This is a genomic window from Aquimarina sp. ERC-38 (assembly GCF_026222555.1).
GTDB lineage: Bacteria > Bacteroidota > Bacteroidia > Flavobacteriales > Flavobacteriaceae > Aquimarina.
The window spans coordinates 4262172-4319842 of record NZ_CP098511.1; the positions used below are offsets into that span (position 1 = coordinate 4262172).

Consider the following 57671-nt stretch of genomic DNA (forward strand, 5'->3'; position numbering starts at 1 on the left):
ATTCTTTAGGTTTTCCTATGATGTACTATCTTGATAATGACAAAAAATTGTTAGGTATTGAGAAAGTGGTATCTCATCATAGTTCGGAAACTTTAAGTAATTCCTACTCCATACATTTTAATTCGTTATCTAAAGGAGTTTCTACGTTAATTGCTAACTTAGATCTGGAAAGTGAAGATGATATTGAAAGTGAATTAGCTATTGATGAGACTCCTGAGTCCTCGGAAAAAGGTAAAAAGAAAAAGTCTAAGAGAGACCTTCGTACGGAAGAAGAACGTAGGATTGATGAAGAATACGAATTGTATTTAAGACAAAAGAAAATTGATTCTATCAAAAGGCTTAAAATGAAATTAGGACCTAATAATTAGATAGCTAAATCAACATTAAATAACAGGAATTTTTCATTAAAAAAATTCAAACCTCTGTATTAAGAAGCTTTGCTTCAACTCTGGTTATTCTTTTGTTTATTGACATAATCTTCGATTTTTTCTTTATAAATCTCTTTCTAAGCCATTTTATTCATCTAGCTGTAACGATTAGCCTTAATTCTAACAGCGATAGCCATTGTAAATCTTTACCGGACACTAAGGTTTCGAAAAGATCATCCGGGCGGCAACGATTAAGAGTACTATACCGAAAATTCTTTTTAAAAGTAGCTGATTAATAGAAATCGCAAATTTACTACCTAGATATCCACCTATAATAAAAGTAATTGCTATAATAACCGCAAACTTAAGATTAACATATCCTTCTTTATAATAATTAAAAGCGGCAAGTAAGGTTACTGGAATAGATAATACGGCAAGACTGGTACCTTGTGCTTCATGCTGAGTAAAACTAAGCCATAACACTAGTAATGGAATCATTACGACACTCCCGCCTATACCCATGGTACCACTTAAAAAACCGGCAATTAAACCGATGACCACCAGTGATGCAATTGTAGTAAAGTCCATACTACAATATTACATAAATTAAGTGTGGTATAAATTATAAAAAATCATTAGTTTCCGGTAAAGATTCAAGATCGCTATCGCTCCTAGAAACAAGAATCAAGACTAATCATTATAGTATTGAAATTCAATATTGTAATAAATATTTACGTTAAAAAACAAATTACTTTTAAAAAAGTGAAAAAGCAACCTCCAAACAGTTCAAAGTTTGGAATTACCTTATTTTACTATGCTTTATAAACTTTTACTTATTTAACCGGACACTAATAAAAAAAAGGATTTCTTATTTAAAGGCTCCTGGTTATTCTCTGATGGTATCCATAAGCATCTCTTTAATTTCAATATTTTGATTAGATGCTATTTTATAATGCCCCTCTTTAGGAATCTGGATAAGGTATTCTTTTCCACTTGCATTATTAAGATGGGTTTCTCTTAACCAGGGATTATGTAGTTTTAAAATTTTATAATTGATTTTATATTTAGCCGCAAACTCATTAAAGTCGGTTATAGGCTCTTCTACTAATACATTGAAGGTAGGTATATGACTGTAGAGATCTCTTTTCTTAAAATTAAACCCATACTTTCTGGGGTTACTTAGAATCTCTTTCATAGCTGCAATCCTAAATACATAGCGTCCTGTTTCCTGACCTAATAACAAATCGTAATAAGAGGTTGCATTTTGACGTTCTAACTGCTTACGTATTCCCGCATTTCCCGCATTATAAGCAGCTGCAGCCAGGGTCCAGGTTCCTAAACGTTCTTTTGCAGCTTTCAAATATTTACAAGCCACCCGGGTAGCTTTTTCTATATGATAGCGTTCGTCGACGTTTTGATTAATTTCTAACCCGTATTCTCTACCGGTTGTTTTTAAAATTTGCCAGAATCCGGTAGCTCTGGCAGGAGAAACTGCTTGAGTTAAACCACTTTCTATTACTGCCAGGTATTTAAAGTCATCCGGAAGGCCTTCTTCTTTTAAGATAGGTTCGATAACGGGAAAATACTTATGAGCTCTTTTAAACAATAACAAACCGTTAGACTGCCAATAAGTATTTACTAATAATTCCCGATCCATTCGTTCTCGTATATCCGGATTCTCTACCGGCACTAATTCCCCAGCAAAATTAATATTCTCCGGCATCGGGACAGCGTACACATTATAATCATTAATTAAAGATTCTGTAAGAATTTTATGTTCTTCTTTTTTTATCGGATCGACTTTTGTAGCATTTATCAGTAATAAAAGGGAAAACAAGGTTCCTAATACAAATAACACATTTTTAAGCACACCCATAAAATTAAAGATTACTGATTTATAATAGATTCGAGTTGTTAAAAATACTATAATATTTTCAATTAGCCATAGTTTTCGTCGATAATTTTAGGTAGGTTATCGTTAAACCAGCGTGCACGATTGATGATCATGGCATGAGTACCACCTTTGATAATTATACAATTTTTGATATGAATAATTGGAAAAACCACATCTTTATCCCCGTGAATATGAATAATATCCGGATCGGGTTCCGTCTTATCCCAATGAACAATTTTTTCAATGGACCAATCCAGGTATGTTTTATCTTTGACAGATAAGTATTTTTGATAAAGAGCTGCTCTTTTTTTAGCAAAATCCCCAAAAGCCAACTTTTCCCAATTTTCTATTTTAGAAATTAATGAAGTGGGAAAGAATCGATATGCTTTGGTCTTACCGACCACTCGTATCCGATTGGGAAATTCGGCATTACATTTAACACTGGAAACAATAATCACTTTACTAGCCTTAATAAATTTACTCATTTCCTGCACTACAATTCCACCAAAAGAAACTCCTAGTAGAACGCAAGGTTCATTTTTGATAACTACAGTCATTCGTTTGGCATAATCTGGCAAGGATTCGTCTTTTTTAGGAATCTTCCAGGGTATTAAGTGAATTGCAAAACGATCTTCGGGTAACTTAATATGTTCAAAAATGGAGACGTCTGCCGCCATCCCCGGAACAAAAAAAACATGAGTAACTCGCTCCATTCTAGGTATTTTAACAGTACGATATTAGATTATAAGGGCTAATTTCGGTATCTTTACAGCACAAATTAAAGAATACTTTTTATATCTGATCATCGTTACACTTAATTTTTTACTAAATAAACAGTAGCTGACAAACCCTCGTGAGCGTGAATTATTGGTTATTGATAAATAGTGTTTCAGGATCTTTTTTTATAATTTTTAAACTAAACAAAATATCTTATGGAGAATTTGAGCGAAGTTGCGCTAGAAGTAGTTGATAATGAATTTTTACGTCAGTTTGAAACCACCATTGAAGGTGAAAAGGCTAAAATTGAATATGCGCAACAGGAAAGGAAAATTTTTCTAACAAAGCTTATTATGAGTGAAGAGCATATTGAAAAGGGATTTGCAGATGATTTTATTATTGCCGTATTTTCTATTATAGAAGATCGAAACATCAGATTGGTACCTACCAGTCCGATTATTGCTAAGTTTATGAAGAAAAACCGAAGAAAATATAAAAGCTTATTACCTGTAGGTATTAACTTATAGTAATTAAACAAACATTTACAAAAGCCTTTAACTTTAAAGTTGAAGGCTTTTTTGTTTTCTATTTTGAGTACTATACAACCTATTATAAAACTCTCTTCTACAAATTTTTAAGATGACTTACCTAAAATAATTTCCCTCTTAAAATTTTCACAAATTTTATAGGAGGTCTATTTAAAATTCATAGTATTGTACTTCATAAATACAATAGGATTTTAAGGTTATATCCCCACTATAACTAATTCATTTAAGTCCTTTTCTCGTCATATTTCAAATAACCTGAAAATTTATAAATTTTATTCTAGCAAGGTATTTCTTAGCTATCAATTATCATTTGTGAAAAATTAATTTAATTATTTATACTAACATGTATTCTATGAAAACAACTTTATTTTTATCGCTAATTTTTCTTGTAACAATTATTCCGCAGACTATTGTATCTAAATCAAAAATTGATTCTAATGTAAAAGTCAAAAAACAAATTAAAAATTTAAACAGTACATCCTCTACGGATGATACGTTTGAATTTACCGATACTTTTTTAATCAATGCGGACACTGATCAAATAATTGCTACTTTACCTAATTATTCTTCTGAAATATCTATAGATTCGGATACGTTGCAAGGTGCTAACCTTACCTTCCAAGCCAATTACGTAGGTAATGCAGATAATGTAATTATTGAATTTGATTTATGGTCGCCACATCATGCAGAACGATTTTATAGAGACAGCATAGCTCCTTATAGTTTGTTTGGAGACGATAATGGAGACTATCAAGGAACAATTTTTCCTGACGGTCAAACTTTTAATGATGAGTATCTTGTCTTTATAAGAGCTTACAAAGGATTTGTATCCGAAGAAAATTTAATTGATGAAAATGTTGCAGGGATTAAATTGAGACAAGTTAATATAGAACCATCACTAGGTTTTGCTGAAGTATATCTTAACGAAAACACTCTGGAAAGACAATTTTTTGAGGAGTATGAAACTTCAAGCCCTTCTACCCTAACCCTCATCATCCGGAAATGTCTGGATTGCTCAAGTAATGTATCCAGCATATTATTTAATTTAAAAGGCCCGGTAGAGGTAAACAATCTTGTAAATGAACAGGGCGGAAGATATTCCATTTTTGGTTTTTCTCAGGATAGAAGACCCGCAAGAAAAATCCTACCTCCGGGTTCCTATGTAATTGAAGCTACGCCATACACGGGTAGTAACGGTACCGGAATAAAGGGACGTACTTCTACCTTTGGGTTTACTGTTGGGCATGATAATAGAAACCCAATTAAAATTAATTCCGTTCAGATTGCATCCATTCAATCAGACACCCTCTATCAGTACCAAAGCCTTAGTAACGGACAGATTTTTAATAAGAGTGAGGAAGGTTTAGCTTTCAACTCAATATCTTCAATCGTCGCAAACATAGATTCGGAATTTGTAAAAAGTGTGGCTTTTGACTTAGAAGGTGAAATTAATCTAAAAACTATTGAAAACATCTTTCCTTATGCACTGTTTGGTGATGATAATGGTATTTTAGACCTTCAAGATTTTCCTAGCGGTACCTATAAGTTAACTGTTATACCTTATAGTGAAAGAAACGGGCAAGGTGAATCTGGTACCTCTCAAATAAAGAATTTTACTATTACCCGTGATGAACAAAATGATCCTTTTGAGTTCACCGGGTTTACTATTATTAATGCAGATACGGATGAAGCTTTATCTCAAAACAGATTGTTATACGGGAATACCATCGTAAATATGGATGGGTTAGAAAATGCTAATTTAACTCTAGAGGCAAATTTTAAAGGAAATAATGATGGGATAACGGTAGAATTCAGAGAAGAATTCTCACAAGAAAGTCGTATTGAGCGGTCTGCACCGTACGTTTTTGATGGTAACTCAGGTAGTAATTATTTTGGAAAACCAATTCCTGTTAGTAATACAGATACTAAAATATTTCGGGTCATTGCAACTAGAGGGGAGGGGGAAAATAAGGTAATCGTAGATGAATTTGATAAGGAAGTATTCTTTGTGAGTTTTGATGACTTAGTCAGTTTTAGTGATTTACAAATTGGTAATCCTAACTCTGATCAAACTTTTGACTTTTTTTCAACTACTTATCTATTAGGAGATAGTGGTAGAATTGGTGATGGTAATGTTGGAATAGTAGTAGAAGACCGGTTTAGATTATCTTCACCTCGTTTAGTAAGTAGTGTATCCTTTTCACTCTACGGCCCTATTAGTTATTCATACATTGAGAATGATCGACAGGACAATAACTTTTCTCTCTTTGGTTATACGGATACTACCTTCAATACAAGACAATTTGTTCCGGGAGATTATACCTTTACCGCTACACCTTACACCGGAAAAAACGCGACAGGTTATAAGGGAGGTTTTTTTCGTATAAATTTCTCCATCATAGAGGAGGAAGGTCAGAACAGATTGATCCTATATCCTAACCCGGCAAATCAGAGTACCACTTTGACTACGGCAGATCAGACAATTATTTCTGCTGATTTATATAATGTACAAGGTTTTAAAGTACGTACCTTTAAAAATCTACAAAATGAAAGCAGTACTATCAACACTTCCGGATTACCAATAGGTTATTATTATCTTAAAACAGTAGATGATAAAGGTGAATTAAAAACAGAAAAACTTCTAATACAACGATAGCCTTAAGAAACAAAATGAAAATTCCGGTTATTTCCATATACCGGAATTTTCTGTTTTACATATTTGTTCGAGACAAATAATTCATTTTTTCTTACTAAGAAAATTAAAATATTGAAATTTTAAATTCTTTATCTTAAAATCCCCACGCTACCCAACCTCAACCAATTCCAACACCTGAAACCTACCAAAACCTTCTTCATCAATTTCGGTTAATTTCACATTGTGTATAGTATTTACCAGTTCCGGGTTCCAGGGCATTCTTACTTTTATATAATTTTCAGTAAATCCGTGAATGTAACCTTCTTTATTTTCGGCTTCAAATAGTACCTTTTGTACGGTTCCTAGCTGGCTTTCATAAAAAACCCTTCGCTTTTTAGCGGATAGTACCCGTAACATTTTACTTCGCTTTTTACGAACGGGTAAAGGCACTACATCCAGGGATTCAGCTGCTAAAGTATTTTTTCTTTCAGAATAGGTAAAAACGTGTAGATAGCTAATATCCAACGAATTAATAAACTCATAAGTTTCTAAAAAATGAGCTTCAGTCTCGCCGGGAAAACCTACAATCACATCTACCCCAATACAGGCATGGGGCATTGCTTTTTTTATAATTGCTACTCGATCTCTATACAAATCAGTAAGGTAACGACGTCGCATCAATTTTAAAATCTCATCGCTTCCGGATTGTAGCGGAATATGAAAGTGAGGAACAAAGCTATTAGAATTTGCTACAAACCGTATGGTTTCTTCTTGTAACAAATTTGGTTCAATAGAAGAAATTCGTAATCTCTCTATACCCGGTACCTTATCTAAAGCTTGTACCAGTTCAAAAAATGTATTTTCGTGTTTTTTGTTACCAAACTCCCCTTTTCCGTAATCTCCGATATTTACCCCAGTCAATACAATTTCTTTAATTCCTTTAGATGCGATTTCGCCAGCTTTAGCCAAAACATTTGCCAAGGTATCACTACGGGAAATTCCGCGGGCAAGCGGAATGGTACAATAGGTACATTTATAGTCGCAACCATCCTGCACTTTTAAAAATGCCCGGGTGCGGTCGCCAATCGAATAACTTCCTACGTAAAAATCAGCATCTTCAATTTCGCAGGAATGCACTTCGCCCTGATCATTTTTAGAAAGGTCATTAATATACTGATTCAATTTAAATTTTTCCGTAGCACCCAAAACAAGGTCTACTCCATCTACTGCTGCTAATTCGGCTGGTTGTAACTGAGCATAACACCCCATAGCAGCAATAAAAGCCTCAGGATTTACCTTTTGTGCTTGTTTTACAATGGATTTAAAACGTTTATCCGCATTTTCAGTAACCGAACAGGTATTAATTACATACAAATCTGCTTTTTGAGAAAAATCCACCCGCTCAAAACCTTCCTTTTGCACTTCGCGAGCAATGGTAGAGGTTTCTGAAAAATTTAATTTACAACCCAGCGTATAAAATGCAACCTTCTTTTTCATTAATATTACTGCTTATCTTTTTAAAACGTAGGAAATCTAGTTATCTTTAACCAAAGAAAATAAGTTCGCTACTATTGAATTTACAAAGATACCAACTAATATTTAGCTTCACAAAACGCTTACTTACAAACTATTATTCTGCTATTCTAAGTTTAAAAATTATAGACGAGTTTCAAATGCGTGGAGCAAATTGGTCTTTTAATAGCAAACAGTTTCTTATTACTATTTTATTGAGTAGTTTTTTATTCAGTTGTAGTCAACCTAATTCAACCTTTAAAGATACTGATGTCTTTAGGTATAATCAGTACGATAATGTAACTTCGCTAGATCCTGCTTTTGCCCGGGATATTCCTAATATCTGGGCGACAAATCAATTATTTAACGGGCTGGTACAATTAGATGATTCTTTAGCAATCCAGCCGGATATTGCTACTTCATGGGAAATATCTGAAGATAACCTGGACTACACCTTTAGCCTTCGTAAGGATGTATATTTTCATAAAAATGAACTATTTGCTACCCGGGATAGTACACGTAGGGTTACAGCTGCCGACTTTGTGTATAGCTTTAACCGATTAAAAGACCCAAAACTAGCCTCCCCCGGAGCCTGGGTATTAAAAAATGTAGAACAATGCGAAGCCTTAGATAAACACACTCTGCATATTAAGCTAAAACAGCCTTTTCCTGCATTCCTAGGATTATTAAGTATGCGTTACTGCTCAGTCGTTCCTAAGGAAGCTGTGGATTGGTATGGTAACAATTTTAGAGCAAATCCGGTAGGTACCGGCCCCTTTTATTTTAAACTTTGGGAAGAAAATATCAAACTGGTATTGCGGCGTAATAAACACTATTTTGAAAAAGATAGTTCTGGAAATGCACTCCCTTATCTGGAAGCAGTAGCAGTTACCTTTTTACCAGATAAGCAAAGTGAATTTTTATTATTTATGCAAGGCAAATTGGATCTCTTAAACAGCCTGGATGCTTCTTATAAAGACGAATTGCTTACTCCTTCCGGAAAATTACGAGAGGTACATAAAAACCAAATGCATATTGATAAGGGACCATATCTTAATACGATTTACCTTGGATTTTACCTGGACGGTGATACCTCTCCGGTACATTCGGAATGGTTACGAAAAGCGATTAATTATGGGTTTGATCGTAAAAAGATGATCACTTTTTTAAACAATGGGATTGGCACTCCTGCTACCAGTGGCTTTATCCCTAAAGGCGTACCAGGATATAAACCCAATAGCGGGTTTACTTATCAACCGGCAAAAGCAAAAAAGTATATACAAAAGTATATAGAAGTTACCGGCGATACTCAACCGGAGGTACGTATTGCTACGGATAACAATTATCAGGTTCTTTGTGAATTTATACAAAGGGAATTAGAAAAGTTGGGGATTAAAATTGCAGTAGACGTTATGCCTTCTTCTACGATAAGAAAGAAGAAATGGGGAGGAGAACTAGATATTTTTCGTGCCAGTTGGATTGCTGATTACCCGGATGCAGAAAATTTTCTATCTCCGTACTACAGTAAGAATTTTACCCCAGACGGCCCTAACTATACTCACTTTAAGAACGAAAAATTTGATGTTTTATACGAAGAAAGTTTTTCTATTCAAAATGATTCCATCCGGCAGGGTTTTTATACACGTATGGATTCCATTATTATAGACCATGCTCCTATTATCCCTTTATATTATGACGAAGTTATTCGTTTTACCCAAAAAAACGTAAAAGGATTAACCACTAACCCTCAAAACTTTCTGGTTTTAAAGAAAGTATGGAAGGAAGATTAGTAGTACTAAAATATTATTAAAAACAACGATTATTGTTTTTAACCCTTTTAATTTGCATTTTATCTATATTTTATTAGTTTTGCTGAAATTTTGTGATAACTTCAAATCTATTAAAATGAAAAAAACATTACTTTGTTTAACCATGTCTGCTTTTTTAACTGTAATCTCTTGTGGAGATGATGCTGACAATGTAGATCAGGATTTAGAAAATGCGGCACTAGAAGACGTTGCTCTAGAAGCTTCAGATGTTTTAAGCAACCTAATTATTGAAGGTGCTGAAAAAAAAGCAGGTAGTGCTCCGGCACCAACTGGAACGGCTTCCTTTACTATTGCTACTAAAAAACAATCTGCGTTTCAGAAAAATGGTTTTGATATTGAATTACAAGCCCCCGAAAATTATGCCGGTGCTTACCTGGTAGTAAAAGACGAAAGTGGTGTGGCTTCCGGATATTTTGATATTCCTAAAGGCGCAAACTTTAGAAATAAAGCTAAAACAAGTAAAAAACGTAATTTTCTAAAATCTTCAATACAAAAAATGGATGAGAATACTATTGAAATTGATGTGGATTTTAACGACGTACCTCCCGGACAATTTTGTTATTTACTTTGTATCTACACTGAAGATGGAGCCGTAAGTGAACCTTCTGAAATTTGTGTAGAAGTAGAAGCATGGGGTGGTAATAGTGCTATTATAGGAGAGTGGGCATTTCAAAAGTCAACTTACAACTATGATGATGAAAATGATATAGACGAAGTAGGAGTGGAAGATTGTGATGAACGAACTGTTTTTTGCGATAATGAGGAAGAAATTATTGTTGAGAAAGCTTATTGTGATACTACTATCTTTGGTGACTTAACTTTTAAAGAAGATGGTACTTATATTTTTGTAGACCAAACGAAATTTAAAAACCTGGATTATGAGGCTACGCGTGAGAATTGTGAAGCTCGTTATGAGGAAGAAGGTATTGAAAATACTACTTCCATCGGAAACTGGGCTTATAATGAAGAAGAAAATATTTTAACTTTAGTAGAGTTCACTTATATAGAAGATGATGAGGAAGAAACCTATACAGATGGGGAATTATTATTTAATGATTCTCTAAAAATTTCAGGGAATTCCTTAGAGTTCTTTGGGAGTGAAGAGTTTGAAGGAGAACTAGAAACTTTCTCCAGTGTTTTTGTCAAAAAATAAAACTATAACTAACCAACTTTTAAAAATGCCTTCTACTTTTCAGAAGGCATTTTTTCTTTATTCATATCCCTTCCGCCAGGACTGGGTTTGTTCAAATACTTGTTCCAGAATGGCTTCTTCTTGTTTTGTAAATTCCAGGTTTCTTCGTTTCATGACTACATTGGCAACTTCAAAGGCTTTTTTAGTAAGATAGGTAGTAAAACCACCACTTCCCCCCCAACTGTAACTAGGAATAAAATTTCGGGGAAAACCACCTCCAAAAATATTAGCGCTTACACCTACTACGGTACCGGTATTAAACATAGTATTAATTCCGCATTTAGAATGATCGCCCATCATCAACCCGCAAAATTGTAAGCCGGTTTTTGCAAAGTTTCCTGTTTCATAATTCCATAAACGAACGGAGGCATAGTTATTTTTTAAATTGGACGTATTTGTATCTGCCCCCAGGTTGCACCACTCCCCGATCACTGAATTTCCTAAAAATCCATCATGACCTTTATTAGAATACCCAAAAATAACCGAATTACTTACTTCTCCTCCTACTTTAGCATATGGTCCGATGGTAGTTCCGCTATAAATCTTGGCCCCCATTTTAACCGTTGCATGTCCGCAAAGGGCAAAGGGCCCACGAATCATGCTTCCTTCCATGACTTCAGCATTTTTCCCAATATAAATAGGTCCTTCAGTAGTATTTAAAATAGATACCTTCACCTTAGCTCCATCTTCAATAAAAACTTGATGCTCCCCAATAATTATATTATCCGATGATAATTCCTGACTGTTTTTATCTTTAGTTAATAAATCAAAATCTGCTTCGATTTCGCCAGGATTGTTGGTAAATATATCCCAGGTATGTTTGATCGTATGCTCGGGTGCTGTTTCGCTTTGAATAATTTTATAAAATTCAAAGTCTACTGCTGTCCCTTCTTTAGTATAAAAAGCAACAGGAATATCTTTATTAAAAATAGCTTGCCCGGGTTGAAGGTCTTTTATTTGAGTAACTAGTTTAGGAGTGGGTAGATAAGAAGCATTGATCATAATGTTATCTTCAAACTCTACCATAGGGAATTTGTCACTTAAATAATTTTCAGTAACCGTAGAGGTGGTAAAACCCAAATGTTTTTCCCATTTTTCACGGATCGTCAAAATTCCTACTCTAATCTCAGCAACCGGCCGGGTAAAGGTAAAAGGCAACAATGCATTACGGGCAGGGCCGTCAAATAAGATATAATTCATATGCTTAGTATTAATTAGAAATACCGTTAAAAAAGAAAAACCCCAAAGGTAAAGAACCATTGGGGTTTTATGATATCACTAAAAAGTTTATTTCTTAAACTTCGCGTATTTATTTTTAAATTTATCAATACGTCCTGCTGTATCAATAAGCTTGGACTTCCCGGTATAAAAAGGATGAGAAGTTCTTGAAATTTCCAGTTTAACCAGGGGATATTCAACACCATCCACATCTAAGGTTTCTCTGGTATTAGCCGTAGACTTTGTTAAAAAAACCTGATCGTTTGACATATCTTTAAAAGCAACTAGACGATAATTTTCCGGGTGAATATCTTTCTTCATGATGATTAAATCTTAATTTTCATTTTTGGAAGTGCAAATTTAGCAATATTCTTTTAATTTACAAGAGTTTCTTTACGATTTAATTATGCAAATCATTTATGCTGAAGAATAAATTACTTTCAAAAAAGTGAAAATGTAACCTCAAATGCTTTAAAGTCTAGGATTACCTTATCTTACTATGTTTTATATATAGTTGTTAATCTTAAACCGGAAGTTGATGCTTTAAAATACTAGAACGTATTTACTCCATTCCTTGGAAGGGAGGGTTGGGGTGGGATGTTTACTTAAGTTGAAACTTATTTCCACCCCTCTCGCGGATATTTACGTACCCGGTTGGGGTGAGATGTCTACTTAAATTGAAACACCCATCCCTAGCCCTTCCCTCGAGGGAAGGGAATTAAAAAGTTGACATTTACCGTACATCTTTATTTATTTTGCTCTTTGATATAAGTAAAACACATGTTTTTATAACCCACTAAAATGGTAACTAAATAAAGGTTTAAAGTAAAGCTTGAGTTAGCCTTGATTAATTTGTAGGTTTCCTAATAATTCATTTTTATTTTTGGTAAAATCAACCATTTACAGATTCGCATCAAATTTCAATTTAATATGGGTTTCTATCCGAGTAATCGTTTTAACCTAACTGATTTTAGTACATTTGCTTCCTTTAGCAATAATCAAAATAAACATGGAAGAACAGCAACCGGACACGAAAAAACTAATTGTAAATTATGGACTTATCCTAGGTATTGTCTCCATTTTATATAGTTTAACTATTTACCTAACTGATTCTTATAAAGATCCGCATTGGTCCGTAGGTATTTTAGGCTTTATTATTTTACCCGTTATCATCTATTTAAGTATTAAAACGTATAAAGAAAACAACAATGGTTTTCTTACCTTATCTAATGCTTTAAAGATTGGGATAGGAGTTGCCCTTGTTGGGGGTATTTTATCAGCGTTATGGAATATCACCCTAACTAGTGTTATCGAACCTGAATACACACAACAAGTATTAGCCGCTCAAAAAGAAAATGCTTTAAAAGATTCACCAGACTTAACCGAAGAGCAAATAGACCAGGTTTTTGCTATGACTGAAAAATTACAATCCCCCTTTATCAGTTTTGCCTTTGGGATTATCGGAAGTTTATTTTTCGGATTTATTTTTTCGTTAATTATTGGTTTAATTATGCAGAAAAAAGAAGAACTCTATTAAGGTAGTACCACATTCTATGAATATCTCCGTAGTTATACCTTTATTGAATGAAGAAGAATCTTTAAAAGAGTTGTATACCTGGATCGCAGGTGTTATGAAGCAACACGGATATACTTACGAAATTTTATTTATTGATGATGGTTCAACAGATCGTTCCTGGCATATTATTAAACAACTTTCATCAGAAAATCCGCAGATTAAGGGTATTCGTTTTTTGCGAAATTTTGGAAAATCACAGGCGCTCCATGCTGGTTTTTCAGAAGCCGAAGGAGAAGTCGTTATTACCATGGATGCCGACCTGCAGGATAACCCCGAAGAAATACCGGAATTGTATCAAATGATTACAAAACAAGGGTTTGACCTGGTTTCCGGATGGAAGAAAAAACGCTACGACTCGGTACTAGGTAAAAATTTACCCTCCAAACTTTTCAATGTGGCGGCCCGTAAAACATCGGGACTGCACTTACATGATTTTAATTGCGGATTAAAAGCTTATAGAAAAGAAGTCGTTAAAAATATCGATGTACATGGCGAGATGCACCGGTACATTCCGGTACTGGCAAAAAATCAGGGGTTTAAAAATATAGGCGAAAAAATAGTGCAACACCAGGCGCGTAAGTATGGTAAAACCAAATTTGGTGCCAGCCGTTTTATTAATGGTTTCCTGGATTTAATGACCATCAGTTTTATGTCAAAATTTGGCAAAAGACCTATGCATTTCTTTGGACTGATTGGAACTATCTTGTTTATTATTGGTTTTTTATGTGCTTTATATCTGGCTATCGATAAATTATTTATTGAAGTACGGGGGCGGTTAATTGCACAACGTCCGGAATTTTACGTGGCCCTCACTGCTATGATTCTAGGAACTCAATTTTTCCTGGCAGGATTTCTGGGAGAAATTATTTTAACTTTAAAAAGTTCTAAAGAAAGGTATCGAATTTCAGAAAAAATCCATCTTTAGCAATCAGCTCCACCTAAAATCAAATTAAACACTATTTTTGTTTAAAATTCAATAGATTCTCATGCAATTAAATGATACGGCCATGACCGCAAAAGTTGAAGAATGGCTTTCTCCGGTTTTTGACTCAGAAACAAAAGAAAAAATACAAAGCTTACAAAAAAACAACCCTGAAGAACTTAAAGAAAGTTTCTATAAAAACCTAGAATTCGGTACCGGGGGCATGCGCGGTATTATGGGGGTGGGAACCAATCGTATTAATAAGTATACGTTGGGCAAAAGTACGCAGGGGTTAAGTAATTATTTGCTTAAAACCTTTGCCGACGAACAACCCAAAGCGGTAATTGCCTATGATTGTCGTCATCAAAGTGATACATTGGCAAAAGTAGTTGCAGATGTCTTTTCAGCAAATGGTATTAAAACCTATTTGTTCAGTGACCTCCGCCCTACTCCTGAGTTATCATTTGCCGTAAAAGAATTGGATTGCCATTGCGGTATCGTCTTGACAGCAAGTCATAATCCCCCTGAGTATAACGGGTATAAAGTATACTGGCAAGACGGTGGTCAGCTGGTACCCCCGGAGGATGCAGAAATTATTGCTGAAATCACTGCTTTACAATATGAAGATATAAAATTCGGGGCTAACCCGGATCTGATTGAATATATAGATACTACTATTGATAACGCTTTTATCGATAAAAGTGTTGCTAACGGAAGTTTTATAGCTTCCGCAGAAGCGAAAAAAAATACAAGTATCGTATTTACTTCTTTACATGGGACTTCTATTACCGCAGTACCTGAAACCTTAAAAAGAGCAGGTTTTACCAATGTTCATATCGTTGAAGAACAGGCAAAACCTGATGGTAATTTTCCGACGGTGGTTTCACCTAATCCTGAAGAAACCGAAGCGCTGGATATGGCGTTGCAGTTAGCAAAGAAAGTCGATGCTGACATTGTGATCGGTACCGATCCGGACTGCGATCGATTGGGGATTGCGGTAAAAAATACTGAAGGAGAATTACAATTATTAAACGGTAATCAAACCATGGTGGTGATGACCTGGTTTTTATTGCAACATTATAAAAATAAACATGGTTTTAAAGGTAATGAGTATATCGCTTCTACCATCGTATCCACACCTATGATGAAGAACCTGGCAGATGCTTTTGGGGTGGCTTATATGGAGGTGCTTACCGGTTTTAAATGGATTGCCAAATTGATTAAAGACCACCCGGACAAACATTTTATTGGGGGCGGTGAAGAGAGTTTTGGATATATGGTTGGAGATTTTGTGAGAGATAAAGATGCCGTTACCGCTACCTTATTAGCTTGCGAAATTGTGGCGTATACTCAAGCAAACGGGAGTTCTTTTTACCAGGAATTATTACAACTTTATACAGAACATGGCTTTTTCAAAGAAAATCTGGTTTCTCTCGTAAAAAGAGGAATTGAAGGGGCAAGTGAGATCAAACAAATTATGGTTGATCTTCGGGAAAACCCGCCAACTGAATTTAATGGAGAAAAAGTAGTCTTAATTGAAGATTACCAGGCTGGTGAAGCTGTCAATATTCAAGATCATACTACTAATAAAATTGATATTCCAAAATCGAACGTATTGATATTTTACACCGATGGCGGGAGTAAAATAGCCGCCCGCCCCAGCGGAACCGAACCAAAGATTAAATTTTATATTAGCGTTCAGAGTGAAGTAGCTTCTGTAGATGAAGTACCCACCGTTTCTGATCAACTTGATCAAAAGATAGAAGCAATCAAAAAAGACCTGAATGTGTAACAGAAAGGATTCGGATAACGTAGTACTCCCTACATGAATTATTTTAAGCAATTTTTTCGTTTTGCGGTTCCCTATAAAATTTACGGAATTTTAAATATTTTATGTAATACCATGTACGCCCTTTTCAGTGCGTTATCCTTTATTGCTATCTTTCCGGTATTAAAAGTTTTATTTAATACGGAAGCAGATCAGCAATTCTACCAACCGGAATGGACCGGAATTATTAATGTAAAACAATATTTAATAGACAGTCTGAACTGTTACATAGAAGAAACTACGGCTTTACATGGTAAAATGCCTATTCTGACATATGTAATTATTGTTATTATTAGTATTTTTCTTCTTAAAAACCTTTTCGGCTACCTGGCCTTGTATTTTATTACTTTTTTACGAAATGGTGTACTTAAAGATATACGGAATGAATTGTATGATAAAATTGTAAGTCTGCCTTTATCCTTTTATTCTGAAAAAAGAAAAGGTGATACTATTGCTAGGATAACTTCGGATGTTTTAGAAATTCAGAATTCATTTCTTTCAATTCTTGAACTTATTGTAAGGGAACCTCTTACCATTTTTTTTACCCTGGTTTCTATGGTACTGATTAGTGTAAAACTAACTTTATTCGTATTTGTATTTATTCCTGTTTCCGGATTTATTATTTCGCTAGTTGGAAAAACTCTAAAAAAGCAATCTGATAAAGTACAAAGAGAACAAGGACAGTTTTTATCTGTAGTTGAAGAGACCCTGGGAGGTTTAAAGGTAATCAAAGGTTTTAATGCGGAATCGCGGTTTTCACAGAAATTTAAAGCCTCCACCCAACGTTATTTTGATTTTTCAAACACCTTATTAAACCGTCAAAACCTGGCGTCACCTACTAGTGAATTTTTAGGTATTTGCGTAATTGCGGTTTTATTATGGTACGGAGGTATTTTGGTTTTTAAAGATAAATCCCTGGAACCCGAATCATTTATTGTGTTTATAGGCTTGGCTTATAATATTTTAACTCCCGCCAAAGCAATATCCAAGGCTAACTATAGTGTTAGAAGAGGAAATGCAGCAGCAGAAAGGGTACTGGAAGTTTTAAACACCCCCTCCCCTTTGGCAGATCAAGTAGCAGCACAAACCAAGCAAGACTTTACTACAGCCATTACTTTAGAAAACGTTTCCTTTAAATATGAAGATGACTACGTATTAAAAGATTTCAATTTAACTGTAAAAAAAGGAACTTCTGTAGCCCTGGTAGGACAGTCCGGGAGTGGAAAATCAACGATTGCTAATTTGGTTACCCGTTTCTATGATGTAAGTGAAGGAACTATTGCATTAGATAATACCCCTATTAAGAAACTAACCAAGCAGTCTTTACGCCAATTAATAGGATTGGTTACTCAAGATTCTATTTTGTTTAATGATACCATTAAAGAAAACTTATGTATTGGTAAAGAAGATGCAACCGATGAAGAAGTTATTGCTGCTCTCAAAGTCGCTAATGCCTGGGAATTTGTAAAAGATCTACCAAAACATATTCATACCAATATTGGGGATAGTGGAAACAAATTAAGTGGGGGTCAAAAACAACGTTTATCCATTGCCCGGGCAGTGCTTAAAAACCCTCCTATTATGATTCTGGATGAAGCCACCTCTGCCCTGGATACTGAAAGTGAGCGATTGGTTCAGGCAGCATTAGAAAATATGATGAGAAATCGTACCAGTATTGTCATCGCGCACCGTCTTTCTACCATCCAGAATTCGGATCGTATTGTGGTTATGCATAAAGGTAGTATTGTCGAACAAGGAACTCACGAAGAGTTGTTACAAAAACAAGGAACTTACTACAAATTAGTTTCCATGCAATCTTTTGAGGAGTAGGAATATTAATATTAGTTTTATCATATTACCAATAATTACTATATACTCATTAATACTTCTACCAGATTTATAAAATAAGCTAGTGTAAACAATTAACCAATTTGCCTTAAATAACGAAGGGCGCCTTATGGGCGCCCTTCATCTTCACACAAATCATCTTAATTTAAGGATTTACTCTAAAATTAAAACTCACTCTTTATATCTTAATACGGTTTTATCTTTTCTCGATTACGGTGTAAATATACAAACATATTTAATATCTACAAATTAAATTACGTCTTTTACCCAATTAAAATGAATTTTACCATAATGGATAAAATAAAACCTAAAATTCGTAATATAATACTTACATTATTACTTTATTACTAATTTTGAGTATTAATTATACGGTTATTTAGTAATATTTCCACCTTCTATAGTAATAGACGTTAAAAACTAACATTTATTACGTATAAATCAGAAAAAATATAGGGTAAATTAGTAATAATATGATTTTTAAGCGTTTACCGCATCAAATTCAAGTTAATAAAACATGTATTTTATATAGGTAAGAAAGAATTCTTATTCTTTATTAATTAACTATTTCAATCCTTCTATTCAACATTTAATAAGATTTGGAATTGATTTTAATGATTTGGCACCTATTTTATAATGTGCTATTGAGATCATCACTAAAATACAAACTAGCTATTCTTAAAAAATTTAATATAAATTGCGATTTAAATATCTGTATCAATCCCAAATTATTAAAATCAAAAAGCCATTTCAAAAACTGAAATGGCTTAAAATCATATTAATTTTAAAGGGCTAACTCAAAAAATTAAAAATTATGATATGTATTTGAAAAAAATCTTTCTAAATACAGGTCAAATGTAAGAAAATAATTACTTAAAACCAAAAAATATTACTTTTAAACCTATTTTATTACTTTTTATCGATATTTATGAATTAGGTACAAAAAAAGAGCGCCAGACGGCGCTCTTCTCCTCACACAAATCATCTTAATTTAAAGGCTTACTCTAAAATTAAAACTCACTTTAACTACAAATTTTATCCTTTTGAAAGATAAAATTATCTCTTATTAACACATGTCAAATATACGGTAAAAAGTAATATAAAAAAATAAAAAACGTATTTTAACATAATAAAAACGTATTTCATCTGGATTTACATCGTGATTTATGATTTAAAAAAGAATTATACTACATTTATTAAACTGAAAATCGACTAAAACCATTTTAATTTGTTGATAGTAAATACTTTAAGGGAATTATTCTTATAAAATTACATTTACCATAATTAAATTGTGAGAAGTTATAAAATGCGTAAAACCTGCCAGGTTGCAATACTTCCTTTAAATTTCTGTCGCCTTAATAATATAACGTACCTTTGCGCCTTATTTAAAATATATGAACAAATTCGAGCAATTAGGCTTAGGTGAAGCCGTTTTACAGGCCGTGAAAGAAATGGGATTTGAAACACCCAGTGAAGTACAGGAAAAAGCTATCCCTATATTGTTAGAGCAAGATACGGATATGGTTGCTTTGGCACAAACCGGAACTGGTAAAACAGCCGCTTTTGGGTTTCCACTTATAGAAAAAATTGATGCATCTAGTAGAATTACCCAAGGGTTAATTCTATCTCCTACTCGTGAATTATGTTTACAAATTACAAATGAGTTAAAAAACTACTCGAAGTTTGTAAACGGTTTACATACCGTTGCTATTTACGGAGGTGCCAGCATTACCGATCAGGCGAAGCAAATTAAAAAAGGAGCGCAAATTATTGTAGCAACTCCCGGGCGTATGCAGGATATGATTAATAGAAAGTTGGTGAATATTACCAATATTGATTATTGCATCCTTGACGAGGCTGATGAAATGTTAAATATGGGGTTTTATGAGGATATTAAATCCATTCTTTCAGATACCCCGGATCATAAAAATACCTGGTTATTTTCGGCAACGATGCCCAGAGAAGTGGCTACTATTGCAAAACGCTTTATGAGTGATCCGGTAGAAATTACCGTAGGTCATAAAAACACTGGTTCAAAAAATGTTTCTCATGAATATTATGTAGTTAACTCAAGAGATCGATATGCAGCCTTAAAACGTCTTGCAGATGCCAATCCGGACATATTTTCGGTAGTGTTTTGTCGTACTAAGCGAGATACTCAAAAAGTAGCTGAAAATCTAATTGAGGATGGGTACAATGCCGCAGCACTTCATGGGGATTTAAGCCAGAATCAGCGTGACCTGGTTATGAAAAGTTTTAGAAACAGACAGATACAAATGTTAGTAGCGACAGATGTGGCAGCCAGGGGTATTGATGTAGATGATATTACTCATGTGATTAATTACCAGTTGCCCGATGAAATTGAAACGTATACACACCGTAGTGGCCGGACTGGTCGGGCGGGAAAAAGCGGGGTCTCTATGGTCATTGTGTCTAAAAGTGAGATACGCAAGATTAAAAGTGTTGAACGTATTATTAAACAGACTTTTGAGAAGAAAGATATTCCAAGTGGTGAAGAAATCTGTCAAATACAATTATTTCACTTAGCTAATGATATTGCAAAGGCAGAAATTAACCATGAGATTGACCCTTATTTACCTTCTATAAACGAAGCTCTGGAAGCTTTTACAAAGGAAGAGCTCATTAAAAAACTTTTTTCAGTAGAGTTTACCCGATTCCATAACTATTATAAAAAATCCAAAGATCTAAATAGTAGTGCAGAAAGTACAAGTTATAGTGCAGATGGAAGTGTACGATACTTTATCAATGTAGGAGAACGGGATGATTTTGACTGGATGACCCTTAAAGATTTCCTTAAGGACACTTTAGATTTAGGACAGGATACCATAAGTCGCGTAGATGTAAAAGAAAATTTCTCTTTCTTTAACACCCCGGCAGAATTTCAGGAAAGAGTGCTTGCTATTTTTGAAGATTTTCAAATGGACGGGCGAAAGGTGAATATAGAAATTTCTAAGAGCGGTGGTCGTCGCGACGGAGGTTCGCGAAGGAGAAATCGACGAGATGGAAGCGGAGGCGGTGGATCTAGTTCCAGATCTTCCTCTCGAAGAAGTAAAAACTTTTCACCACGCGGTTCCGGTACCAATTCTTCTGACGGAAGACGAAGAAGAGACCGGAGAAAAAGAAGCGATCGAAACTAACTTTTTAAAATTTATCTAAGTTTGGCTCGATTTTTATGCTACATTTAAATAGTGAATCGTCTTTGTAAATATAGCCCTATACCCCGTATGAAGTTCGGATACTATTTGTTACTTCTTTTATGTACACTTCCCTTTTGTACTTTTGCACAAGAAGAAGTTGCTGAAACACCCATGGTTTCCGGTAAAGTTTTAAATGCGGCAAATGATGTAAAACTGGAAAGTGTTCATGTAGTAAATCTCAATAAAGTAAAGGGTACTATTACAAATGATCAGGGAGACTTTACACTTTCGGCCGAGGTAGATGATACCTTGTATTTTACCTATATTGGATTTAAACCTATCAAAATTCGGGTTACTAATGATTGGATCCGCTTCGGGGCGGTTAAAATTAAAATGACTGAACTGGGTATTGCCCTTGAAGAAGTAGTGGTTGCTGATGTACAACTTACCGGATATCTGGAGATAGATGCAAAACGTATTCCTATTTATAATAACTACCGCTATAGTATTTCAGGTTTAAGTCGTGGATATGAAGGTGGAAGCCGGCAACCCGGCGCTTTTAATAAAGTATTAAAATCAATATTTAATCCTGCCGACTTTCTGTACAATGTCTTTAGTAAAAAAGGTAACGAAATGCGGAAAATGCGGAAAATGAAAGAGGATGATGAAATCCGTAACCTGCTGGAAACTAAATTTGATCGTGAAACCTTAATGGCTTTATTACAGATTGAAAAACTGGATATAGACGAAATTTTACGAAACTGTAATTATTCAGCAGACTTCATTAATTTTGCTAATGACCTTCAAATTCTTGATGCCATTAGCGAATGCTACGAAAACTATAAAACCCTTAACCGTAAATAGAATAGTGTTTACCTAATAGTAAGGTAAAAGAATAGGAAGAATTTTAAACCGAATATATACGCATCGGTTGTTCTTAGAACTGCTTTGGATTTAGAAATAAGAAAACTTTTATAATTTATACCAAATGCTTTTTTCACCAAATTTTCCTCATATTTAAGTTGTCTAATTGTGAATTTCGTAGTACTTCGCTATAAGTTGATCATGACTTTTTAAAACTTTTTTAGTCCATTCCCAACGTAGATATAACTGCTCTTCTTCGGTAAGTTGCCAGGTTAGTTCGGAATTTTGTAGGTGCTGGGTTGCACTTTGTAATATAATTGCTGCCGAAACAGAAATATTTAAACTTTCCGTAAACCCATACATAGGAATATATAACCTACTGTCTGCTGCGTTAAGAACATCTTCACTTAGCCCACCCTGCTCCTGTCCGAAGAAAAATGCCGAAGGTTTGGAAAAATTGAAATTTGAAAGTGCTACAGCTGGTTGATGCGGAGTCGTAGCTACTATTTGATACCCTTTTTCTTTTAAGCGATTTATACAATCCCTGGTATGGTGGTGCCGATGGATACTTACCCATTTTTGAGCTCCCATAGCAATCTCCCGGTCGATCTTTTTACGATTGCGTTCTTCAATAACATGCGCTTGCTGGATTCCAAATACGTCACAACTGCGTATTACCGCACTTGTATTATGTAATTGATATACGTCTTCAATAACCACCGTATAAAAATTAGTACGTTGCGCTAATACTTCTGTAAATAATTGCTTCCTCCGGGGTGTTATAAAGCCTTCTAAATAGTTTAGTAATTTTTTGTCAACCATCTAATTATCTTCTATGCAGAATGTTATATAAAACGAGCTCAAAGCTTTAATATCAAATACTATTAGATAGAACAAAAGGCTTGGTATTTTCATACCAAACCTTCCGAACCATTTGAATTTAGCCAATATAATATTTTATACGAAACCTCGTTTACGGGCTTCTTCTAATAAGGTTTGATCATCTGCCTTACTGATTGAGAACATCTCTTTGATTTGATTTTTTCGTTTTTCAATAGCACTTAAGGACAAACTTACATAATTAGGTAAGTTTTTGGTCTTAACACCACGAGATAAGTGGTATAATATTTTTAGGTTTTTTTCATCTAGAGAAAAGTTATTTGTCATCATTTTCCTAAAATGATTGTTAACCGTGGCACTATAATAAGGCGTACCATTTACAATATTATTAAAAGCTAACAATAATTCGTTAGACGTAAGATCACTTTTAATTAAGAATCCAGAAGGGTTCACATTTTTCAAGATATTATGAATACGATGATCCTCACGGTGCATAGTTAAAATGATAATTTTCGAATCTGGCAACAGTTTATTAGCATGTGATGCCAGGTCTTCTCCCGAGGTAATCTTACCATCTGATGACGGAGGTAATTTTATGTCAACAAACAACATATCATAAGGTGTACCACTGGCAGACCGACGTATCAAGTCAATAGCATCATCACAATTAGAAGCAATATCAATTTTAATATTGTACTCCTTTTGATTCTCTCCTAAGAGTGTATTTTTATAACCTTCAATAATCATAGGATGATCATCGATCATCAAAACTTTTAACTTTTTTTTCATTGTAGTTCGCTAATTTTAAAAACAGGAATTATCCTGAGGGGTTCTTTCATACAGAGGTTTTCTAAGTTAAGCTGTAATAATATGTCTAAAATCAATGTTAACTCCGAAATTTCTAATTGTCCCCTAAAATAAGGATTTTTTATTGTTAAAAGAGCAGAATTCCTCTAACTTTTATTCTAATTCTACTTACAAATATAAACTTTATAAAGGAATTTCAACAGAAACTTGTGTTCCTACCCCGCTTTTACTGGTAAAATCTACAACGCCATTCATTTGTTTTACGCGAGAAGTAATGTTCTTTAAACCGATACCTTTTTTCACTTTATCTTCTTTAAATCCTACTCCGTTGTCTTTGACGGTTAGTTTGATTTCATTATCCACAAACTTAAACTCTACATTTATTTTAGTAGCATTTGCATGTTTAAAGATGTTTTGCAAAGATTCCTGAATGATTCTAAAGAGGCTAATTTTTTTAGGATCGGGGACTTTTTTCCAATCTATATGTTCTTCGTACTTAAATTCAAATTTAATTTTATGTACTTCACAAAGTTCGCTGATAAGGCTTTCCACTACATCAACATAGGCGATATCTTTTGCTAAGGTTTCGGTACCTAAATCATGGGATATTAAACGTATTTCTTTTTCAATATCCTTTAATTCCTGGTTGTATTTTTGACGTATTTCATTATGTTCATCATTGGTTCTCTGGTTAATACCGTCCAGGCTTAAACGTACTCCGAATAATCTTCCTAAAACTCCATCGTGTAATTCTTCAGACATCCGTTGTTGTTCCAGTTTACGACCTTCTTCCAGTTTGGTTTGTTGGGTAAGCAACAATCGGTAAATTTCCTGGTTGGTTTCTTGTTGTTGCTGTTCAAATTCCAGTTCAATATTTTTACGCCGTTGTTTAAAGATGGTGTACCCTAAAGCTGACAACATACTTATTAAAACTAAAGAGACTAATAGTACCTGATTGGTACGGCTCATTTGTACAATTTTCTCCTCTGCTTGATCCGTTTCAAACCGAATCCGAGCGAATTTATCACGAAAAGCTCGTTCTTCTTGAATTAAACTATCATTTAACGCGATATACTTTTTAGCATATTGCAATCCTTCCTCACTTGGTGAGACATCAGCTAATAGTTGATAGGATTGCAAAAGTTCTTCGTTATTTTCTAATTCCTTCGCTAAATCTTTCGCAGTTAAAGCAAAACTTTGTGCTAAACTATCATTTAATATAGTCTTATAATATTCAGCTAAATGAAGGTTGTTTGTAATTAATCCTACTTTATCGTTAATACTATCTCTAATTTTTAAGGTTTTATAAAAAGCTTCAGGAATATTTTCTAAATTATTTGAAAGAAAGTTAACGTAAGCCATATTGTCCATTAAACTTGCTTTCCATTTAGCATTGTCCTTCAAAAATTCCTTATTATTTAACGCCTTCTCATAATACTTTTTAGCATTTGTGAAATTTTTTGTAGACTTATAAACAGTTCCAACATTATTATTACTAAGAACGTTGTATAACTGTTCTTTTCCTGTATTCTTGGCAACTTCAATAGCCTGTAAATAGTATTCAACGGCATCCTCATATCTACCTAAATATTTTGAAGTAGAACCTAAATTTGTATAACTTAAAGGTAAATATTCAGGTTTGTTTGACGTTTCAAATTTTTCAATAGCTCTTATAGTGAGGTCTTCACTTCTAGTATAGTCTTTAACCTTTCGAGAAAGTTTGGCTAGATCAAGTAGAACTTTACCATAATCAAATTCAAAATCAGTAAAACCTGATTTTATCGACTTGTCTAGTATTTGATATATCTTTTCTGCTTCATGAAAATTTTTATATGCACTATCTATATTTTTATATCTGTAATATATCCCTAAATTAGAATAAGCTTTTGCTATCCCTAGCGAGTCGCCTAATTCTTTTGATATATTTAACATACTTAAATCCATATCTTTAGAAACTTCCGGCAATTCTAATTCATCATACAATGCTGATAATTTTAGATATATATGTTTGTTGAATACTAAATCTCGTGAAGATCGTATTTTAATTAATGCACTATCAAGATACTTAATTCTATTTTTTGCAGAAATTTTACTATTTGACGCTGATAATATGTAATTTTCTACTTCTCCTTTTAATGATATTAATTGAGAATTTTCTTTCTTCTTTTCAGTACAAGACAAAATAACGAAGATTGCCAATAGTAAGAAAAGTAAGATTTTATAAAATTTCATAAACCAAAGTTAAAGTAAGAAACATTGAAAAATAAAAAATTTCAAGAACAATATTAACTATTCTTGAAATTTTTATTTTTATTTGATCAAATTATTAGAACAATATTATCCTTTTTTAATATCCTCCTCTGTTTCTTCACTTGCATTAATTTCTACATTCTCTATTTCATCAGCACTTAACTCTTCATTTACATTGTCATTTTCACAAGCGATAAATACAGATCCTACGAATAATACAGCTAATAATGTTTTTATAGTTTTCATAATATATATGTTTAATTGTTGTTGTTATTTTTTTGTTGTAATTAGTTTTTGTTTTTATTATTTTGAGGCATCTTATCATTACGTTTACCTTTCGTTTTTAATAAGGAATCGCTGGCCAGCTTTCTACTCAGATGTCTCCTCGTATTTCCTATTTAGTAAATGTAACAGGTTGATAACCTTAATTGTACACTACAAATGTATGCTGGTTTTGGATTGTAGCCTAATCTAATGAGACGTGTTTTGTAGATACGTATCAAGGCGGTGTGAATACGTAGGGTATACGAGTGTATGATACTATTTTAAAATTGTAGAAATTTGAACGTGCAAAAACACAAGGTCAGAAACGGCTTACAAACGATAAATACAGCCCTTAACAACTAACAGGGGTTAGTTAAAATCCCTTTTTTTCTACCAATTATTCCCATTTTCATAATTCAAAGTAGAAAATAATACTAGTAAATAACATCTTTAATATATATGACATGGTTATAGGAATATCCATATTTTTAAAAAGGGAAAATTTATTATGGTAATAGTGCGATTTAAATCAAATACCTTACAGAAGATTGTGGGAAATATATATGTAGTTTTATTAAAACATAAAATACACGTAGCATATTTTCTAATTGTATTAAGAGGTAGATACTATAAGTTATAGGTTCTAAGAAAATAAGAAACTATTTGAAAAGTTAATTCCACAGTTTTTTCAGGGGAAATTAATAAAACAATAATGTGGTTTTTAAAATGTTGTGACTAATCTTAATTTGATAGAAAAATCATATTATTACTTTAAGAGATACTCTATACCCTTTTGCTTACAACTAAAAAACCCCAAATCTATAAGATTTGAGGTTTTTATTGGTACATGCTGATAGAAGGTATACTTTTTAAACGTATAATAAGCTTTTGTTGGCCAGGGTATCTTTAATTTCTTCAACGTTATTCTTGTATGATTTAGAAAACGGAATTAAATCATTAGAATTTTTAATAGCACATTTAGCTTTACCAAAATGAATCCTGGAAACGTGCTTTGTATTAATAATATAACTATTATGGATACGGACAAAGGAGTCCGGTAATAAATTTTGAAAATGCTTTAAGGTTTTAAAAGCTTCTACATTAGTACCATTACTCATGACAAAGTCAGTGGTATTGCTATCTGCTTTTAAGTATAAGATCTCATCCAGGTTGACAAATCGATAATCTCCGTAAGATCGAAAACATAAGGTATTATCGTATAATTCTTCATAGTCTTTTTCAAACCTATGAGTGATTTTTATTAGATCAGCGTTTCTAAATGGTTTTAGAAGGTAATCCATTACATTATTTCTAATGCCTTCAATAGCATATTCCAAAGTTCGGGTCATCACCACAAACTTTGGGAGATACGTCATATATTTAGACAATTCGGTTAGCAGGTTGTACTGCATCCGATCCTGATAAATACCGGGAGTATCCGGTTCCATAAATACAAGTGCCGGTTTTCTTTCTAAAATCAAATTTAGCGCATCCGCTTCATTTGAGGCAATACCGGTACAAACATAATTTTCATATCTTTCTAAAAAAATCTGAATAGTATTAACAGCGCTATTGTCATTATCAATGATAATATAGGGGTATTTCATAAGGGTACAATTAATGATTAGTTATTTAATTTGTTGTTGTTGTTTACATGTACATTTACTACTGACAATATATCATTAATAATAAAAAAGTATCTGTGGAAAAACCTCAATATTAGTATGGTACGTATCATTTGTCCGAAAAAACAACTATTTCAGCGGACTTATGCACCATATAAAGCTATTTTTTTATATTTACTATAACGTTTAAGTATTGATGGAATACATGAAAAATATTGTGGTTTTAACCGGTGCCGGAATTAGTGCAGAAAGTGGCATCAAAACGTTTAGAGATGCAGATGGTTTATGGGAAGGTTATGATGTGATGGAGGTAGCTTCCCCACAAGGTTGGCAAAAAAATCCGAAGCTAGTACTTCAGTTTTATAATGACCGTCGCCGTCAATTATCAGAAGTGCATCCTAACGCTGCTCATAAGGCTTTAGTACAACTAGAAGAACAGTACCATGTCACAATCATTACTCAAAATGTAGATGACTTGCATGAAAGAGCTGGAAGTTCACATGTCGTACATCTACACGGTGAATTATTAAAGGCAAGAAGTCAAAAAAACCCGGATGAAGTAATACCTTGTACAAATGACATTAATTATGGTGACACCTGTAAGTACGGACAACAACTCCGCCCACATATTGTTTGGTTCGGAGAAGAAGTACCCATGCTGGAAACAGCAATATCCCTAACTGAAAAAGCAGATATTCTAATCATCATCGGGACTTCTATGCAAGTATATCCTGCTGCAAACTTAGTGCACTACGTAACCCCAGGAATTCCAAAATACTTTGTAGACCCCGCTCCTGCCATAACAGATAAGTCTATACAGGTAATTGCTAAAAAGGCCAGCCTGGGCGTTCCTGAATTAGTGACTAAACTTTTAGAGCATGTTTAAATAAGATTCTTATAAATTACCTTATTCTATTGAGAATGATTTGACAATTCTGCCATAATACCCAAGATTCTTGACTTTCCTTCGTTTTTTCATAGTCTTTATCGAGTCTTCTGAAGAAGTTGAAGATACCGAAAGTCCTTTCAGTTACCCATCTCCACTTCAAGGGAACAAAACCTTTTGTGGATGGGGGAGTTGATGATATCTTTACCTCAAGTCCAATTACATTTTCTTCAGCCCACCTCTTAAATATTGTTTTGTAGGCATGATCAGCTACTATTTTTTCCATCCTATCCAGGTACCCTAATAAAGGTTCCACAACTTTGTTGGCTACTACCCCATCAGCTTCATTGGCAGCCCCTACAACAACCCCCCAAACTAAACCTAACGTATCAGTAATTACGTGACGTTTACGGCCATTTACCTTTTTATTACCGTCAACCCCTTTTGACATACTTGTAAAAGGACCGGACTTTATGGATTGACTATCAATGGATAACAAGCTAGGTGTTGGTTCTTTCCCTTGTCGGTTCCGCTCCATTTTGTTAAGCTCAATATTTAATCTCTCTTGTGTCCCATCTTTTTGCCATTTGCGAAAGTAATAGTATACACTTTGCCATTTTGGAAAACTATCCGGGAGGTTACGCCACTGAGTACCTGTACGGAGTTGCCATAAAATAGCGTCTACAATATCCCGTAGTTTATAATGCCCCCGGGTTTTCTTAGGTAAAAATAATTCCATATATTCCCATTGCTGGGTAGTTAATCTGTTATATTTAGATTGCATAAACATTGTTGTTTTAGTCAACTACAAAGTTTAGACTATCCAGCTTTTTAACAAAAAAATTATCCGAAAATTTAGTTTAAACATGCTCTTAAAAGAGAATTAGCCGTGAAGTCGTATCTTTACCCTTTTAAATTTGACCTTTATTTATGTCTTTACAATCCTTACAGGCAGTAAGTCCGATCGATGGCCGTTATCAAAGTAAAACTGTAGCTTTAGGCGCTTTTTTTAGCGAAGAAGCGTTAATTAAATACCGGGTACGCATTGAAGTAGAATATTTTATTGCCTTATGCGAATTGCCATTACCTCAGTTAATTGGTTTTAATACTAGTAAATTTAACGAATTACGTAAACTATATACCAACTTTAAAAGTAAAGATGCACAACGAATAAAGGAGATAGAAAAAACCACCAACCACGATGTAAAAGCGGTTGAATATTTTCTGAAAGAAGAGTTTGACCGGTTGGGGTTAAGCGCACATAAAGAATTTATCCATTTTGGCCTTACTTCACAGGACATTAATAATACGGCAATTCCTTTAAGTTTAAAAGAAGCCATAAATGAAGTCTATATTCCACTTTATCAGGAAGTATTAGGTAAATTAACCTCACTAGCCTCTGATTGGAAAGCCGTGGCAATGCTTGCCCGTACGCATGGCCAACCTGCCTCTCCTACCCGACTCGGTAAAGAAATTCAGGTGTTTGTTAGTCGACTCGAAGCACAATTTGATTTATTGAATGATATTCCCAGCGCAGCAAAATTTGGTGGGGCGACCGGTAATTTTAATGCACACCAGGTAGCTTACCCTACGATAGACTGGAAAAAATTTGGTCAAAAGTTTGTACAGGAAACCCTGGGACTACACTATTCATTTCCTACGACGCAGATTGAACATTATGATCATATGGCTGCCTTGTTTGATGCTTTAAAACGAATTAATACTATAATTCTAGATTTAAACCGGGATATTTGGACTTATGTTTCTATGGACTATTTTAAACAAAAAATTAAAAAAGGGGAAGTAGGTTCCTCAGCAATGCCACATAAAGTAAACCCTATTGACTTTGAAAATAGCGAAGGTAATATTGGTATTGCTAATGCTTTATTTGAACATTTATCTGCAAAACTTCCGGTAAGCCGATTGCAACGGGATTTAACGGATAGTACCGTATTACGTAATATCGGAGTGCCCATTGGGCATACCTTAATTGCATTTCAGTCTACTTTAAAAGGTTTGTATAAACTTTTACTAAACGAAAATGCCTTTCAAAAAGACCTGGAAGCAAACTGGGCTGTGGTAGCAGAAGCCATACAGACCATTCTAAGACGAGAAGGCTATCCTAATCCATATGAAGCTTTAAAAGGATTAACCCGAACCAATACTCAAATTAATCAGGAGTCCATTGCTGATTTTATTGACTCCTTAGAAATTTCTAAACCTATAAAAGAAGAATTGCTTAGCATCTCACCTACTAACTATACCGGAATATAAATGAGATGGTTTAAACCCGGAAACAGAACTATGATTATACTCACTGCAACTTTGTGCTTTGGGTTTATTATTACCGGTTTAACCACCCTTCTGGATTACTTATTAGTTCAAATACTTTGGGTAGGGCTATTTTTTTACTTTATTATTTCTCTGGTATTCGTTAACCTTCCGGAAGAGAAAGATGAATAACTTTTGTCTAATCCATTATATTTTTAGGCATAGCCAAAGAAACTTAGGTACTTATAAATAAGTAAAAAAAGCTCCAGTTGATAATAGCGTTAGTGTATCAAAATTAACTCAACTATTTTGTTTACAGCTATCAATTCTATCCTAAATCCTTTCCGAAATAAAGAATTTTTAGCTACCTTCCCTTTGGGACGGGCCGGGGATGTTATCTAAGTTATTTTAAACTAAAACTAAAAAATAAACCCATTACATTACTTAAACAAGGTGGTATAACGGGCTATGCTTTTCAAAAATTAAAATCTACTTAAATTCAGGTTAAATACTATCAAAGATGCTAGCTGCATCCAGTACGCTAGAACTGTTGTCCATTAGGGTTTTGGACAAAGTATTCATCTTTTCCGTGCTCATATTATTACCCAATACCCGAACCAGGGCAAACCCGGCTGAAGGTTTTGTGGCATAAATAATGACCTCATCAATACGGGTATCATCTCCTTCATATAATATTTGAACATTCGTATTATTTTTAGAAAAACGCATTAATGATTCGTATTTCTTATTTTTTAAAATTGCCGTCACCTTTTGTTTTTCCGTTTCAAATTTAGCAGTATTAGCTTCCGAAGCTTTTAAGGCTAGAAAGTTTACTTTTTTAATACTTTCCAGTGCTTCTTTCTCTTCTTGTTTTAATTGAAGGCTTTGTGCGTCCAATAAGCTAGTAGGAATATCCATTGTGATAAAATCCGCATCTTCCTTTTGGTTGACCAAATATTCCTGTAAAGTTGTTTCCTGATTACAAGAAGCTATGAAAAGGACAGCACTTAGTAATAAAACACATTTTTTAACTATTTTCATCTTTCTATTTATTTTTATCTACATTTTTCAATTCTTTTCCTCCGGGTATGTTTAAATCATCAGCTAACTTGGATACTTGTTTCAAATCTATATTTCCAGTGATAATTAACACTACGGTATCAGGGGAATCCTTAGAAGAATTATTTCCATCCGGGCTTTCCAGGAACATAAAAAGCTCACTAACAAAATCCTCATTCTTCCCGGGTTTAGAATAAAACCGAATGTTCTGTCCGTCACTATTTACACGCATTAATTCATCCAACGAGGCTTTTTTAAGATAACCCGTCACATCTGACTTCATTTTTAAACCTACTTCTTTATTATCCGTAGCAAATACTTTTATGTTTTCAATATTTTCTACCAAGTTGATATACTGTTGTGTCTCCTGGTCGCCGCTATCAAAATCGATTTTGCTTAGTAACTTAAACATCTTACTGGTCATCACCATAGAAGAAACATCATTCATATTCTCGTACTTATCAAAAGTACCTTGGGCAATAATAAATGTGGGGGCAATGAGGATTAGGGCAATTATGATATACTTTTTCATTTGTTTTCTCTTTAGTTTTTTAGGGTATTATTTAATTGTAATTATTTTATTTTTTGTTTTTTCAAATTCATCCAGGTATTTTAAATCCTGTGCACCATGGTTCATATAGCGTGCTACCAGATGTAAAACTTCCTTTGTTTTTTGCATTGCAATTTCGGGGTCTTCATACGTACCCAGTTCTTCTTTTTCGGAGGGAAGGCTGTTGACAAAAACACCGATTAGGATAGCAATCGATGCTGCAATTCCAAGCATCCAAATGACCGAAGGCTTCTCTCGATTAAACACAGGTTCTTTATCCGGTAAGGTAACTGATTGTTCTTTCTCGAAGAATAAGAACATCTGTCGATACGCATATAAGGAAGGTTCGTCTTTATACTTTTGTAGTTCTTCTTTTAAACGTTGCTCGTCAGATAGTGAGGTGGCGCCTTCCTCATATTTTTTTAGTAACGATTTTATTTCAGGTAATTCCATAGCTATGTTTTTTTTCAATTTCGGTACGTATCCATTTACGCGCTCTCGATAAAGAGACCCGTACGGCGGTCTCATTCATATCCAGCATTTTAGCAATTTCATGATTATCATATTGTTCAATATCCCGCAATTGAACGATCATACGTTGTTGTGCCGGCAGTTCATTCATAACCCGTTGTACCCAATCCATGGTATCTTTAGCTTCGGTTTTTCTATGTAAAGAAGCTTCCCTACTACTATAATTAGAATGAACCAGTTTCATATTTTCGGATTCTTTAGCTTTTAATTTATCAAAGCAAAAGTTTTTGGTCATCGTCATGGCAAAAGCTTCTACATTCTTATACCCGGTGATACTGCTTTTATTTTTCCACAACTTCAACAGAATTTCCTGGGTAGCATCTTCAGCTTCTTCGGTACTCACCAATAAACGCTTGGCCATTCTAAAAAGTTTGTCCTTAAACGTATCGGTTAATTTTATAAAAGCTACTTCTTTCATTCCGGTTATTCGTAAAACCTGCGTTATTAATGCTTTATAAAAGGGAGACGACCTACTGCTTTTTTTGTTACAAGTATACTAAAAAACAATTTTTATATGTTATCTTTCTACATAATAGCCGTACTAATATGATAATGAAGGTATGTAGTACTACATATTCAATATTCCGGAGCTATAGTCATTTAAAGCAACAGGAAGCATACCACTTTGAAATTAATCAAAACAGGATTATTAAATGAAATACAACTACCTCTTTTTTCTCTTCTTCGGAAGCAGTTTACTTATTAATACGGCTTGTTTTAAAGACAATGATGATGTAATTGTTCCATCAAATACTTCAGAAATTAATGATTTTATCTGGAGGGGAATGAACCGCTTTTATTTGTATAAGGCTACTTCTGCAAACTTAGGCAACGACCGATTTGACGGCAATACCGAATACCAATCCTTTATTAATTCTTTTGATTCACCGGAAGCTTTATTTGATAATTTACAGGTAGTCATTGATGAATTTAGCTTTTTAGTAGATGACTATATTGAACTTGAGAATTCTTTTAACGGAATTACCAAAAACAACGGGATGGAATTTACATTAAGTCGCTATCCTAATGAACCCACTAATATTTTTGGATTTGTACGTTTGGTGCTACCTGGTACAGATGCGGAGGCTAAAGGACTTACCCGGGGAATAATTTTTAACCGTATTGACGGTCAACAGATTACTGAAAATAATTTTAGGTCTTTACTTGCTTCAGATACGTATACGATTGGATTAGCAACACTAGCGGGCGAAACTATTACGGAGGTAGCTACCACCATAAGTCTTACTAAAGTTGAATATACGGAGAACCCTGTATTTATTGATAAAGTCATTGTTGAAGAAGGAAAGAAGATAGGTTACCTGATGTATAACGCTTTTAATGCTAGTTTTGACTCCCAATTAAACGCTGCTTTTGCCCGGCTTAAATCTGAAAATATTGAGGAGTTAGTCCTAGACCTTAGATATAATGGCGGTGGAAATGTAGAGACTGCCAAAGATTTGGCCAGTATGATTACCGGACAATTCAACGGAGAAATTTTTTCTACTGAAGAGTGGAATGAAGAGTTTCAGGAAGCATTTCTAAACGATAACCCCGATCGCCTGATCAATCGATTTGATACTAAAATTGATAATGGGGAAGATATTAATTCGTTACAACTTACCCGGGTTTTTGTGTTGACTACCCGTAGTTCAGCTTCTGCCAGCGAACTGATCATAAATGCATTAGATCCTTATATCGATGTAGTAAGAATAGGAACTACTACCCGGGGTAAATTTCAAGCATCCATAACGCTTTATGATTCGGATAATTTTAGACGACAGCGGGCAAACCCCGGTCATACCTATGCTATGCAACCTTTAGTACTTAAGTCACTAAACTCAGTTGGGTTTACCGATTATTTTGACGGACTTGCTCCGGACATTGAAGTACCGGAAGATTTTAGTAATCCCGGAGTTTTAGGAACTCCAGAAGAACCCCTTTTTAAAGCAGCCTTAGACGTGATTTTTGCCAGGAAGTCTTTAAAACATAAAGCGAATATTAGATATCAGTTTGTTGGGGAAAGCGGGGAATCGCAACTAAACTATCAAAAGATGTTTAAAAAGGAGATTGAATTTACACATTAACATCAAAATACAATACTTTTTTTAAGTTAAAACCTTATATTTAGAAATTATTTAAAATGCTCTTATGAAAAAGATAAAATACCTAAGCTTGTTAGTTGCCTTTATTACACTAATAGCTTGTAGCAACGATGATGAAGGAACGGATACAGATACAGGTAATGAAATAGATACTGACAACGAAGTCGTAAATGAAGATTTTGAGGTTGATGACTTTATTTGGCAAGCTATGAATCTAGTATATCTTTATAAAGCAGATGTTTCAGATCTAAATGATGACAAAATTCAAAATCAATCGGAATATGAAAACTTTTTAAAAAGCTTTGATTCTCCGGAATCTCTGTATGACGCATTGCAATCCAGTCAAGACCGATTTAGTTTTCTAACACCAGATTATGTAGCCTTAGAGAAACAATTCAGTGGCATCTCTAAAAGTAATGGAATGGAGTTTGGTTTAGTAAGAAAAACTCAAGGTGGTGACGATGTAGTAGGATTTGTAAGATATGTTTTACCAAGCACGGATGCGGAAAGAAAAGGGATTGAGCGAGGAGATTTTTTTGATGCTATTGATGGAGAAGTATTAACTGTTAATAGTAATTTTCAAGAATTATTTGCAAGAGACTCCTATACCGTAAGATTTGTGGACGAGACTAATAACTTTACTCCTATAGAAGATATAAACTTAACCGCGGTAGAGTATACAGAGAATCCTATTTTTATTTCTAAAACCATAGATTATAAAGGTCAAAAGATCGGTTATATAATGTATAATGGATTTACCGGCACCTTCGATGAACAATTGAATGATGCTTTTGGAGTCCTAAAAACGGATGGAGTTACAGATTTAATCCTTGATTTGCGTTATAATGGAGGTGGTTCCGTACGTACGGCCATTGATCTAGCCGCGATGATTACCGGACAATTTACCGGTGATATTTTTTCTAAAGAGATTTGGAATGAAAATTTACAGGCACAATTTTCATCAGGGCCAAACGGAGAAGAAAATTTATTAAATCGATTTGTAGATACGATACGAACCGGAGCTCCTATTAATAAACTAGAGCTTGCTAAAGTCCATGTTTTAACAACCGATCGTACCGCTTCGGCTAGTGAATTAATAATTAACGGATTAGATCCTTATATCACTGTAGTACAAATTGGAGAAACTACTACTGGTAAGTTTCAGGCCTCTGCAACTTTTTATGACTCGCAAAATCTAGGTAGAGAAAATGCAAATCCTAATCATACCTATGCGATTCAACCATTAATTTTTAAATCAGCAAATAAAGATGATATTACTGATTTTGTAGATGGATTGGTTCCGGAAGTTCCTTTTCAGGAAAGCTTACTTAACTTAGGTACTTTAGGAGAAGTAGAAGAACCTTTTTTAAATGCTGCCTTAGAATTTATTACAACTGGCGCCGTGCCTACTAGTTCTAAAAGCAATTTATTGAATGAAACCATCGGTGAATCAAAAATGCATTCACCCATCTACCAAAAAATGTATGACAATACTAAAGATTATTCTTTTTTATTAAAAGATTAGTCATGAGATGTATGATAGATTTTACTTTTTTAGTTCCTATTTTTCAAAGGGAGGAGCTAAAATAGTATTTATTTTTTAGTGAGCATCCTTAACTAATCCTACTCTTGACAATTTTTTAAAACTAGCATTCTACAACCTTTAAATTAAAAATTATAAAAATTTATCTTTGTTATAACAAAAAAGCAAATGTGATGAATATAGAAAGTACCAAGTTAGAACTAATGCATTTATTACTTCAAACTCAAGAAGAATCATTACTTACTAAATTAAAGAAAGTTTTTGAAGAAGAGCAAAAGGATTGGTGGTATGATTTAAGCAAACAAGAACAAGAAGATATTGAAGTTAGTATTATTCAAGCAAATAGAGAGGAGTATATAGATGATAAAGAAGCGATGAATCGCTTTCAAAAATGGCATTAAAAATAGTATGGACTCCTAAAGCTCTCGAAGGTTTAGATTCCGTGCTTGATTATCTTGATATACATTGGACCTCAAAAGAAATATTAATTTTAGAAAGTAAAATCGAAGAATTTAAATCGCAAGTAGAAAGGACACCTTTTATATACCCAACTACTGGGAAACACAAGTATATTCGAAAAGCTGTATTGAGCAAACACAATTATATTATCTATCGGATAAAACCTCAAAAGAAAGTTATAGAAATTATTTATTTTAAAGCATCAAAACAGAAACCGGATTCTTAATAGTACTATCTCCAAATTAAAAGTTTCATTAACACTATTTCCTGCTGGAAATACCCTAAAAATCAAAGCAAAACCTCTTATTAAAATTATAACGCTGAAAATTCCCTACGGTAGTTTAACCGTATGTACACGATAATTAAACTATTAAATATTGTTAAAAAAGTTTAATTTTTACTCTTAAAATTTATTAAACATTACCTTCTTTCGTACGAAAATATTACTTTTAACAATTCTTTAAAAGAACCTTATGAAAAGAATACAATATTTAGCTTTTTTGTTTGCCTTTGTGATATTTTTTAGTTGTGGTAGTGATGATGAGGGTATGGATCCAATCTCAGATCCGGATCCGGATCCAAAAGAAGAAATTGATCCGGACAATGAGGATTTTGAAATTGATGATTTTATATACGAAAATATGAACCTGTACTATCTTTATAAAGAAGATGTTGCAGATTTAGCTAATAATAGATGGGAATCAGAACAAAAATATAAACAGTATTTAGCTAATTTTGAATCTCCCGAATCTCTTTTTGATAATTTACTATCAAAAGACTTATTATTAGGACAACGTAAAGACCGGTTTAGCTTTTTGATTAATGATATCAACACGTTTAAAAATGCCCAGTCCGGAGTAATTACTACCAGTGGTATGCAATTTAAAGTAGGACTAATTTTTCAGGACAGTAGAGACCTATTTGGTTATGTAACCTATGTGTTACCTAATACGGATGCAGCGACAAAAGGCATCCAAAGGGGTCAATTTTTTACCCATGTAGACGGATTAAAATTGACAATTGATAACTTTTTAGATTTATTAATAAACGATAACGCTTCTTTTACGATTGGCTTTGCAGATCAGGATTTTCAAAGAACTGAAGATATAACTTTACTAAAGGCTCAACATATAGAAGATCCCATTCATATTGCTAAAACTCTTGAATTTAATGGAAAGAGAGTTGGATATTTAATGTATAACGAATTTAACTTTGATTTTAACGGACAGTTAAATGAAGTTTTTGCAGATTTTAAAGCAGAAGGGATTAGTGATTTGGTATTAGACCTAAGATACAATGGTGGGGGTTCCGTAAATACTGCGATTGCCCTTGCCGGAATGATTACCGGACAGTTTAAAGGCGAAATTTTTACTCAAAATTCTCATAATAAAGATTATCAGGCAGCTATTAATAATTTTGCTAATGCAGATGAAATTTTATTCGATCGGTTTTCTGATAAAGTTACGATAGAAATTAAAGACGATGGACCTAATATAACCGAACCTATGAACTCTTTAAATTTAAATAGGGTTATTGTATTAGCTGGTTCTAATAGTGCATCTGCTAGTGAATTAATTATAAATAGTTTAGAACCTTATATCGAGGTAGTCCACATTGGAAATAATACCACCGGTAAATTTCAGGGATCAGCAACCATTTATGATTCTGAAAGGGTTTTTACAAGACAAGGTATCAATCCTAATCATAATTATGCTTTACAACCCTTAATTGTTAAAATTGCAAATAAAGAGGGTATTACCGATTTTGCTAATGGTTTAACCCCGGACTATACATTTATAGAGAACGCTTTTAAGATGGGAACATTAGGTGATGTATTTGAACCTTGGTTAAATGAAGCCTTAGAATATATTGTAACTGGTACTTTAACAGAAACCAAAAATAATGGTAACAGTTTTAAAGAAGTAGGAAATTCTAAAATGAAGCAGTTAAACTATCAAAGAATGTATGTAGATATGGTACCGGAAAAATAACTGGCTGTATTCTTATTATAAGAAAGCCGTTTCAAAGCATATTGAAACGGCTTTTTGCTCTTTATAGCCACGCAGGCAGGTATGGGGTACTCTACTGAAAGTAAATCTTAGAAGGTACGACGCCTACCGTAACAGATTCAATGACTTCCAGGGTTTCCAGATCGATAATATCCAGTTCACCATCACTACCAAAATCTTTTGCATCTACTGCATATAACCTATTGTCGCGAATACTCATACCATAATACGATAAATCTTCAAGTATAGGAGACTCGGCGAGGGTTTGTGAAGTTTTTGCTATCTTGTAAACTTTTGCATCCAGGTAATAATAAATTTCTCCATTTTCATAATCCATTAAAGAAGGTTGTTGCTGATCCGGAAAAGGAATTGTTGTTTCAATTTCATTAGTGGTTGTATTTAATTTAACCAAAGCTCCAGGGGTAGATTTTGAAGCATCAACAAAATCAGGTTTTCCTCCACATAGAATCCATAAATTTTCGTCTCCGTCAAGTTCTAACTCATCCGGATTATCTCCTACTACGACTTCCGTAACATTATCTGTATTAATATCAATAATTGAAAGTATATCGTTATTGGTAAAACCTCCTTTATGAGATACATAGATAAAATCACCTTTACCTACCACCCTTTCTGGACCATTAGAAACCGGAATAGTATTTTCGACCGTAAAGGTTTCTAAGTCCAGGACTGCTATAAAATCATCCGTAGTATCTTCCGGATTTCCCCAATTAGTAACATATCCTTTACCACCCGCAAAATCGATATATCTTGGAGTTTGTAACCCTTCGGTAACAATTGTTTTTTCCTTAAAAGTATAGCGATTTACAACGGCTACGGTATTAGCATTATCAACCACTACAAAAGCCAGGCTATCTAGAAACCCTATAGATTGTTGAAACGTTCCTAATATCCCTTCATTTACAGTGCTATAGATGTTATTCCGTACATTAGCTAAACTTTCCGGAATAAAGGATACTGATCCGGAGACTCCGGTAGTAGATCCTTCATGAGATACCAGTATTCCATTTTGAAATGCTCCCTGAATAATTTCTTCCGGAGTTGTGTTGTCATCGTCACTACAGCTAGCCAGAAACAAGGTAGTACATAAGCTTATTAGGAATAAATTTTTGATTGTCATTGTGTTTAAAGATTAAGTGTTATTTGTAATTGATAATTCCGTGGAGGCATCGGCCTAAAACCTACATTTTGATAGATCTCATTATAAAGATTGGCTACTTTAATTTCAGTTAAAGCAGCTATATTTTTTCCTAAAGAAAAATGATACCCAATTCCTACATTGGACACATCATATCCGGCTAATTCCCGGGTATTATCCGTAGTCAAAAACACCGGGGCGTTGTATAGAAACTGATAGTAAAAAACTAATTTTTTGTAAGCATAAGAAAGAGAAGCAGTCACCTTATGCATTGGTACATAAATCAATTGTTTATCCGTTTCCTGATTTTCAGATACCGTATATGCGTAATTAGTATCTATTTGCAATTGACCGTAGGTAAACTTTTTCAGGTAGGAAGCTGTGGTTTCCATACCATAACTTCTTACACTAGCTACATTGACCGGAGACCAAACAGTTCCGCTTAAGGGTCGCCATTGAATCAGGTTTTTTGCATCGATCAGATACCCTGCTACATTTACAGATAAATTCTTAAAATGAAATCCCTGTACAAGTTCTCCCTGTACTGATGTTTCCGGAATAAGATCAGGATTACCTTCACCTCCGGGACCTCCCCAAAACAAATCGTTATAGGTAGGTATCCTATAATTACGGGATGTATTTAATTGTAAGTGATACCAAGGCGTTATTTTATAGGTGGCATCAAAAGAATATAATAAAGGTGCCTTAAACGCATTATTTTCTTCTTGCCTCAGGTGAGCGGTATACGAAAAGTTCTTATTTACTTCATGTTTAAACGTCAGGATCCCGGTGTAAATAGATCGATCTTTCGGCTCAAAAAAATTAGTGCCTTCCCCCTGAATATAAGATACCTGCCCTTGAACTTCTAAGTACAGATCATCTGAAAGTGTATATCCACCCGTATATTTTCCTAAATAAGTACGGGATTTACCGAAATCAAAATCATCAGAATTCCGATCCGCATAATATCTATAATTTTCGTACAAAAATGCGGTAGATACCGTAGAAGTAAATTTATTTTTTTGATGTTGCCAACTAAATATTGTCCTTGAATTTCTGTCTTCGTAAAAATCATTGGACGGAGAAGGTACTGCTCCTGAAAGCACTCCGGAAAAACCACGGTCTCCAATAAAGGTATTATGGTGAAATTTTAAAAGATCCTTTTTAGAAATATAATGTCCTACGTTCAGATTAAGATCATAGTTCTGATAATCACCGTTTTGATTTTTAAAATTGGTCGTAAGATAGTCAAAATCATTATCCGAAGAAGAACGTTCCATTCCCCCGGAGATTGTACTTTTACTCGTTCCGTAACTAGCTTTATAGTTTACTAAGGAAGTAGCAAAACTGCCGTAACCCGATCGAAACCTTTGATCAAAATGTTTATTAAAGTCAAGAGTATTGGTCAAATGTACCGAACCCCCAATAGCCCCACTCCCAAATTGTACACTGCCACCGCCGCTCCGGATAGTAATTTCATCCAGGTTTCCGGTTCTGATCGTATTAAAATCCGTTTGTCCGTTAAGTTGTGAGTTGATATTAATACCGTTCCAAATGACCGCAGTTTGAGCAGCACTGGTACCTCTAAAAGATGCCGAAGAAGTTCCGCCTATTCCGTTTTCCCTAAAATATAAGGTGGAATTATAGCGTAACAAATCGGTTAATGCAGGGTTATTTCGTTGTATAGTTGAGTCCGTAAGTGTTTCTTTTTTAAAGCCATCAGAAAACACGGTCAAGCGTCGGTCTTTAAGAAAAACCGCTTCCAGTTCGTTTACAGGGATTTCCTGACCGAAACTTAATAGACTACACCCTACCCCAAGGATACTGTACAAAAACTTTTTGATCCGCTTCATCATTAATTGAACCTTTTTCCCGAGATTCATAATTACCTGAGAATAATGGCAGGTCTCCTGGCTCACGTTTTGTTACCAACCTTCCCATTCGTTATTAACAAACAGTGGTATTGTAGTAGGATAACAAACATCCGCCTACGGCGGACTAAGTATACAGTTGCGGGAACAGCTCCGGCTTTTCCAATTTATAGTTCTTAACCAGGTACATTTGTTTATCACTTTTGGTATAATCCGTCAGTTCGAGTGCTTCGACCAAAGGAAGAAGTGTATCGAGAACAAGGATTATAGTTAAAAGCTATTCTCGATACGTTTTTTTCCATTTCATTACAAAAAACACTCGAATTGACGCTTTTTACTAAACGTATGACCAATATAGATACAAATTAAAGTATCGGATTCCCTTTTAATTTTCAGCTTTACCAAAGCTTTAAAACCAAAATTCGATGCGAATGTATTATAATTTACACAAAAGTCTGCTACGTTTTTAATAAGAATTGAGAATTACCTATACCTTTATACCCAAAAGCACCGAACACATTTCATGAAACTTTATTACATCACCGGGGGAGAACGTTCAGGAAAAAGCAGGTACGCTCAGGAACTTGCCTTAAGCTTGTCTCCTACCCCCTGGTATCTGGCAACTTCCAGAATATGGGATGCAGATCATCAAAAACGTATTGACCGCCACGTTGCAGATCGGCCTGCCCCGTGGAATTCGATGGAAGAAGAGAAAGAACTTGCCTCGGTAATTAAAGAAAATAGCGTCACCGTTATTGATTGCGTAACCTTGTGGTTAACCAATTATTATGTAGATACAAAAAATGATTTGAAAAAATCCCTGGCACTGGCAAAATCCGAATTTGACAAATTAATAACGATCAATGCTACATTAATTATCATTTCTAACGAAATCGGTATGGGCGTTCATGCTACTACCCAAATAGGGAGAAAATTTACAGAATTACAAGGTTGGATGAACCAATACATTGCCCAACATGCACATAAGGCTATCTTAATGGTTTCGGGTTTGCCTATGATTTTAAAAGACGAAGAATGATTGACAAAATTCAAAATAAGGCACTGGAAGCTAAAGTTCAGCATCTGATTGATACTAAGACAAAACCCCCGGGTTCATTAGGTGTTTTAGAAGAAGTAGCGTTGCAAATCAGTTTAATTCAACAGACGGTGGCACCTTTTTTAAAAAATCCCACACTTATTGTTTTTGCCGGAGATCATGGGATTGCTACTCACGGAGAGGTAAATCCTTATCCGCAAGAAGTTACCGCCCAAATGGTACTGAACTTTTTACGGGGCGGAGCCGCTATTAACGTGTTTTGCAAGCAACATGATATTAATTTAAAAGTCGTAGATGCCGGCGTGAATTACGATTTTGATCAAAACGAAAACCTGCTACACCTTAAAGTCAATAAAGGCACTAAAAATTATCAGGAAGAACCTGCAATGTCCATAGCAGAATATCAGGAAGCTTTAGAAAAAGGCGGAGCATTGGTACAACAAATATTTGATCAAGGGAGTAATTGTATTGGATTTGGAGAAATGGGAATTGGCAACACCTCTTCTGCATCCCTATTGATGGCTTATTTTTTAAACGAACCCATAGATCAATGTGTGGGTGCTGGTACCGGCCTTACTGCCGAAGGTATTCGTAATAAAACCAAGATATTAGAAGCTGTTATTAATAAATACCAGCCGTATTCTCCTGAAGAAGCCTTACGGACTTTCGGAGGTTTTGAGATGGTCATGATTACCGGGGCTATTCTAAAAGCCGCTCAATTTAGGATGACTATTTTAATCGATGGTTTTATTGTGACCGCTGCGTTATTAGGAGCCTATGCTTTTAATAAAAATTGTCTGGACTATTGTATTGCCACCCATACTTCTGATGAATCCGGACATCAAAAGATGTTAGAATATCTTAATAAAAAAGCATTACTAAACCTGAGACTTCGATTGGGAGAAGGTACCGGAGTCGCTTTAGCTTATCCTTTACTTCAATCTGCAATAGGTTTTTTAAACGAAATGGCAAGTTTTGAGTCGGCGCAGGTTTCGGATGCAAATTAACCTTAATTCTATCTTTTGAAAGAAGAAATACGTATCTTTTTTACTGCATTGATGTTTTTTACCCGGATTCCCTGTCCGAAATGGGTAGGGCACGAACCCGGGTATCTTCAAAAAAGTTCTAAATATTTTCCGCTGGTCGGTATCCTTGTTGGTAGTATAGGCGCCATTACTTTCTACCTCAGCCATTTTATAGTTTCTATTCCGTTGGCAATTATTTCTTCAGTAATTGCGACGGTTTATACGACGGGTGCCTTTCACGAAGATGGGTTTGCCGATGTATGTGATGGTTTTGGTGGCGGATGGACTAAAGAAAAAATACTACTAATCATGAAGGATTCACGCTTGGGTACCTATGGAACCATCGGATTAGTGCTGTTATTAGGAGTAAAAATACTAGCTTTGACGGAAATACCAATACACTGGATTCCGATTACGCTTATTAGCGGACATAGTTCGAGCCGGTTTATTGCTACTACACTTATCTATACACATCCATACGTTCGGGATACGGATAGCAAAGCCAAACCGGCAGCTCAAGGTATGAATACTAAAATGCTACTTATTAGCGGATTTTTTGGTGTACTTCCCTTTATTTTCTTTAGGAATCCCTTAGTTTTCTTATGTCTCCTTCCTATGTATTTATCAAAAATGTATTTGGGAAATAAATTTACCAAATGGATTGGCGGACAAACCGGAGACTGTGCCGGAGCGGTACAACAAGTGAGTGAAGTAATTTTTTACCTTAGTATACTTATCCTATGGAAATTCACCTAATTCGGCATACTACTCCCGATATTCAAAAAGGGATTTGTTACGGTCAATCAGATATTGGAGTGGCGGCTACTTTTTCTTCAGAAGTTAAAGAAATTCAAAAGCAAATACCATTAGATGCATCTACCGTAATTTATAGCAGTCCGTTACAAAGGTGTATGCAGTTAGCAAACAGCTTCGGCTTGCCCGTTATACAAGATTCCCGATTACGGGAAGTCAATTTTGGTACCTGGGAATTACAAGCCTGGGATGCTATCCCTCAAAACGAAATGGAACCCTGGATGAAGAACTTTGTAAGTGTAGCCCCTCCTAGTGGGGAATCCTATGAAGCTGTTCAAAAACGGGTGCTTGCAAGTTTTACGGAAATTTTACAAAGTTCTTCAAAGTCAGTTATTATTTGTACCCATGCTTCTCCGCTACGTATTATCTTATCTAACCTTAAAGAAATTCCGCTTAAAGATTCCTTTAGCCTTACTGTAGCATACGGGCAGGTGTTTAAAATTCAGTATGCCGATAAAAAATTGACTATTATTGACTAAAAGTAAGATTGATCTTAGCTTCTAGCTTATAAAACCTGACTACAAAGGATTCTGTATATTAGCGCCTAATTGATAAACGGATGCAATGCGCCTACTTCCTATCATTTTATTTATCTTTAATTTGCTTTGCTATTCCTGTAAAACAGATACAAAAAAGATTCAAGCTTCCCCTACGGATAGTATTAGTGAATTAAATATTACTTATGCAAACGGGTTTACCATTACCCAACATGATAATTATCGACATATCAAGGTAACCGCCCCCTGGCCGGAAGCTAAAGACACTTTGCATTACATCCTATATCCTAAAAATTCAAAAAAACCTAAGATTAATATTGATGCTACTTTTATTGGGACTCCGGTACAATCGGTAGTAGTGACTTCGACCACAGATATTCCTATGTTAGAAGTCTTGGAAATTGATTCGCTACTAGTAGGTTTCCCACAAACGCAATATATTTCTTCAGAAAAGACCAGGAAAAGAGTAATTGATGGGAAGGTAACGGAGCTAGGAAACGAACAAAATATAAACGTAGAAGCTTTACTAGAATTGAATCCTAATCTGGTTATCGGGTTTTCTACTACCGGACAAAACGCCACGTATGAACTGCTAAAAAAATCCGGTATTCCAGTGGTGATAAATGGTTCCTGGCTAGAGCAACATCCGCTGGGCAGAACGGAATGGATTAGGTTTATCGCTTCGTTTTTTCATAAAGAAGATAAGGCAAAAACGGTTTTTAATACGATAAAAAAGGAATATAAAACTACTGCTGATAAGGTAAAAGCTCTAACGAAAAAGGCTACGATACTACCTGGCTCCCTTTTTAAAGATGTATGGTATGTACCAGGAGGAGATAGTTATATGGCAAAGTTTTATAAGGATGCAAGCTTGTCTTATGCCTGGGCACAAACCAAACAAACCGGTAGTTTATCCTTAAGTATTGAAGAGGTATTGGATAAAGCACAAGATGCCGATATCTGGATCACTACTAAAACTTTATCATCTTTAAAAGAGCTTTATGAAGAAAACAGTAAATATGAACTCTTTACTGCATTTGAAAATAAAAACGTATATTCTACTTTTAATAAAGGTTCCGGAAGTGGTACTGACTTTTATGAATTAGGTTCATTACGACCGGATTTAATTTTAAAAGACCTGATTAAAATCGGGCATCCGGGAGTACTACCAGATTATGATTTATACTTTTTCAAGCAATTAAACCAGAACGTTGACCCCAAATAAGAAACATAGATTTTATTTTATCATATTATCCGTTACCCTGATCTTTTGTTTTATTTTAAATGTAAGCTTAGGTTCGGTGATCATCCCCTGGTCAGCTATCGGCAATAGTTTTATCAATGGTCCGGTTGAAAAAGAGTCCTGGCGTATTATTATTTTATCTTATCGTATTCCCAAGGCATGTACGGCAATTTTAACCGGAGGTTGCCTGGGAGTTTCCGGATTGGTTATGCAGACCTTTTTTAGGAATCCGTTAGCCGGGCCTTTTGTCCTGGGTATTAGTTCAGGAGCAAGTTTAGGCGTTGCCATATTGATTTTAGGAGGTGCATTTATTTTTACAGAAACTTCGTTTTTTATTCCGAATTGGCAACTAATTATCGCTTCCAGTTTAGGGAGCATGATATTGTTAACTATTGTTTTATTAGTTTCCCGAAAAGTAAAAGATACCATGTCTATACTTATTATTGGATTAATGTTCGGTAGTATGACGGCAGCAGTGGTAGGTATTTTATCATACTTTGCTCCGGCTGAACTCTTGCAACGCTACATCTTTTGGAGTCTGGGTAGCCTGGGTAATGTTTCCTGGGCAGATTTACTGTATTATTTAATCACTTCTGTTTTGGGTATTCTCATTATTCTTTTTTGCATCAAACCTTTAAACTTATTATTATTAGGCGAGAATTACGCTAAAAGCACTGGTATATCCATTCAAAAAATCAAAATATTAGTAATTATATCTACCGGATTGTTAGCTGGTGGGGTTACCGCTTTTGCCGGTCCCATTGCCTTTATTGGTTTGGCAATTCCGCATCTGACCCGTTTGCTTGTTAAAACTTCAGATCACCAGATAAGTCTTCCGACGGTTTTTTTGACCGGGAGTATTCTTTTGTTACTATGTGATACTATTGCCCAGCTACCGGGCTTACCATTAACCTTACCTATTAACGCTGTAACTGCAATTATCGGAGCACCGGTTGTGATCTGGTTACTGGTAAAAAAGCGAAAATTATTGTTTTAACTTCTTTAATCCGTAAGATGAAACCAATTACTCCGGAACATAAAAATAGTATTCTTCAAGCACTAGAACTCACTATCGGGTATCATGAAAAATCCGGTCTCAATGTGGTTGAGGCAGACATTAATTTAAAACTACAACAAGGAGAATTGATTGGGCTAGTGGGTGCTAATGGTATTGGAAAGTCTACCCTATTAAAAACCTTTTGTGGCATTTTACCTCCTTTGCATGGAGAAATACACTTAAATAATCGAAATATTCAGCAATACGAACCCCTTGAGCTGTCAAAGCTTTTAAGTGTAGTGCTTACCGAGGCACCGGCGTCTAAACACATAAGCGTACAGGAATTAGTAGCTTTGGGAAGGCATCCGTACACCAATTGGGTGGGAAGCTTAACTGAAGAAGATATTGTCAAAGTGAAAAGTGCGATTGAAATCACCCATATTCAAGATATTGTACATCGTAAATGCTACGAACTTAGTGACGGTCAATTGCAAAAAGTCATGATTGCCAGAGCTATCGCACAAGACACCCCTTTAATTATTTTGGATGAACCTACTACCCACCTGGATGTGCATTACCGGGCTTATATTTTAAAATTATTAAGGCGGCTATCGTTTGAACTTAAAAAGACAATTTTATTTTCTACCCATGAGATTGATTTTTCTATTCAGGTATGTGATAAAATGATTGTGATGAATAAAGACAGGACGGAATATGGTCGTCCTAAAGAACTCATTGCATGTCGTGCCTTTCATGAACTTTTCCCGGATGATCTGATCATTTTCGATGAAAGCTCAGAACGATATTTATTGCGGAGTTAAAAGGCAATACGTTTGTATTTACACCATATTAATTATCACATTCTTAATAAATTATTATTTTTTCTACGGATTAAACACAGAATATTCGGGTGAAATTCATTTTAGTTTATGATATATACTAGATATATTTGCATCTATACCTAAACTATAAAAATTATGAAAAATTTTAAGACTAGTGCAATTATTTTGTTGGTCAGTATCCTCCCCTTTTTTACAAGCTGTAGTGATGACAATGATGACCTGGTAGTTACCGAAGAAGAGTCAGAATTTGACGGAAACCTTATCGTGACTGAAAGTGGTGCCGGAGATAATAGAAATGTAGTACTGAACGCTGACAATATCGAAGAAAATTCAGTATTAGTGAAAGTTAGATTTGCTACCACCACTGAAAATATGAGGCGTTTGTATATCACCCGGGATGTTGCTAATAGCGGAATTGAAGTATATGACTTAAATAATAAAACAGAGGGAATCGAAATTGACGATAAAGCCGATGGTTCTGTTGACTTAAAAGGAGATGATAAAAAAGAATTTGAATTCCAAATCAGACTGGATAAACCACTACTTAGTAATGGTACGGTTGAATATACTTTATGGACTACTACCGGTCGGGGTGATTTTAGAGATGTAAGTAAAAGAAATGCATTAGGGGCTGAAGTAGTTGGTACAGTTACCCTAGAATACGGTGAAGCAGTAAATTCCACCAGTGGGTTAAAAACTTTTGAAGCTACAATGCTAGCAGCACCTTTATTAGATGGTAGTTCTAATACTTTTATATCATTATTTAATGAAACTGTATATAAAATTAGTGATGGTGAAGAGTTTGCTGCCCTTTGGGATTTCGGATATTACTATGGAAATACAGGTAAAGCTTCTTTAGCTTCTGCTTCTAACTTTCCGGCACTATTTGATACTAATGGTGATGGTGAACCGGATTCTGCGATTTCCGCTTTAACCGGAGTACCGCAAGAAGAATTAAATACTTTCTTTTTTGGAGCTTCTAACTTAAGTTTTGAGGAATTTGAAGCCATATCAACTGGTGATGAACTTAATGGTATTGGCCCCCTAACCAGAGAAAGGATAAATAATTTAGAAGAAGGTCAGATCGTAGAATTTATAGATAGTTATGGTCATAAAGGATTGATTTTAGTGTTAAATGTAAACGGAACTTTTGGTAATGACGGAGCAATTACCATTCTTGTTAAAGTACAGGTATAGTTTCTAGCAAAGAGGCTGTAACAGACTTATAAAAACAGTCTGATTTCATATTTAGTCCGGATTTGTTATAAAGTAGCTTACCAAAGTGATTTTATAATACATCCGGATTTTTTATGTTTGGCAAGTAGTTCACTGTATGGTCTTTTTATATCTTCGTACATACTACTTCCTTAAGATTCATTATTAGTATATGTATTTATGTTGACATCCCAAACTCTAATTTACTTAAGTATAGCACTCGTAATTGGGATTATTTTGGGCTACTTGATCCACCTTTTAAAATCTCAAAGTATTCGTAAAATTCTGGAAGAACGGAACCTTCATTTACAAAAGCAACTGGAAGAATTAAAGACATTTCAAACCCATCAACTACATACGCTAGCAGAACAACATGGACAGTACTCCGCTCAATTAGAAAAACAACTTACTGAAATAAAAACAGACCGGGAAGGCATCCGGCGAGAAAAGGATTTTTTACAAACCGAGCTAGCTAGAAAAAACTCAGAGTTTGATACCTTAAAAGTGCAACATAAAGAACAGAAGGAAGAAGTAGCGAATCTACAAAAACGTTTTTCAAAAGAATTTGAGAACCTGGCTAATAGAATACTAGAAGAGAAATCTATTAAATTTACTGCTCAGAATAAAGAAAACTTGCAACACATCCTACATCCGCTACAGGAAAAAATTAAACTTTTTGAAAATAAGGTTGATCAAACGCATAAAGAAAGTATTGACTACCATGCAGCATTACGACAACAAATTGTAGGGCTAAGAGAAGTGAATCTACAAATGAGTAAAGAGACCCTTAATCTTACCAAAGCTTTAAAAGGTGATAGTAAGTTACAAGGAAATTGGGGAGAATTAGTATTAGAACGGGTGCTGGAAAAATCCGGACTAGAAAAAGACCGGGAGTATTTTGTACAAAAAAGTTTTACCCGTGAAGATGGTACTAAAGTACTCCCTGATGTAGTCATTTACCTTCCGGATAAGAAAAGAATGATCGTGGATTCTAAAGTATCCTTAACTGCCTATGAAAAATACGTCAATCAAGATGATGAACTGCTTAAAACCACTTTTTTAAAACAACACCTGATTTCGATAAAAAAACATGTCGATCAATTGTCATCTAAAAGTTACGAGGATTTATACGAAACGGACTCTCCGGACTTTGTATTGCTATTTATACCGATTGAACCAGCATTTGCACTAGCCATTAATAGCGAACCTAGTCTTTACAATCAAGCTTTTGAAAAAAATATTGTGATTGTAACCCCGGCAACTTTATTAGCTACCCTTAGAACCATTGATACCATGTGGAATAATGAAAAACAACAACAAAATGCCATAGAAATTGCCCGACAGGCAGGTGCCCTTTATGATAAATTTACCGGGTTGTTAACAGATCTGGAACGAGTGGGTAAACGTATCAATGATTCTAAAGGTGAGTACGATGCCGCTATGAAAAAATTATCTTCCGGACGTGGAAATCTTATCCAGAGTGCGGATAAACTAAAAAAGATGGGAGCCAAGGCAAAAAAGAGTGTTCCTGAAACCTGGATTAAAAAGTCCGAAGAAGATCTTTTTGATTAAAGATAGTCCGTTAGTTCCATGGATTGCATCCCTATAGCATCAAAATAAATAGTATCTTTCACTCCTTAAATTCACCATCTAATTTTGGCATTTTACTATGAAAAAGGTTTTAGGTATTATTTTAGGAACTATTGGTTTGCTTTTTCTAATTTGGTTTTCGGTCATCTATTTTGCTACTTTTAGCAAAGGAAATCGTAGCGGAGAACTTATTAAATTTAGTCATAAAGGAATTATATTTAAAACCTGGGAAGGAGAAATCAGCCAGGGAATTTCCGGGGCACAAATTTTTAGTTTCTCGGTAGAAGAAAAACATAAAGATGTTATTCAGAAATTACAGGAATTCCAGGGGCGTTATGTAAAAGTAGAATATATTGAACGTTTCGGAAAAATTAAATGGTTGGGCGACACCGAGTATTTTGTAACCGAAGTGGAAGAAGAAGCTTCTCCGCATATTCGTAACCGGTAGTTTTGTAAAATATAATAAGAGTATTTGTAAATATTCAAGATTGCTATTGCTTTAGGAAGCAGGAATCAAGGAGATAGAAATAGAATTTATTAAAAAGGGCAGGAATCAAGATGTAAGGTAACAGGACTTGTCACTTATAAAATAGGAAATGGAAGATGAGGCTTAAGAAATAGAAGGTAAAACTCAAGAAACAGGAAACAAAAATCAGGACTTAAAACTTAGGAAACAAAATATACAAAATATAGGATCTAAAAAATAATAGCCAATATTTTTAGTTTGGTTTTTACTAACCCCCCTCATCATAATAACTTAGTAACATAATAATTCAGTAACTCAATAATAAAATAACTTAATAACACAAAAATGAAATAACTCTTAACAAGCGACTATAATTTTTAATAAGTCAATTACTTAAAAAATTTGTTGTAAACCTATCATTCAATTACCAAACCAAATGAATTCCAAATTTAAATTAGCCAAAGAATCTCGTATTACCATATCAGAATTAATGCTTCCCTCCCATTCTAATTTTAGCGGAAAAATACATGGAGGTTATATTTTATCCTTAATGGATCAAATTGCTTTTGCCTGTGCTTCTAAACATTCTGAGGCATATTGCGTTACAGCCAGTGTAGATAAAGTTGATTTTAAAAAACCTATTGAAGTCGGCGAACTAGTGACCTTAAAGGCGTCTGTAAATCATGTGGGCAGGACCTCCATGGTAGTAGGTGTACGGGTAGAAGCCGAACATATACAAACCGGGAAGGTAAAACACTGTAATAGTAGTTATTTTACGATGGTTGCCAGAAACCTGGAAGGGCGCAGTGTAGAAGTTCCCGGTCTTATTTTAGATTCTCCCACCAGTATTCGCAGGTTTGTAAGAACTATTATTAGAAAAGAAGATGCCCAGGAACGGCAAGGTATGTTTAAAGCCTCAGAATTTAAATGGCAGGAGCATCTGGAAGTACTTAAGGATTACCATGTAAAGTTACAAGGAATAGAAGCTTAAATTTATTACACTTTTTTTGTACCTTGTAGTACCTCAAAATCTATAAGAATGAAAAATGTATATATGCTGGGTATTATCCTATGTACCATGGCACTTCATACCGGTTGCTCCGAAGATGAAAACTCCGAACCTGAAGAAGAAGTAACAATTCCGGATGAGACTGTAGATCTTAATCCCATTCCTGATCAAACTACCAGCTATACGGGTCAAGTAAAAGCAATTATTGACGCTGAATGTTTACGTTGTCACGGCAATCCGCCTACTCAAGCCCCAACTACCTTAGCGAACTACGAATCTGTAGTGGAAGGTGTACAAAAAGGTAACCTGTTAGGTCGTTTAAAGAGTACGAATAACGTGATGCCCCCTACCGGAAAAATTGCCGATGAAAAAATTCTCCTGATTGAAGACTGGATTGCAGACGGATTGAAAAATTAAGAATCATACTTTCTCTAAAGGTGTTTTTTACAAGGAGTGAGAGGGATAATTGTCAACCTTAAAGGTGCCTCGTTCCCGTGCTATTTCTTTATTTAAGAAACCTGTAGCAATAGTATAGCTATAAAATAAACCCACCTGTTTTGCAAGTGGGTTTTTTCAGTAATTTAATATTTTATAAAACTTATAAACCCGGGTTTAGTCTTGTTTATTGGAGTTTAGAAGTCTGGGATTTAATACTTCATAAACTTTTTAGTCAATTGACCATTTTTTGTTTCTAATTTTAATAAATACATACCTTTAGCTAAATCACTTACTTCTAACTGATACGTGTTTGCCACTACCTTTAAAGGTTGGATTTTAACCGTTTTTCCTAAATAATCCATTACTGTTAACTTAGGATTGTTTCCATCCTTAATTTCTATTTGTAGTTTATTTTTTACCGGATTAGGATACATTGTTAAAACAGAAGCATCTAATTCTTTAACGGATAGAGTTTCAAAAGAAGCAGTTACCACTCCAGCATTAGCTCCTCCATGCCTAGCGATTTCAGTGTCACCTGCATTTCTACCGTGTGCAAAAATCATTCCCAGGCCGGTAAGATTTTCTTCAAATACATAATCCGTAGGATCTCCGGTGTCTAAAGCTCTGGATGCAACAACAGTACGTTGCCCGTTACTAATTGAATTAGAGGTCACCGTCCAGTTGTTATTAGCGTCCACTACAGGTGGATCAAAACCAACAATTTCAGAATCAACAAGTTCCCCCTCGCTGATATAAACACAATCTTTGTCTGGCAACATTTGTGAAACATCTACATCAAAAGATACTCCGAACCAACGGTTTTCAGGACCTACTAATCTCATTATAACCATTGAGTTGTCAATATCCAAATCTAATTGAACGGTTAATGTTGCAACATTATCATCTCTTAGAATGACTTCGCCGGTACTTCTAATCTGAGCATTTCCAATTAGACCAAAGAGTGCTACTAAAATGTAAAACAATCGTGTTTGTATGAGTTTTTTCATTTTTAAAGTTTTGTGTTATTTAATAATTCTAATATAGCTTCATTTTGAAGTCGAGATGCATGAACATGTACGGTACTTCCCGAAGCATCTTTTATGGAGGTAACTGCGCCAGCTTCTAATAAAAGTTCAACAATCCCAACATGCCCGAACATCACTGCGTAATGTAGGGCTGTTGTATTTTTAGTATCAGTAATATTAGGATCCGCCTTATTTTCTAAAATCTTTTCAGTAATAAAATGATCCCCTTTAACTGCTGCTGCCATTAAAGCTGTACCGTCTCCACTAATATAATCAATAGTAGTACACCTTTTAGCTAGAAAAGAAGCAACTTCCTGGTTTCCACGATAGGCTGCAAGAATTAGTGGTGTATATCCACTATCATTTACCGAATCAATAACCTCGGGGTTTTCTCTATACAATTTTTCAATATCTTCCAGGGAACCTGATCTTGCCACGTCAAATACTGCACTTTGGCTTTGACTCAAAGAGAAGAAAGAAAAGAAAAATAAGGTTAGTAAGACCTTCATCGCAGGTAATTTGTGTTGTGCTAAAACTACTAAAAAAATTGAATATGAGCAGCAATGTAGTACAAAATTTTATTTTAATAATTTAAAGACATGTCTTTATATCACGCTCATCACATACAGGTGGCTTTAAAATTACAATTTACATTTTGTATGATCTTTTAATTTATAAGAAAAGATGTATAAAGCAAAATGCCTTTCAAAGCAGAAAGGCATTTTAAATTTAACTATTTAATGAGTAAACACTAAATAATATTTATGAAATCTCAATCATTCTTTTTGGTTGTACTTTAGCTTCTTCTTTCTTTGGTAAAGTCACTTCTAGTATTCCGTTATTATAGGCAGCATTGATAGATGTACCGTCAATACTTTCAGGAAGTTTAAAGGTTCTTTTAAAGGAAGCATAGCCAAATTCCTTACGTGTATATTTATCACTTGAAGTCTCCTCCTGATTTTGTTTCTCAGTAAAAACTGATAGATTTTCATTATCTAATTCAATTTTAAAATCATCCTTTGCAACTCCCGGTGCTGCTAGATAAATATGAAAGCTATCATCAGTTTCTTTAATATTAATTGCCGGAGTATTAAATCCTATTCTATTTACATGATTTGTAGTTCCTCCAAACCAATCGGTATTAAAAAAATCATCTAAACCTACGGGTAATCTGTTTGTCTTTGCTAATAAACTCATAACTATATGTATTTTTAATTATTTTAAATTTTAATTTCACTGGATATATAGCAAATCAGATTCCAATACTATTTTAATGACTTTTTGTCTTATAATTCATTTACATTAATGACTTTTTGTCTTGTTAACAGCCTACATTTCCAATTTCCATTTGAGGGATTGCAGCTGCCTTAGGATATTCATTATTACTTTTTGATTTAATTATTGTATTTGGGATAGTCTTAATTTCTGTTTCTGGGGTGTTACTTTTATATTCTTTTTCTAAATGCTGTAATACGTTACCGTCTTCTATATAATAGCGTTTCTCTTTAATAGTTTCAATCCGATTTGGTTTTTTACCGTCTACTTTTTCAATTTCTTCTGAGCTACCAGATTTTTCAAAAATAAAGAACGGACTTCCTTTTTTAAAGTAGATATTTATTTCTTCCCAACGATTTTCACGCTTATATGCATTTTGTAGATAAAGTAATTTATTATCTCTATAATAACGTTTTAGTTCACCACTTCCTTTATTCCCTTGACAATTATATGTTTTTACATCTTCACGCATCTCCTTTCTTACTAGTTGAGCTTCTATTTCCTGATATAACTGCTGTATTTTCTTTATTTCCGGTGATGATTCAATCGCAACTTTGTTAATATTTTGATTCGTATTGATGGGCTTTTCAGTGGAAAGTTTCTTGTCTATTACTACTTCTTCAACTTTTTCAGTTGTTTTTGTAGTATTATTACACCCTGACAATGCAATCACTAAAAAAGAGATCAATAATAACGGATATTTTCTTGATTTATTCATAAATACATATTGAAGTTGTTTAAACTTTCCTTGTAGCGTAGCTGTACTTTTAAAAAAGATACTAACTAAGAGGCACTTTTTTAAATTTTATTAAGACAACTTTTCAGTTTTTTGCTAAATTAGGTCATTAAAATCTATCTTTTATAAAATATACTTTTTAACGCAAATTATAATTTTCAGGTAATTAGATATGCAAATTAGAAAAGCTTTACCACAAGAAGCCCCATTATTATCTGAAATTGCTTTTACTTCAAAAGCATATTGGGGGTATAGCATTCAACAGCTAGAAGCCTGGAGAGAAGAACTTACTATCAATTCTGAATATATTCAGGAAAATGGAGTATATGTTGTAGAAGATCAAAAAATCATTTGCGGTTTTTATGCATATAAAATAATATCGGATGCTTGTATAGATCTTGACTTTGTATTTATAATTCCTTCGGAAATTGGTAAAGGGTACGGTAGCAAACTGATGCAACACTTTTTAGCTTTGATAAATAACAGTCCGGCAAAGAAAATAGTAGTTGATTCAGATCCTAATGCCGAATTGTTTTACAAGCATTTTGGTTTTAAAACGATTTCTAAAAAGCCAACTTTAATTAAAAATCGATTCTTACCAGTGATGGAGTTGAATTTATAGCATACGTTATTGTGGATATTTGTAAAGATTGCTTATCAACCAATCAAATGATGTAAATAATAAATAAATTTTTACTTATTTCCTATCAATTATAAAATCTCGTAAAAATCTTTATCAACTCGTCTGACGGTATCATCTTATTAGGGTAGTTATGCATTTCACGCAGAACCATATTAATAGCTTCCGGACGTAACCCCATTTTAAAACCAAAATCCTTAATCAGATGTATTTCTTTTTCTGAGGCATGATTGTCTATATTCATCAATAAAACCAGTCTTTGGAATTGAAGTATTCGCTGGGCTTCAGGTTTTAAAATTTTTTGAGCTACTTCATTTTTAGCCAAGTCGTCTAATTCCTTTTTAGTAACTCCCAATTGCTCGGCAACTGCTATAATAAATTGATATTCGGAATCCTTTACCTCTCCATCTATTTTTGCAAGACTTATCATCTCTGATAATAAACTTAATTTTTCTTCTTTGCTATGCATAC

At 34.4% G+C, this 57671-nt stretch carries 55 protein-coding genes and 1 riboswitch (1 of these 56 only partly in view); of the genes, 32 read left to right on the plus strand and 23 right to left on the minus strand.

Features of this window, described 5'->3' with window-relative positions; genetic code table 11:
- Positions 1–368, plus strand: partial view of a TlpA family protein disulfide reductase gene (locus tag NBT05_RS17620; RefSeq protein WP_265771207.1) — the end only. 502 nt of this gene lie to the left of the window's left edge; 368 of the gene's 870 nt are visible here — the last part of the coding sequence; its start codon lies beyond the left edge, outside the window; it ends in the stop codon at positions 366–368.
- A 216-nt stretch (positions 369–584) separates the two neighbouring features.
- Here the strand turns inward: NBT05_RS17620 and NBT05_RS17625 are convergent, their stop codons facing one another.
- The 3 genes from NBT05_RS17625 to NBT05_RS17635 form a co-directional block, all read right to left on the minus strand.
- Positions 585–956, minus strand: a complete 372-nt coding sequence (locus NBT05_RS17625) for a sulfite exporter TauE/SafE family protein (protein ID WP_265771208.1) — start codon at positions 954–956, stop codon at positions 585–587.
- A gap of 298 nt (positions 957–1254) precedes the next feature.
- Positions 1255–2244 carry a lytic transglycosylase domain-containing protein gene (locus NBT05_RS17630; protein WP_265771209.1) on the minus strand — a complete coding sequence of 330 codons (990 nt, stop codon included), beginning with the start codon at positions 2242–2244 and terminating at the stop codon, positions 1255–1257.
- A 62-nt stretch (positions 2245–2306) separates the two neighbouring features.
- The gene (locus NBT05_RS17635; RefSeq protein ID WP_265771210.1) at positions 2307–2975 is read right to left on the minus strand and encodes an alpha/beta hydrolase; all 669 of its coding nucleotides are present in this window, start codon (positions 2973–2975) and stop codon (positions 2307–2309) included.
- Positions 2976–3203: 228 nt separating this feature from the next.
- Here NBT05_RS17635 and NBT05_RS17640 point away from each other — a divergent pair, with 228 nt between their 5' ends.
- Together NBT05_RS17640 and NBT05_RS17645 are read left to right on the plus strand one after the other, a co-directional pair.
- Positions 3204–3506 carry an N-acetyltransferase gene (locus NBT05_RS17640; RefSeq protein ID WP_265773267.1) on the plus strand — a complete coding sequence of 101 codons (303 nt, stop codon included), beginning with the start codon at positions 3204–3206 and terminating at the stop codon, positions 3504–3506.
- Between the two features lie 373 nt (positions 3507–3879).
- A complete protein-coding gene (locus NBT05_RS17645) occupies positions 3880–6183 on the plus strand; it encodes a T9SS type A sorting domain-containing protein (RefSeq protein ID WP_265771211.1) in 2304 nt (767 codons plus the stop codon).
- A gap of 147 nt (positions 6184–6330) precedes the next feature.
- Here the strand turns inward: NBT05_RS17645 and mtaB are convergent, their stop codons facing one another.
- Positions 6331–7659, minus strand: a complete 1329-nt coding sequence (gene mtaB / locus NBT05_RS17650) for a tRNA (N(6)-L-threonylcarbamoyladenosine(37)-C(2))-methylthiotransferase MtaB (RefSeq protein WP_265771212.1) — start codon at positions 7657–7659, stop codon at positions 6331–6333.
- A gap of 176 nt (positions 7660–7835) precedes the next feature.
- Between mtaB and NBT05_RS17655 the strand changes: the two genes are divergently transcribed.
- Both NBT05_RS17655 and NBT05_RS17660 read left to right on the plus strand, forming a co-directional pair.
- The gene (locus NBT05_RS17655; RefSeq protein WP_265771213.1) at positions 7836–9464 is read left to right on the plus strand and encodes an ABC transporter substrate-binding protein; all 1629 of its coding nucleotides are present in this window, start codon (positions 7836–7838) and stop codon (positions 9462–9464) included.
- A 115-nt stretch (positions 9465–9579) separates the two neighbouring features.
- A complete protein-coding gene (locus NBT05_RS17660; protein ID WP_265771214.1) occupies positions 9580–10656 on the plus strand; it encodes a hypothetical protein in 1077 nt (358 codons plus the stop codon).
- A gap of 57 nt (positions 10657–10713) precedes the next feature.
- On the opposite strand, the gene NBT05_RS17665 is transcribed toward NBT05_RS17660, so the two are convergent.
- Together NBT05_RS17665 and NBT05_RS17670 are read right to left on the minus strand one after the other, a co-directional pair.
- Complete coding sequence (locus NBT05_RS17665) at positions 10714–11895, minus strand: GlmU family protein (RefSeq protein WP_265771215.1); 1182 nt, start codon at positions 11893–11895, stop codon at positions 10714–10716.
- A gap of 87 nt (positions 11896–11982) precedes the next feature.
- A complete protein-coding gene (locus NBT05_RS17670; protein WP_265771216.1) occupies positions 11983–12234 on the minus strand; it encodes a type B 50S ribosomal protein L31 in 252 nt (83 codons plus the stop codon).
- 688 nt (positions 12235–12922) lie between these two features.
- Here NBT05_RS17670 and NBT05_RS17675 point away from each other — a divergent pair.
- From NBT05_RS17675 to NBT05_RS17700, 6 genes are all read left to right on the plus strand, one after another.
- Positions 12923–13450, plus strand: a complete 528-nt coding sequence (locus tag NBT05_RS17675; protein WP_265771217.1) for a DUF4199 domain-containing protein — start codon at positions 12923–12925, stop codon at positions 13448–13450.
- Between the two features lie 16 nt (positions 13451–13466).
- Entirely contained in the window at positions 13467–14414 is a 948-nt protein-coding gene (locus NBT05_RS17680) for a glycosyltransferase family 2 protein (protein ID WP_265771218.1), read from the plus strand.
- A 61-nt stretch (positions 14415–14475) separates the two neighbouring features.
- Positions 14476–16203 (plus strand): phospho-sugar mutase, encoded by a 1728-nt coding sequence (locus NBT05_RS17685; protein ID WP_265771219.1) that lies wholly within the window; start codon positions 14476–14478, stop codon positions 16201–16203.
- 33 nt (positions 16204–16236) lie between these two features.
- Complete coding sequence (locus tag NBT05_RS17690) at positions 16237–18069, plus strand: ABC transporter ATP-binding protein (RefSeq protein WP_265771220.1); 1833 nt, start codon at positions 16237–16239, stop codon at positions 18067–18069.
- Positions 18070–19478: 1409 nt separating this feature from the next.
- Entirely contained in the window at positions 19479–21242 is a 1764-nt protein-coding gene (locus tag NBT05_RS17695) for a DEAD/DEAH box helicase (protein WP_265771221.1), read from the plus strand.
- Between the two features lie 87 nt (positions 21243–21329).
- A complete protein-coding gene (locus tag NBT05_RS17700; protein WP_265771222.1) occupies positions 21330–22106 on the plus strand; it encodes a carboxypeptidase-like regulatory domain-containing protein in 777 nt (258 codons plus the stop codon).
- 162 nt (positions 22107–22268) lie between these two features.
- On the opposite strand, the gene NBT05_RS17705 is transcribed toward NBT05_RS17700, so the two are convergent.
- The 5 genes from NBT05_RS17705 to NBT05_RS17725 form a co-directional block, all read right to left on the minus strand.
- Positions 22269–22928: a TrmH family RNA methyltransferase gene (locus NBT05_RS17705; protein WP_265771223.1), complete on the minus strand. Its 660-nt coding sequence runs from the start codon at positions 22926–22928 to the stop codon at positions 22269–22271.
- A gap of 135 nt (positions 22929–23063) precedes the next feature.
- On the minus strand, positions 23064–23735 hold the full coding sequence (locus NBT05_RS17710) for a response regulator (RefSeq protein WP_265771224.1): 672 nt from the start codon (positions 23733–23735) through the stop codon (positions 23064–23066).
- Between the two features lie 201 nt (positions 23736–23936).
- Complete coding sequence (locus NBT05_RS17715; RefSeq protein ID WP_265771225.1) at positions 23937–25985, minus strand: tetratricopeptide repeat-containing sensor histidine kinase; 2049 nt, start codon at positions 25983–25985, stop codon at positions 23937–23939.
- 105 nt (positions 25986–26090) lie between these two features.
- On the minus strand, positions 26091–26249 hold the full coding sequence (locus tag NBT05_RS17720; RefSeq protein WP_265771226.1) for a hypothetical protein: 159 nt from the start codon (positions 26247–26249) through the stop codon (positions 26091–26093).
- An 887-nt stretch (positions 26250–27136) separates the two neighbouring features.
- Positions 27137–27874, minus strand: a complete 738-nt coding sequence (locus NBT05_RS17725) for a LytR/AlgR family response regulator transcription factor (protein ID WP_265771227.1) — start codon at positions 27872–27874, stop codon at positions 27137–27139.
- Between the two features lie 223 nt (positions 27875–28097).
- Here NBT05_RS17725 and NBT05_RS17730 point away from each other — a divergent pair, with 223 nt between their 5' ends.
- Positions 28098–28778, plus strand: coding sequence for an SIR2 family NAD-dependent protein deacylase (locus NBT05_RS17730; protein WP_265771228.1), 681 nt, complete (start codon positions 28098–28100; stop codon positions 28776–28778).
- A 16-nt stretch (positions 28779–28794) separates the two neighbouring features.
- Here NBT05_RS17730 and NBT05_RS17735 read toward each other — a convergent pair whose 3' ends face one another.
- On the minus strand, positions 28795–29562 hold the full coding sequence (locus NBT05_RS17735; RefSeq protein WP_265770084.1) for an IS5 family transposase: 768 nt from the start codon (positions 29560–29562) through the stop codon (positions 28795–28797).
- Positions 29563–29708: 146 nt separating this feature from the next.
- Between NBT05_RS17735 and purB the strand changes: the two genes are divergently transcribed.
- Positions 29709–31052: an adenylosuccinate lyase gene (gene purB, locus NBT05_RS17740; protein ID WP_265771229.1), complete on the plus strand. Its 1344-nt coding sequence runs from the start codon at positions 29709–29711 to the stop codon at positions 31050–31052.
- A complete protein-coding gene (locus NBT05_RS17745; protein ID WP_265771230.1) occupies positions 31053–31241 on the plus strand; it encodes a hypothetical protein in 189 nt (62 codons plus the stop codon).
- Between the two features lie 312 nt (positions 31242–31553).
- Here NBT05_RS17745 and NBT05_RS17750 read toward each other — a convergent pair whose 3' ends face one another.
- From NBT05_RS17750 to NBT05_RS17765, 4 genes are read right to left on the minus strand one after another with little or no spacing between them, the layout of a single operon-like run.
- Positions 31554–32090: a DUF4252 domain-containing protein gene (locus tag NBT05_RS17750; RefSeq protein WP_265771231.1), complete on the minus strand. Its 537-nt coding sequence runs from the start codon at positions 32088–32090 to the stop codon at positions 31554–31556.
- A gap of 4 nt (positions 32091–32094) precedes the next feature.
- A complete protein-coding gene (locus tag NBT05_RS17755; RefSeq protein WP_265771232.1) occupies positions 32095–32640 on the minus strand; it encodes a DUF4252 domain-containing protein in 546 nt (181 codons plus the stop codon).
- Positions 32641–32667: 27 nt separating this feature from the next.
- Positions 32668–33111 carry a hypothetical protein gene (locus NBT05_RS17760; protein ID WP_265771233.1) on the minus strand — a complete coding sequence of 148 codons (444 nt, stop codon included), beginning with the start codon at positions 33109–33111 and terminating at the stop codon, positions 32668–32670.
- Positions 33098–33607, minus strand: a complete 510-nt coding sequence (locus NBT05_RS17765; protein ID WP_265771234.1) for an RNA polymerase sigma factor — start codon at positions 33605–33607, stop codon at positions 33098–33100. The genes NBT05_RS17760 and NBT05_RS17765 overlap by 14 nt, the downstream gene beginning before the upstream one ends.
- Before the next feature lie 235 nt (positions 33608–33842).
- On the opposite strand from NBT05_RS17765, the gene NBT05_RS17770 reads away from it, so the two are divergent.
- The 5 genes from NBT05_RS17770 to NBT05_RS17790 all read left to right on the plus strand — a co-directional run bounded on the left by NBT05_RS17770 (position 33843) and on the right by NBT05_RS17790 (position 39284).
- On the plus strand, positions 33843–35273 hold the full coding sequence (locus tag NBT05_RS17770; RefSeq protein ID WP_265771235.1) for a S41 family peptidase: 1431 nt from the start codon (positions 33843–33845) through the stop codon (positions 35271–35273).
- A gap of 64 nt (positions 35274–35337) precedes the next feature.
- Entirely contained in the window at positions 35338–36816 is a 1479-nt protein-coding gene (locus NBT05_RS17775) for a S41 family peptidase (RefSeq protein ID WP_265771236.1), read from the plus strand.
- A gap of 191 nt (positions 36817–37007) precedes the next feature.
- Positions 37008–37235, plus strand: coding sequence for a hypothetical protein (locus NBT05_RS17780; protein WP_265771237.1), 228 nt, complete (start codon positions 37008–37010; stop codon positions 37233–37235).
- Positions 37226–37519, plus strand: a complete 294-nt coding sequence (locus tag NBT05_RS17785; protein ID WP_265771238.1) for a type II toxin-antitoxin system RelE/ParE family toxin — start codon at positions 37226–37228, stop codon at positions 37517–37519. The genes NBT05_RS17780 and NBT05_RS17785 overlap by 10 nt, the downstream gene beginning before the upstream one ends.
- 247 nt (positions 37520–37766) lie before the next feature.
- Complete coding sequence (locus tag NBT05_RS17790) at positions 37767–39284, plus strand: S41 family peptidase (RefSeq protein WP_265771239.1); 1518 nt, start codon at positions 37767–37769, stop codon at positions 39282–39284.
- A gap of 91 nt (positions 39285–39375) precedes the next feature.
- Here the strand turns inward: NBT05_RS17790 and NBT05_RS17795 are convergent, their stop codons facing one another.
- Both NBT05_RS17795 and NBT05_RS17800 read right to left on the minus strand, forming a co-directional pair.
- Positions 39376–40443, minus strand: a complete 1068-nt coding sequence (locus NBT05_RS17795) for a YncE family protein (RefSeq protein WP_265771240.1) — start codon at positions 40441–40443, stop codon at positions 39376–39378.
- A 5-nt stretch (positions 40444–40448) separates the two neighbouring features.
- On the minus strand, positions 40449–42317 hold the full coding sequence (locus tag NBT05_RS17800) for a TonB-dependent receptor plug domain-containing protein (protein ID WP_265771241.1): 1869 nt from the start codon (positions 42315–42317) through the stop codon (positions 40449–40451).
- Between the two features lie 26 nt (positions 42318–42343).
- Positions 42344–42767, minus strand: a riboswitch (cobalamin riboswitch).
- Positions 42768–42855: 88 nt separating this feature from the next.
- Here NBT05_RS17800 and NBT05_RS17805 point away from each other — a divergent pair.
- The 12 genes from NBT05_RS17805 (at position 42856) to NBT05_RS17860 (ending at position 53503) form a co-directional block, all read left to right on the plus strand.
- Entirely contained in the window at positions 42856–43371 is a 516-nt protein-coding gene (locus tag NBT05_RS17805; RefSeq protein WP_265771243.1) for a bifunctional adenosylcobinamide kinase/adenosylcobinamide-phosphate guanylyltransferase, read from the plus strand.
- On the plus strand, positions 43368–44396 hold the full coding sequence (gene cobT / locus NBT05_RS17810) for a nicotinate-nucleotide--dimethylbenzimidazole phosphoribosyltransferase (RefSeq protein WP_265771244.1): 1029 nt from the start codon (positions 43368–43370) through the stop codon (positions 44394–44396). The genes NBT05_RS17805 and cobT overlap by 4 nt, the downstream gene beginning before the upstream one ends.
- 15 nt (positions 44397–44411) lie before the next feature.
- A complete protein-coding gene (locus NBT05_RS17815; protein WP_265771246.1) occupies positions 44412–45170 on the plus strand; it encodes an adenosylcobinamide-GDP ribazoletransferase in 759 nt (252 codons plus the stop codon).
- Complete coding sequence (gene cobC, locus NBT05_RS17820) at positions 45155–45706, plus strand: alpha-ribazole phosphatase (protein ID WP_265771247.1); 552 nt, start codon at positions 45155–45157, stop codon at positions 45704–45706. Before NBT05_RS17815 ends, cobC begins: the two co-directional genes overlap by 16 nt.
- Before the next feature lie 85 nt (positions 45707–45791).
- A complete protein-coding gene (locus NBT05_RS17825; RefSeq protein ID WP_265771248.1) occupies positions 45792–46949 on the plus strand; it encodes an ABC transporter substrate-binding protein in 1158 nt (385 codons plus the stop codon).
- Positions 46936–47964, plus strand: a complete 1029-nt coding sequence (locus tag NBT05_RS17830; protein ID WP_265771249.1) for a FecCD family ABC transporter permease — start codon at positions 46936–46938, stop codon at positions 47962–47964. The genes NBT05_RS17825 and NBT05_RS17830 overlap by 14 nt, the downstream gene beginning before the upstream one ends.
- A gap of 17 nt (positions 47965–47981) precedes the next feature.
- Entirely contained in the window at positions 47982–48785 is an 804-nt protein-coding gene (locus NBT05_RS17835) for an ABC transporter ATP-binding protein (protein WP_265771250.1), read from the plus strand.
- 156 nt (positions 48786–48941) lie between these two features.
- The gene (locus NBT05_RS17840) at positions 48942–50003 is read left to right on the plus strand and encodes a hypothetical protein (RefSeq protein WP_265771251.1); all 1062 of its coding nucleotides are present in this window, start codon (positions 48942–48944) and stop codon (positions 50001–50003) included.
- A 198-nt stretch (positions 50004–50201) separates the two neighbouring features.
- Positions 50202–51593: a DNA recombination protein RmuC gene (locus tag NBT05_RS17845; RefSeq protein ID WP_265771252.1), complete on the plus strand. Its 1392-nt coding sequence runs from the start codon at positions 50202–50204 to the stop codon at positions 51591–51593.
- Between the two features lie 97 nt (positions 51594–51690).
- Entirely contained in the window at positions 51691–52059 is a 369-nt protein-coding gene (locus NBT05_RS17850; RefSeq protein ID WP_265771254.1) for a 6-phosphogluconate dehydrogenase, read from the plus strand.
- 454 nt (positions 52060–52513) lie between these two features.
- Positions 52514–53068, plus strand: coding sequence for an acyl-CoA thioesterase (locus tag NBT05_RS17855; RefSeq protein WP_265771255.1), 555 nt, complete (start codon positions 52514–52516; stop codon positions 53066–53068).
- Between the two features lie 48 nt (positions 53069–53116).
- On the plus strand, positions 53117–53503 hold the full coding sequence (locus NBT05_RS17860; protein WP_265771256.1) for a hypothetical protein: 387 nt from the start codon (positions 53117–53119) through the stop codon (positions 53501–53503).
- Positions 53504–53733: 230 nt separating this feature from the next.
- On the opposite strand, the gene NBT05_RS17865 is transcribed toward NBT05_RS17860, so the two are convergent.
- The 4 genes from NBT05_RS17865 to NBT05_RS17880 all read right to left on the minus strand — a co-directional run bounded on the left by NBT05_RS17865 (position 53734) and on the right by NBT05_RS17880 (position 56542).
- Positions 53734–54531, minus strand: a complete 798-nt coding sequence (locus NBT05_RS17865; protein ID WP_265771257.1) for a T9SS type A sorting domain-containing protein — start codon at positions 54529–54531, stop codon at positions 53734–53736.
- A 2-nt stretch (positions 54532–54533) separates the two neighbouring features.
- The gene (locus NBT05_RS17870) at positions 54534–55058 is read right to left on the minus strand and encodes an ankyrin repeat domain-containing protein (protein ID WP_265771258.1); all 525 of its coding nucleotides are present in this window, start codon (positions 55056–55058) and stop codon (positions 54534–54536) included.
- A gap of 253 nt (positions 55059–55311) precedes the next feature.
- A complete protein-coding gene (locus tag NBT05_RS17875; RefSeq protein WP_265771259.1) occupies positions 55312–55746 on the minus strand; it encodes an Hsp20/alpha crystallin family protein in 435 nt (144 codons plus the stop codon).
- Between the two features lie 124 nt (positions 55747–55870).
- Positions 55871–56542 carry a hypothetical protein gene (locus NBT05_RS17880; RefSeq protein WP_265771260.1) on the minus strand — a complete coding sequence of 224 codons (672 nt, stop codon included), beginning with the start codon at positions 56540–56542 and terminating at the stop codon, positions 55871–55873.
- Between the two features lie 190 nt (positions 56543–56732).
- Here NBT05_RS17880 and NBT05_RS17885 point away from each other — a divergent pair, with 190 nt between their 5' ends.
- The gene (locus NBT05_RS17885; protein ID WP_265771261.1) at positions 56733–57182 is read left to right on the plus strand and encodes a GNAT family N-acetyltransferase; all 450 of its coding nucleotides are present in this window, start codon (positions 56733–56735) and stop codon (positions 57180–57182) included.
- A gap of 85 nt (positions 57183–57267) precedes the next feature.
- On the opposite strand, the gene NBT05_RS17890 is transcribed toward NBT05_RS17885, so the two are convergent.
- Positions 57268–57669, minus strand: a complete 402-nt coding sequence (locus NBT05_RS17890) for a TerB family tellurite resistance protein (RefSeq protein WP_265771262.1) — start codon at positions 57667–57669, stop codon at positions 57268–57270.
- Between the last annotated feature and the right edge of the window lie 2 nt (positions 57670–57671).

Excerpts from the sequence above, each read along its gene's own strand:
- NBT05_RS17625 (WP_265771208.1), bottom strand. The coding sequence starts at position 956 with ATGGACTTTACTACAATTGCATCACTGGTGGTCATCGGTTTAATTGCC.
- NBT05_RS17630 (WP_265771209.1), bottom strand. The coding sequence starts at position 2,244 with ATGGGTGTGCTTAAAAATGTGTTATTTGTATTAGGAACCTTGTTTTCC.
- NBT05_RS17635 (WP_265771210.1), bottom strand. The coding sequence starts at position 2,975 with ATGGAGCGAGTTACTCATGTTTTTTTTGTTCCGGGGATGGCGGCAGAC.
- NBT05_RS17645 (WP_265771211.1), top strand. The coding sequence starts at position 3,880 with ATGAAAACAACTTTATTTTTATCGCTAATTTTTCTTGTAACAATTATT.
- mtaB (WP_265771212.1), bottom strand. The coding sequence starts at position 7,659 with ATGAAAAAGAAGGTTGCATTTTATACGCTGGGTTGTAAATTAAATTTT.
- NBT05_RS17655 (WP_265771213.1), top strand. The coding sequence starts at position 7,836 with ATGCGTGGAGCAAATTGGTCTTTTAATAGCAAACAGTTTCTTATTACT.
- NBT05_RS17660 (WP_265771214.1), top strand. The coding sequence starts at position 9,580 with ATGAAAAAAACATTACTTTGTTTAACCATGTCTGCTTTTTTAACTGTA.
- NBT05_RS17665 (WP_265771215.1), bottom strand. The coding sequence starts at position 11,895 with ATGAATTATATCTTATTTGACGGCCCTGCCCGTAATGCATTGTTGCCT.
- NBT05_RS17670 (WP_265771216.1), bottom strand. The coding sequence starts at position 12,234 with ATGAAGAAAGATATTCACCCGGAAAATTATCGTCTAGTTGCTTTTAAA.
- NBT05_RS17675 (WP_265771217.1), top strand. The coding sequence starts at position 12,923 with ATGGAAGAACAGCAACCGGACACGAAAAAACTAATTGTAAATTATGGA.
- NBT05_RS17680 (WP_265771218.1), top strand. The coding sequence starts at position 13,467 with ATGAATATCTCCGTAGTTATACCTTTATTGAATGAAGAAGAATCTTTA.
- NBT05_RS17685 (WP_265771219.1), top strand. The coding sequence starts at position 14,476 with ATGCAATTAAATGATACGGCCATGACCGCAAAAGTTGAAGAATGGCTT.
- NBT05_RS17690 (WP_265771220.1), top strand. The coding sequence starts at position 16,237 with ATGAATTATTTTAAGCAATTTTTTCGTTTTGCGGTTCCCTATAAAATT.
- NBT05_RS17695 (WP_265771221.1), top strand. The coding sequence starts at position 19,479 with ATGAACAAATTCGAGCAATTAGGCTTAGGTGAAGCCGTTTTACAGGCC.
- NBT05_RS17700 (WP_265771222.1), top strand. The coding sequence starts at position 21,330 with ATGAAGTTCGGATACTATTTGTTACTTCTTTTATGTACACTTCCCTTT.
- NBT05_RS17705 (WP_265771223.1), bottom strand. The coding sequence starts at position 22,928 with ATGGTTGACAAAAAATTACTAAACTATTTAGAAGGCTTTATAACACCC.
- NBT05_RS17710 (WP_265771224.1), bottom strand. The coding sequence starts at position 23,735 with ATGAAAAAAAAGTTAAAAGTTTTGATGATCGATGATCATCCTATGATT.
- NBT05_RS17715 (WP_265771225.1), bottom strand. The coding sequence starts at position 25,985 with ATGAAATTTTATAAAATCTTACTTTTCTTACTATTGGCAATCTTCGTT.
- NBT05_RS17720 (WP_265771226.1), bottom strand. The coding sequence starts at position 26,249 with ATGAAAACTATAAAAACATTATTAGCTGTATTATTCGTAGGATCTGTA.
- NBT05_RS17725 (WP_265771227.1), bottom strand. The coding sequence starts at position 27,874 with ATGAAATACCCCTATATTATCATTGATAATGACAATAGCGCTGTTAAT.
- NBT05_RS17730 (WP_265771228.1), top strand. The coding sequence starts at position 28,098 with ATGAAAAATATTGTGGTTTTAACCGGTGCCGGAATTAGTGCAGAAAGT.
- NBT05_RS17735 (WP_265770084.1), bottom strand. The coding sequence starts at position 29,562 with ATGCAATCTAAATATAACAGATTAACTACCCAGCAATGGGAATATATG.
- purB (WP_265771229.1), top strand. The coding sequence starts at position 29,709 with ATGTCTTTACAATCCTTACAGGCAGTAAGTCCGATCGATGGCCGTTAT.
- NBT05_RS17745 (WP_265771230.1), top strand. The coding sequence starts at position 31,053 with ATGAGATGGTTTAAACCCGGAAACAGAACTATGATTATACTCACTGCA.
- NBT05_RS17750 (WP_265771231.1), bottom strand. The coding sequence starts at position 32,090 with ATGAAAATAGTTAAAAAATGTGTTTTATTACTAAGTGCTGTCCTTTTC.
- NBT05_RS17755 (WP_265771232.1), bottom strand. The coding sequence starts at position 32,640 with ATGAAAAAGTATATCATAATTGCCCTAATCCTCATTGCCCCCACATTT.
- NBT05_RS17760 (WP_265771233.1), bottom strand. The coding sequence starts at position 33,111 with ATGGAATTACCTGAAATAAAATCGTTACTAAAAAAATATGAGGAAGGC.
- NBT05_RS17765 (WP_265771234.1), bottom strand. The coding sequence starts at position 33,607 with ATGAAAGAAGTAGCTTTTATAAAATTAACCGATACGTTTAAGGACAAA.
- NBT05_RS17770 (WP_265771235.1), top strand. The coding sequence starts at position 33,843 with ATGAAATACAACTACCTCTTTTTTCTCTTCTTCGGAAGCAGTTTACTT.
- NBT05_RS17775 (WP_265771236.1), top strand. The coding sequence starts at position 35,338 with ATGAAAAAGATAAAATACCTAAGCTTGTTAGTTGCCTTTATTACACTA.
- NBT05_RS17780 (WP_265771237.1), top strand. The coding sequence starts at position 37,008 with ATGAATATAGAAAGTACCAAGTTAGAACTAATGCATTTATTACTTCAA.
- NBT05_RS17785 (WP_265771238.1), top strand. The coding sequence starts at position 37,226 with ATGGCATTAAAAATAGTATGGACTCCTAAAGCTCTCGAAGGTTTAGAT.
- NBT05_RS17790 (WP_265771239.1), top strand. The coding sequence starts at position 37,767 with ATGAAAAGAATACAATATTTAGCTTTTTTGTTTGCCTTTGTGATATTT.
- NBT05_RS17795 (WP_265771240.1), bottom strand. The coding sequence starts at position 40,443 with ATGACAATCAAAAATTTATTCCTAATAAGCTTATGTACTACCTTGTTT.
- NBT05_RS17800 (WP_265771241.1), bottom strand. The coding sequence starts at position 42,317 with ATGATGAAGCGGATCAAAAAGTTTTTGTACAGTATCCTTGGGGTAGGG.
- NBT05_RS17805 (WP_265771243.1), top strand. The coding sequence starts at position 42,856 with ATGAAACTTTATTACATCACCGGGGGAGAACGTTCAGGAAAAAGCAGG.
- cobT (WP_265771244.1), top strand. The coding sequence starts at position 43,368 with ATGATTGACAAAATTCAAAATAAGGCACTGGAAGCTAAAGTTCAGCAT.
- cobC (WP_265771247.1), top strand. The coding sequence starts at position 45,155 with ATGGAAATTCACCTAATTCGGCATACTACTCCCGATATTCAAAAAGGG.
- NBT05_RS17825 (WP_265771248.1), top strand. The coding sequence starts at position 45,792 with ATGCGCCTACTTCCTATCATTTTATTTATCTTTAATTTGCTTTGCTAT.
- NBT05_RS17835 (WP_265771250.1), top strand. The coding sequence starts at position 47,982 with ATGAAACCAATTACTCCGGAACATAAAAATAGTATTCTTCAAGCACTA.
- NBT05_RS17840 (WP_265771251.1), top strand. The coding sequence starts at position 48,942 with ATGAAAAATTTTAAGACTAGTGCAATTATTTTGTTGGTCAGTATCCTC.
- NBT05_RS17845 (WP_265771252.1), top strand. The coding sequence starts at position 50,202 with ATGTTGACATCCCAAACTCTAATTTACTTAAGTATAGCACTCGTAATT.
- NBT05_RS17850 (WP_265771254.1), top strand. The coding sequence starts at position 51,691 with ATGAAAAAGGTTTTAGGTATTATTTTAGGAACTATTGGTTTGCTTTTT.
- NBT05_RS17855 (WP_265771255.1), top strand. The coding sequence starts at position 52,514 with ATGAATTCCAAATTTAAATTAGCCAAAGAATCTCGTATTACCATATCA.
- NBT05_RS17860 (WP_265771256.1), top strand. The coding sequence starts at position 53,117 with ATGAAAAATGTATATATGCTGGGTATTATCCTATGTACCATGGCACTT.
- NBT05_RS17865 (WP_265771257.1), bottom strand. The coding sequence starts at position 54,531 with ATGAAAAAACTCATACAAACACGATTGTTTTACATTTTAGTAGCACTC.
- NBT05_RS17870 (WP_265771258.1), bottom strand. The coding sequence starts at position 55,058 with ATGAAGGTCTTACTAACCTTATTTTTCTTTTCTTTCTTCTCTTTGAGT.
- NBT05_RS17875 (WP_265771259.1), bottom strand. The coding sequence starts at position 55,746 with ATGAGTTTATTAGCAAAGACAAACAGATTACCCGTAGGTTTAGATGAT.
- NBT05_RS17880 (WP_265771260.1), bottom strand. The coding sequence starts at position 56,542 with ATGAATAAATCAAGAAAATATCCGTTATTATTGATCTCTTTTTTAGTG.
- NBT05_RS17885 (WP_265771261.1), top strand. The coding sequence starts at position 56,733 with ATGCAAATTAGAAAAGCTTTACCACAAGAAGCCCCATTATTATCTGAA.
- NBT05_RS17890 (WP_265771262.1), bottom strand. The coding sequence starts at position 57,669 with ATGCATAGCAAAGAAGAAAAATTAAGTTTATTATCAGAGATGATAAGT.